Raw genomic sequence first — 56232 nt, 5'->3', positions numbered from 1 at the left:
CATTTATACGTCGATACCTGCTTTTCGCTAATCTGCGTCATATGCGCAACATGTTTTACCGATTGTCCGTTAACCAGCCTGTCGAGAACATTGAACTCCATGCCTGTCAGACAACAGTTCAGGCTGCGTACCCGACGGGGCTCTTTTGCGAACATATACGCCGCATCCACGACGGCAATTCGGTCATCAATGATATACAAGGTCAGCGTGGTAAAACGCTTTCGCAAATGCGTTGCCAGTGCCCAGCCTTTTTCATTGCACACCAGATAAACGGTTCCCTCCCAGCACCTGGCCTCCAGTTGCAGCAGAATGTCGACCAGCGCCAGATGCGTTCTCGTGACGGAAAAGCGGCAACGTACAACGAGGGTGTCGCAGGCCAGCAGCGAACGACGCCACTTTACCGTGCCGCACTTCACCTGAGTCGGCGCGTTACGACGCAGAAGGGCATAGCGCAACCCTTCGGCATAAAAACGATTATTATCAAGAATGACGTAATTCACGGCGGCCTCTTTATAACGTACTGGGCGTGTAAATAATGCGTAGCGTACCGGTGTAATCCCCGGCATTTTTGCTGCTGGCGGCAAAGGCAGGCGTTTTCAGGATAATAGGGGCGGGTACGCACAGTACGCCCTCGCGCCCGCCGGGCAGCACGACCTGACGCAGATACTGTGGATCGTTGGTGCCTTGCCAGACCACGGTTTTACCGTTAGCGACAGTTTCGGTTGCGCCAGTGATGGGATTGGTGACAAAGACCTGATAGTCGAGACGATCCCGTGCATCGGTCTGACTTCCGCCACGTCGCCGGATTGAAAACGCGCCTTCGGCACGGCCTGAAGCGTTGAGCTCGTTGTCCTCAAACCGCAGATAAGTGCGTGTGCTGGTACTGTTTTTGCCGTCGTACAAGCACATATCCAGCGTGTTTTCCCCCTGGATCTCGCTGCCGCCGGGCCGCCCCGGGAAGTTGGTCAGGTTGAGGTTAACGATAGGTGTTGAGTGTGGAAATGCGGGCAGATAAATCTGCTGATTACCCGGATCGACCACCTCAATGCGAATATTTGCCTGCCAGTTGGCGATGGTGAGATAGCCCGGACATCCGACATTTCCGTCATTGAAGTTCCCGCCACAGTCGGCGCTACCCCATTGACGCAGGTTCTGCTTCAGCGTTGCGGTCCAGATTCCTGGCTGGGTGAGCTTATCCAGTTCGCTTTTCACAATATAGAAATCGAAGTAGGGTTCTCGGTTCCAGGCTGCAATATCTTGTGTTCCTCCCGCGACAAAACTGGCAAAGGTAAAGACTTTGTTATTGATAAACAGGTAGTGATCGCCATACACCTTAATATCCACCGTTTTGTTGGTAAGGGTATGCGTAAAACGTAAATTGATGGCATAAGGCGCGGCCGGGTTCGCCGAGAACCACACCGGGGCGGTCATACAGGCGCCATAGGTGGTATCGGTACGGGATAAGCAGGTCAGGGTATTGCGTCCCCACTTTTGCGGATCGGCGGCATCATAGCCGCCTGATTCATGAAGCCAGATATCGAAACGCGCGGGCGGTGCCATGCGATCGTAGCTTATACCGACGCTGGAGTTTCTTCCGGCCGGGGCGCCGGCTAGCGTCTGGCCAGCCCACAGGAGCAGGAAAAGTAAAATAATAAGGCTTTTGTTCACATCATTTCCCTTTAGTGAGGTTGTCTGCGTTCATGGCAGTCGGGCCGGTCGGCACGCTACGTCCGGCGAGCATTAGCTGCGCCTGTTGCTGGACCGTATCCGGCAGGGCAGAGAAGGTTAATTCCCGGCAAGGGATCGACCCGACATAACGCACGACGTCGCGCATACTCTTCACGTTTAGCGCGCACTGATAAAACTGCTGCTGACGCACCAGGTAGAGGTTATGCAGCAGAGCGTTGCTTTGGGCGCTAAACCCGCCGTTGCCAAGGTCGCTCCAGCCGTTTACGTTCAGGGGCACGCCGCCAATAAACGGCGAATGTTGTTCGTCGGTTAACTGGCCGAGCCATGTGTAGCTTGCGGTGGTTTGCACGTGCCGACGGAGCAGTTTGCCTGGCACCATAAACAATGTTCTGCTGCCGGAACCTTGTGTGATTTCACTGCTGGCACCTCGGGAGACATCCAGCGATTCGTTAATCGTCAACGTCGTCTGCTGATAGCCAGGCACGGCGAAGAGGGCGCGGCTATTGCCTGGGATATCTGCGCTGCCGCCGTTATCCAGCGACACAGCGACGCGCGGATCCTGGGAATATTCCGGCGTGGCAACGTTAACCGCGATGGCTGAAGCAGGGCGTCCGTCGCTCCAACGGCCCAGCCACAGGCCAGAGCGAGATAGCGCGAGCGTTGAACTGTAATTGCCGCTGCTGCTCAACGTATGACGCCCATCCTGACGATCCCAGGCGTCGCTGACGGTCAGACTACCGTTGCCATAGCGTCCGCCCTGGCGCGTATAGGCAGAGGCATTGAGCGAATCGCTGTTAATGCCTGACGCGCTCAGTCCATACTCATTTTCACCACGTGCATCGGCATACCAGTTGTGCGCCACGTTGTAGCTCAGCTGGTTTTTTTCATGCTGCTGGTGCTGCCACGTCGCGCCCAGAGAGGTATAACTCGTCGCATCGCCCTGACGGTTATGCGCCATTGACAGGCTTACGCTCAGGTAGCCGCCTTTATCCCTACCTGCGCGGGAGTCATCGTTTCGCATGAAAAGGTTAATGCTGCTGTTGATGTTCAGGCCGCGAGCGTTGAAAGCTGTACTTAAGCCGCCCTGCCAGGCCCGCGTGCGCGAGCGGGTCATATAAACCGAGTCCCATGGCAAGCCTGCATCGTGGCGATCGTCACTGTCCGGGAGTTCCCGACGAGCAACGTAACGTCCTTCGTTGCGGTTATCTGAATACCCCAGACTCGCGTACCAGGTGCCGACAGGGACGGAGAACATGACCGACAGGCTTCGGTAACAGCCATTCACGGCGTCAAACCCTGCGCTTCGGGTATTGCAGTTTTCTGCTGATAACGCGTTGCGATAGAAGCTCAGTGAAAAACCGTCGTTATAGCTGATTTGCTGAATATTGCCGCGTTGACCTTCGCTGCCGTATAGGTAGCTAAAGCGGGTACTTAGCACGCCATCGATCGGGCCGGTGTTGAAACCGCGGCTCCAGTCGAGCGCATTTTCCAGAAAAAGCTGGTTTTTTTTTATTGTTGCGCCGCTGGTCAGCGCCAGCGTCGGAGTGACGGGCAGGCGGATGCCCGCTTGCGCGACCGCGCTGCGTTCGTCGTTTTGATCGTTATTGTCAGTTTCGCCTGCCTGCAGGAACCACTCGACGCGATCGAAAGGTGTAATGCCGGTTCGGGTAAACGGTACCTGCTCGGTGCGCGTCAGCCGGTTATTTTCATAGACGGACAACGTCACGGTATAGCTCCCGTCCGGGAACGAACGGGTGTCCAGGGTTTGCGCCCCGGCATTCAGATAAAAACTGGCCAGCAGTTGATTACCCCGGCGGGCGTCAATACGCGCATCATGAGAAAGCAATACGGTGATAGGCGTACCCTTTGACTGCTGAACCGGATTGATCCATGCCCTTGTTGAGCCTGTGCGCAAGCCGCGAATTTTACCCAGCGGCAACTGGCTGAGATTGATATTCCCGCCGGCATTGCTGAACAGATCGCGAGTGTCCATCTCGCCCAACTGAACATAGTATTGGCGCCAGATATCCTGACGAAACCAGGCATTGTTGACGGTTATCTCCTGTTGCTGCTGGTGCTTCGAACGTTGCCCCATCCAGGTCCAGTCGAGGTTAAAGTAGCCGTCCTGGGTGAGTGCCAGCGCGCCATTGCCCTGAACGGTGGCTGACTGGTAATCCCTGTCGGCAACAAAATTGATATTCTGCTGATGGATTAACGCATTCTCGGTGTCCTGCGTGGGCTGATACCACTGGCTTTCAGTGGTTTGTTTAGGCAGAAATTTCTTGTCGAAAAAAAGATTAATACGGGCGTTATTTTCATCATAGATAATGGCCGCGCGCTGGGTATCAAGGTAATCGCATCCCGTTGCGGAGCCATTGCTGCTGCATGCCAGATTGCCGTTACGGGCCAGTGGAACGGCCAGGGCTGCAGACACGGTGGCAATGAGGGCAGGATCGTCATTAAACTGCCGTTTGATGGCCGTGACCACGGTTTCAGGCGCGACAAAACTTACTGTTTCAAGTGTGATATCCGTTTCAAAAAGGCCAAGCGACTCGCCATAGAGATTGACTTCTGTCCACAGGCGCTGTGTTTTCGCCAGATCTTCAAAACCTGCAGGGACGGCCATCTCTGCGCAGGCGAGTTGGATGGATGCGGGTAACAAAGCAACTAAGAGGAGAGTATTTCTGTGAAACGCCATGACCGAGCCTCGACATCATCCTGACGTCAGAGGGTGGGCACCCTCTGACGTTATTCCTTAGGTACTGTGGTGTTACGCACCGCCTTCCGTGGTTGTCGCCTGCGTCAGCATCAGGCTGACAACGCCGCTGTACTGACCGGTTTTCAGAATGCCTTTGGTGGTTTGCGAAATGGTCAACGGCAGTACTGCGGAACCGTTTTCAATGCTGCCAGGGAACAGTTCAGTTCCGGTAAATTCAGCATCGGTGGTAGACAGTGTTTTATCACCCAGAATGACCGTCATCGGTACAATCTGGTCACCATCCGTGTTGGTGAGTTTTGCCGCACTAACGAGGCGCACTTTGACGTTGCTGGTGGCGGAGTTAGACCACACCTTGGTGTTAAGACGGTAGCTTTCCAGACCACGACCAGGCAGGTACTGCATGTCGATGCTGGCCGGCAGCGGCGTGTTATCGGCCTGGGTCATATCCAACTGTGAGTCAACGCTGGCGTTAACGGTAATATCTTTTTGAATTGCCAGCGCGCTAAAGGACGAGGTCATCGCGGCAACGATCATCAGAGGTTTAATATACTTACGCATTGATATCTCCATATTTACAAATGAGCACCTTGGCTCTTTCAACGAACTACGTGGGTTTTTACTGTGATGTCGTGTTATTGCACGACGGGTAAGTCAGCTTCTTCAGCGGTTTTATTCACCCAGTTGAAGTAGCGGAATTTATATTTCTGGCCATGGCTCATAGTGAGTGTTTTTAATTTCCGTTCAGTGTCCGGATAAATCGTCGCGTCTTCTTTTATCCATTTACACGATGAATTTGCATCACAAATACCAATCTCTCTGAGCGGTACACGCAGCGTGCCATTGTTTTTTAACGTCCCGCGGCGAGGGTCGAACGACAGTGAAAATACGTTTTTTTCTGGAGCAATATGGACCAGTGCGCCCCAAATCACGTTGACACCCAATGTCGCCATCGCGGCAGGGCTTTCTGCCTTGCCCGGAATAATGCTGTCAGGTTGTTTTACCCCTTCAAAATAGACGCGCCAGGTGGTCTCATTTTTCGGAGGCATAAGCGATACCAGACGAACTACGCGCATCGCGCCGGCCGCGAGGGCAAATTTTTCGGGTGTAACCACCACGCCGTCTTCTTTCCATGACGCCACGTCAATTTCTTTTTCCTGAGCCGTGCCGGGATTAAGAATTTTCTTTTGCCTCACCCGAATGAACTGAATATCATCCGTTTTTGAAGCCACCTTAATTTGCGCCGCACCGGAACTGTCTACATTCAGTTCCATGGGATACACGCTCATATTGGCCATTGTCATTTCTGAGAAAAATGGCAATGACAGCGCGGCGACATAAAAGGCGGTTGTCATGCTCACTCTTTTTTTCTGTTTCACAATCAGTCTGCCTGCTCTGAGTTTAAAGGCGGCGCGTTAACACCAGGACACCGTCTGCTTTCGTATCGCTTCAGGGCAGGGAAACTTTAACCAGAACAGCGGTTTGTGAAAATTTGTATTAGTTAACTCGTTATATACAGTTTTTTATCCTGCTTTTTTGGCTTTAAGGTTGTATAGTTAAGCGAAAATACCGCGGCCAAGGATGGGAAGAAAATTCCTTCTGATGAAAAAACAAGCAGATCAGGAGGTGGTTTTCATGTCGATGTACCAGGGAATAAAAAGCATGCGGTTACAGCCGAGAATAAAAGATGTTTTTTATATGCAATAATTCGTTGTTATTTGATCCTGAAGCACATGCAATAAGCCTTGTTGGACAACCTGAGACTGTATTAACACTTTCGGCGCCAGCCGTTCGTCTTTTACAGGAATTTATTAAACACCGAGGACGCGACCTGAGCCGGGAGGAATTGATCACTCGCGTATGGGAAGAGTTTGGCTTTACGCCATCCGGAAATAATCTTAATAAAGCGGTAAGCGAACTGCGTAAAAGCTTCCAGTCTCTGGGAGAGGGGCACGAATTTATCGTCACTGTCCCGCGCTATGGATTCCGTTTTGATGCCGATGTGATTTTTCAGCCTGGTGAGAACATTCAAGCCGCTGAGCCGCAATCCCCTTCCATGCAACCAGACATACAGCCCCGGCGCACTTACCTGAAAAGATGGTTGATTATAGCGACATTGATCGTCGCAGCGTTGGGGGCGGGCATTTACCTTAGCCGTCCGCAGGAGATAACCGTTCCGGCGAAATTAAAGCCGGTCGAGGAAAAAATCGCACGTTGTAGTGTCTGGATTATCAACGATCATGGACGACAGTTAGTGCTCTCGAAATTAGCCGAGCGACTGGAGGCCAATAACGTGGCTTGTGAGCGCGAGGAGTACGATATTTATTATTTCAGCGCTCGTTTTTCGCTCGCCACTGCCGATGAAATGTTCATCGGTGCCTGCCCGGTCAGTAAAACCAGCCTGTGCAAGACTATTCGCTATAAAAGTGGGGCCGAAAAATGAAAATAAGGCTTCTTTTTGGATTGGGCGGTGCTGTGGTTGGCGGCGCGCTGGCGCTGTTTTACTATTGCGGCGCGGTCGGCAAAAGCGATGTGCTGGCCTGCAGCACTGAATTTAACTTTACGCGCAATGAGGGAAAAACAAGTGAAGTGAAGGTCAATACCATAGCCCAGTTCTATTTTCATCGGGACGGTACAGGCTTGACCACCTACAAAGGTGCGGCAAGAGCTGGGGGGCAAAATTTGATTATTGACAGGGATGTAGACTTTACGTGGGAGCGGCGGGACGATGACAACGTCATTGTATTGAGTTACACCAAAACCTGGCGTCGACACAATGACAACACCCCCGATGCCCAGTGGGGAAGCTTTGCCTGGCCGACCGCTCGCTACTACCTGACGATTTCTGAACTTTCACCCGCCGTGTGGCTGATTCAGGACCGGCGTTATCCTACCTATATCTGTCGGAGTGAATAAGGTATAAAAAAAGAGAATGCCATTGGCATTCTCTTTTTTCGTATCAGTGATGCTGCTTAATCGCGGCTGGCGAAGCCCAGAATGCTCAGCAGGCTGACGAAGATATTGTACAGCGAAACGTACAGGCTAACAGTGGCGCGGATGTAGTTGGTTTCACCGCCACGGATGATATTGCTGGTTTCAAACAGGATTGCGCCTGAAGAAATCAGAATAAACACCGCGCTGATCGCCAGATGCAGTGCCGGCAGTTGCAGGAAGATATTCGCAACCATACCGATCAGCACAACCACGATACCTGCCATCAGCATCCCGCCGAGGAAGGACATATCTTTCCGTGTGGTCAGCACATACGCAGAGCAACTGAAGAAGACCAGCGCCGTACCACCCAGCGCCATGCCGATAACGTCACCCATACCTGCAGACAGGTAGGTATTCAGAATTGGCCCCAGAATGTAGCCCAGGAAGCCGGTAAAAGCGAAAGCTGACAGAATACCAACGGGTTTATCCGCCGTTTTATAGGTCAGGAACATCAGACCATACATACCCACCAGCGTTAGGATCAGTCCCGGAGAAGGCAGCATCAGCACCGTACTGGCGGTCGCGGTGATCGCTGAAAACGCCAGCGTCAGGCTGAGCAGGAAATAGGTGTTGCGCAGCACCTTATGTGTGCTGAGTAGCGATGTACGATCGCGCGAAGAACTAATAATACGATCCATGAGTCACTCTCTTATGACAGATGTAATTAATGATGAAGGATAATGAAATCAAGGGGAATGACACAGCGGTTTTACCCATCTTTACGCAGTTTAACCCGCCAGGCTTAAGCATATTATTTCAGCAAAAGCTCCCGAATCAGATGTTAGCACTGTATGTGTAAAAATGCCTGTTAGATATCGGCCAGGTTACTGAAAAATATTGCGTTATTCCCGTTTCTCTCTGACAGTGACAGCGGTGTCATCATAAACAGAGCAATAAGGTAAAGGGAATGGCTCAAGATAAAACGAAGAGATTTACATTTACGCTGTTGGCTGTCTGTTTGATGTCGGTAAACGGCGCGGCGAGGGCGGCAAATGTTCCGGCAGGAGCAGTACTTGCAGAAAAACAGGAGCTGGTCAGAAACAACGGCAGCGAACCGGCGTCGTTGGATCCGCATAAAGTCGAAAGCAACGTGGAGTTTAATTTAATCAGCGATATGTTCGACGGTCTGGTGGCAGTTAAGCCGGATGGGTCTATTGAACCCCGTCTTGCCGCCTCCTGGGAGAATAAAGGTAACACCGTCTGGACCTTTCATTTACGTCCGGGCATAACCTGGTCGGATGGATCGGCTATCACCGCACAGGATGTCGTCTGGAGCTGGCAGCGCCTGGTCTCGCCGCAAACGGCTTCACCATATGCCTCGTATCTGGGCAATATGCACGTGGCGAACGCGGTCGATATTGCTCAGGGTAACAAAGATCCCGCTACGCTAGGGGTCAAGGCCCTGGATGATACCACGCTGGAAATTACCCTAACGCAACCGACGGCGGCATTTCTGGCGATGCTGGCGCACCCGTCGTTGGTCCCGCTCGATAAAGTGCTGATTGGCCGTTTTGGCGATAAGTGGACCCGCCCAGAGCATATTGTCAGCAGCGGAGCGTACAAATTATCGCAGTGGGTGGTCAATGAGCGCATTGTTGCCGAGCGTAACCCGCATTACTGGGACGATCGGCACACGGTCATTAATAAAGTCACTTACCTGCCCATTAGTTCAGAGTCTGCTGACGTGAACCGCTATAAGGCGGGTGAGATTGACATTGTGTATAGCGTACCGGTCAATCAGTTTGCACAGTTGAAAAAGACCATGGGCGATGAACTCCATGTCTCGCCTCAGCTTTCAACCTATTACTATCAGTTCAATACGACCAGAGCGCCCTTTAATGACCCGCGCGTGCGTCGGGCGCTGAATATGGCGTTGGATAAAGACATCATTGCGCAAAAGGTAATGGGCCAGGGGCAACGTGCGGCGTGGGTTATCAGCCAGCCTGAAATAGGTGGGGTACAACTGCATGCGCCAGAGTATGCGTCGTGGCCACTCGACAAACGCATTGCTGAAGCTAAAAAACTGCTCACGGAGGCCGGGTATGGTCCTGACCATCCGCTGAGCTTAAACCTGCTCTACAACACCTTCGAAACGCACCAGCGTATTGCGATTGCCGCATCGTCAATGTGGAAGAAAAATCTTGGCGTTGAGGTGAAGCTGCAAAATCAGGAATGGAAAACCATGCTGGATACTATGCACACCGGTAATTTTGACATTGTGCGCTATGCGTGGATAGCCGACTATGACGATGCCTCTAGTTTCCTCAATATTTTCCGCACCGGGGACAGTGAGAATACCACCGGGTACAGTAGCCCCGCCTTTGATGAAGCGATGCATAATGCAGCGAAAGCAAGTTCACTGGAAGAGCGAGGTAAAGACTACCAGCAGGCTGAAGATCTGTTAGGTGAGGATGTACCTGCTATTCCGATTTATCACTATGTTCGCACACATCTGGTGAAGCCGTGGGTAGGAGGATTTGCGCCGGATAACCGCGGAAATTACTACACCAAAGATATGTACATCAAAAAACATTAAGCGTGGCAGCCGCTATTTGTGCTGAATAAATGGCCAATTTGTTTTTATTTCAGTCGATTAACACTATTTTGGCTGTTTTTCAGGCAAACGAACACATTGGTACTTTACAGGTCCGTTCGGGATGTTTATAGTGCGCCTCATTGGAAGCGTGGCCGAGCGGTTGAAGGCACCGGTCTTGAAAACCGGCGACCCGAAAGGGTTCTAGAGTTCGAATCTCTACGCTTCCGCCAAACATGAAAAGGGGTTGCCGAAAGGCAACCCCTTTTGCTTATAAGGAAAATTTGAACCTGTTGTTGTGAGAGTACGTGCTGTTACGTTCCCTGAAATTGGCAAGGGAATGGAATAACCGAGTAACCACCATACTTACCACTTCAGCCCAGGCGAGCCCAGGGTAACTTCTTTTTCGCTGGATATGATTGCTGCTGACTCTTCGAAAATAAAGCCCTCAACATTAAGTGTGAGGGCTGGTAATAATTAATTGTTATATTTTCCTAAAAACACGATGGCGTTGTTGTCCGAAATGAATAATGTATAATATTCATTTGATGATACCGGTTTAATACCTTTTTTTATCATATCAGATAGTCTGTTTTTATTTTCTTGCTCATCCCCATAACCATGAAGGGTTTGCGTGAACCCTTTGTTGACCAATTGATATGACGCTAAAAACTCAGTGGCGGGAAAAACGAAATAGCCTATAAGTGGTTTATTATCTATTAATAACTTTGCTCTTTCATTTTTATTCAATTGGCCTACAGTACCAATGGAGGCGATGTCTTTATGAGAGGCAATGTCTTGCGCAATCATGTTAAAAACAAAATCTTCATATTCTTGTTGTGACTTCATAGCGTTGCTTAATTGAGCGCTAAAAGCAAGCGAAGCAATGACTGGGATCAGTGCAGCGTATTTAAAACGAGGAGCGAAACGCATAATCGGTATAGCAATTATAACCAGTATAACTGAAAACGAGACTAAAGTACGGGGAAGTACTGGTGCGTCCTGAAGCAATAATGTTGGTCCCATAAGTGAAATAATGAATATTAAAAAGGAGATAGCTCCATACAAAATAAATGTTGCTATTTGCTTAATATTAGTACGGTAAGCAATGAGCATAAACACGCAACTGATAAGTATTGGGATTGCGAAGTAAATGTAAACCGGGTGATAGAGATAAGAAAGAACCATTTCTTTTAAAGCAATTAATGTTTTGGCCAGATGCTCCAATCCACTCTGGTCTGGATGTATTAATTCTGCTCGAGAGTTATTTTTGGGCGAGAAGAAAAGCATATAGATAAGAAAAAATGATGCGAATAAAATTGTTTTCTTGCATAAGAAAAATATCGATCCCTTGATCTTTATATCTTTTTTTGTTGCGATGATGATTACATCAATTGCAAGCAAGCCAATAAAAATATTGGCACATGGTTGATATAAGGTTAAAGATAATACGCCAGTTACTAATTTTGTTGCAATCTCTATCCTCTGGTTTTTATTTTTATAGGTATATGCAATCACCGCAAGGAAAAAGGCAATCGACATTCCGAGACTATCATATCTGTACGCAATATTCTGCAAAATGAATGGATTGAATATTAAAAGTGCTGCCACCATATTTGCGTTCGAAATGTCTGATTTAAACAGATGCTTACTGAGCGCAAGCGAAGATGCACCTAAGAAAATACATGATGCGAGCATTGTATAAGGAAACAGGTCAAGGTTATAGTGCCCACTGGCAGAAAAAAACCTTGTTAAAATATCTGCAAAAGGTCGACCTAAACCACGCCAGCCGTAATATCCAGTTATAGATCTATCTAAGTCATCTCTATAATATATGCCTGCCTGGATTAAGGGATAGATAAACAACAGGGCTAATCCTGAGTAAATAAACAATGCTTTTTTATCGTATCTGGAGAACATTTTAAATCCTGTCTTGTTTTTTAACTATATAGCGTGGCCGTTGTTTGGTTTCGATGTAGATTCTACCTATGTACTCACCGAGCACACCGATACCAATTAACTGAATACCACCCAGGAAAAGGATTGAAACAATAATAGATGGATATCCCGCAACCGGATTTCCCCAAAAAATCTTGTCTATAATCATCCATGCACCGAACAAGAAGGATACGGCGGCTACAAAAAAACCAATGTAGGTCCATATCCGCAATGGGAACGTTGAGAAACTGGTAATACCCTCCAGGGCAAGATTCCACAATTTCCAGCCATTAAATTTTGATTTACCAGCAATGCGTCCTGCTCGTGTGTACTCAACAACATCAGTACTGCCACCGACCCAGCTAAGCACACCTTTCATAAAGAGATTACGTTCCGGCATGAGTTTGATGTTATCAATTACATCGCGGGACATAAGTCTAAAGTCACCAACGTTTTCTTCGATCTTCGGATCGCTTATTTTATTATGTAATTTATAGAACCACTCAGCGGTTTTACGCTTCAGTTTTCCATCCGTGGAGCGGTCTGCACGCTTTGCCAGCACAATATCTGCACCCGCAAGCCACTTATCGACCATCAATGGAATTATTTCGATTGGATCCTGTAGGTCAACATCGATCGGAATAACTGCTTCACCAGAGGAACGCTCAAGGCCTGCAAAAATTGCTGGTTCTTTTCCAAAGTTGCGCGTAAATGAAATGGGGACGACGAGCTTATCAGATACGGCGAGAGCATTAATGATTGATTCTGTAGCGTCTTTGCTACCGTCGTTGATAAACACAATTTCGACATCATATTTTTTTAGTTCTTCATGCCCACGCACCGTGTTGTAGAAAATAGGTATTGTATCTTCTTCATTGAACACCGGCACAATCAGAGAGATTTTCATTTCGGATCCCTAAAAACAATGAACCTTGAGTATAAGAAGCCACATACCAGGCTGATACAGGAGAACTCTATCAACGTTATGAGAGGGGAAATGTTGTAGTGATCGGAGACCTGACCAGAGATAAAGCTCAGTAGCCCCATAAATCCAACAAATAGCACATACCCCCGGCTGGTGGCTTTTGCACTAAATGTAAATTTTGCGTTGGCAAAAAATGAAAATGTCACAGCTATCAAAAACGCCACCACGTTGCTCACAGCCTGGTCATTTTTCATGATGTATACCATGATGCCGAACACCGCCCAATGTAATGCCGTGTTTACAATCCCTACGGAAATGTAGCGTGAAAGTAGCTTTATCATAATTAAGAAAGGTCTAATAGAAAGTGTGCGAGTTTAACATTGATGCAAAACGAGATCGACACCTCGACTCTGACCTTTCGCAGAGGCTTGTTTTGCGATACCTCCGAGCGACTGTGCCGGGGGCGCGGTTTTCCGCTGAGCCACAAGACTGCAACACTAACTCTCAGAAATGAGAGGCCGATCCTCTGAGCAGGACTTTTGTCCTCAATCCCCTGCAAACGTCTGGTTACAATCCCTGCATATTTTCAATACCCATAATTCAGGAATTGTTATGACTGCACATATTAATGCTAAACCGGGTGATTTTGCGCCAACTGTGATTATGCCGGGCGATCCGCTACGCGCGAAATTTATTGCCGAAAACTATTTAATAGATTACCGCGAAGTTACCAATGTGCGCAATATGTTGGGCTATACCGGTCTTTATTTTGGACAACCCGTTTCGGTAATGGGGCACGGAATGGGCATTCCTTCAATGACGCTTTATGCCCATGAACTGATACATGACTTTGGCGTGCAGAGAATTATTCGCGTCGGTAGCCTGGGGGCAACTCAACATCATGTCAAAATGCGCGATATTATCCTTGCCGTCGCTGCCGGAACGGATTCCGTTACAAATTTAAAACGTAGCGCGGGCTACGCAATGGCGACGTCTGCACATTTTCCACTATTACAGCAGGCGTGGATGTTGGCACAAAAGGCCGGAATCGATATTAAGGTCGGTAACGTCTTCAGTGGCGATCTTTATTATGATCCTGACGAAAATTTAATTCCGGCACTGGAAAACTTCGGTGTGCTGGGGGTGGATATGGAAGTGGCAGGACTCTATGCCCTGGCGCATCAGTTTAGTATTGAAGCACTGGCTATTTTAACCGTATCCGATCATTGTCTGACAGGAGAAGAAACAACGGCTGAAGAACGACAGTTAACCTTTAAAAATATGATTGAGCTGGCGCTAAATACTGCCGTTACGGCTTAGCCCTGACTTCTAATTGAACCAATCAGAGATGGCATTATATGAAGAATAAAATAGCACTTACGCTGATTAGTTTTCTGGCAAATTTTATAATGGCAGGGTTTGCCAGTCAGTTCGGCATGCTGATTGAACCGATTGCAGTACGCTACAGTGCCGATGTAAATACTGTCGCCTCGATATTTTCGTTACTCAATGGCGGAGCATTAGCCGGGACTATCGCCGCCTTTTTCCTGATAGAAAAAATTGGTGTGAAGCGTATGACGCTCATTATCTACTCGATAGTGTTCCTCTGCGCGCTGGCGATGCACGTAAGCCCCGGCTTATGGCCGGTGATGGTCGCCATGGCCTTAGTGGGATTCTGTGGGGGGATTGGCCTGTGCGTGGCGGGAACGATCGTGGTTTCGGTTTGGCAGGATCGCATTCAGAGCACAATGCTGGTGGTACAGGATGCTACCTTTAACGTGGCGGGCGTGGTTTTTCCGCTGATCACTACCTTTGCCCTGACGCATAATATGTCGTGGAGTTATAGCTACCTTAGCGTTGGCATAGTGGCCTTACTCACGCTGGGAGTTGTGATGCTAACCCGCTTCAATGCCTGTGAAACGGCTCCTGAGGCGGATCGCACAGACGCAGTGAAATCAGAGTGGAATCCTGGGATTATTAGCGGCGGTATAGGTCTGTTTTTAGGCATGCTGGCGCTGTACACCTTCCTCACCTGGGCACCGTTATTTGTGAAGAACAAGTTTGGTATTCCGTTTGAAGAGGCCGGGAATATTATTACCCAATACTGGGGGGCTGCGCTGGTGGGGGCGTTAGTCTCTACCGTGATTGTTGCCCGGGTGAAGATCCATTATTTCCTGCTCAGTATTATTCTGCTGGCGTGTGTGATTACCACCATTATCGTTACCAAAGAACAGATCTCTGGGCTTGATTATCTTGCCTACAGTTATGGGTTTGTCTGTGCGGCATTGTATAACTCCTTTATTGCTTATGGTGTTTCTTTTGTGAAGCGCGCGAGTAGTCAGAACGTTTCATATATTTTAATTAGTGGTAGTGCCGGGGCCATGTTTAGTCCGGCGATCAGCGCCCTGATGGAAAAAACGATGGGACTGCAGAAAATTATGTATGCAATACCGGTGTTGTATTTAATTATCTTCGTCATGCTGATGGGGACACTCAAACTCAAACGTAAATAAATACAGTAATAACGCTTACCTCCTTAATTAGATAGCCAGCCGCCACACCCTTTATCGGGTGGGGCGACTCACAACCTTACTCAAAGGAATTGAAAATGCTGAAGAAAAATATATCAATGCTTAAAAAAACAGTTCTGGGTACTGTATTTGCTATCAACTGCACGCAAGCCCTTGCGGCTGATTATACTGATGGCAATATTCGCAAAAATGATTTTAACTGGATGCAATTGAATTTAATGCAAAGTGTGGATGCGAAAGTACCGTATGGTATTCGTAATGACACCTATCTGGAACTGGAGTTCGGTGCACGTTCCGGAATTATCGATCTGTATGGTTATGTCGATTTTTTTGATATTTTAGACAGCAAGCAGGACGACCGTCACGGTGGCGATAACTTCTTCGCCAAGATTTCCCCACGGTTTTCCCTGGATGCTATTTTTAATAAAGATTTATCCGTGGGGCCGTTTAACGAATTCTATATCGCGACGGTGAATAACATTGGCGATCGGGAATTGTTTGAACATTACGTTGGTTTAGGTACGGATGTTAAGGTTCCATGGTTTGGTATGATGGGAATGAACATCTATGCACACTACGTTCGTGAAAACTACGGCGCGGATAACGAAGGTAAGTGGGATGGTTACATGTTCTCGACCAACTGGTCGACGCCGTTCTATACCTTCGCCAACGGCAGTTATCTCAATTATCAGGGATACTTTGACTATCAGTTTGCCGCTAACAAGATAGCTAACCAGCCGCTATACAGTAATAACGCGATTGAATGGTATAACGGCATTTACTGGCATTCAGAGCACTACGCGGTAGGTTATGGATTGAAGTATTTCCGCAATATGGCATTGATGGAAAACCATGGTGGAGCAGGGCGCACCACCGGTCTTGGTCACTATTTCAATCTCACCTATAAGTTCTGATAGCGACCCGACGGCACACCAACACTCAGAATGGTTGGTGTGTCAGTCAATGATGTCGTTGCCGAGAAATTGGCGTAAACCTTCCAGATCCTTAATTTCCAGACCTTGTTTCGTGCGCGTTACCAGCCCGGCATCCGTCAACGCTTTTACCGCCCGTCGATATACCCTGTCGGTGGTGCCGAATCGCTCCGCTTCCTGATATTTTTTATGAAAACCATCCATCGGTTGCTTGTTCTGATGCTGGCGATACAGGTCGTACGCGACGTTGTGTACGATCGGGTAGAGCATCCGGTGCAGGAAAATTTCTAACATATCCTGATAGTCAACGGCCATCGCGCTGGCGAAAAATATCGCCAGTCTGGGGTGTTGGTTCAGCGCCTCTTCCAGGCGTTCACAGCTACACACCGCAACGGTCAGCGGCTCTTCGGCTACGATATCCAGTTGGCAGCGGTAACCGGTAAAAAACTCCATTTCTCCAAACAGTTGCTCATCACATTCCATTGCGCCCAGTTGAAAACGACGCCCATTCTCAGCGCTGTAGCGCAAAGAAATTCTGCCCGACTGCACCATAATCAGGCGATCAACAATTTGTCCCTGGCGATAGAGATATTCATCTTCCTGGATAATCTGGGTTTCAGAGAGCAACTCCAGGAATATTTTCTCGATTAAGGCATCATCCTGCTGCCAGATATTGTGAAAACGACCTTTGGTAAGGGGTTTTAGCTGCATGGCCTAACGTCTTATGGTTTGAGATATTTCTTGTTCTGACTGTATGCCATCTGTTGAGTAATGTCATTAAACGTGAGCAGGGCCAGCGCGATGCTGACCCCGACGTATTAAGGATGGCTGATAAAGCGAGACAGCCGTTGGCGCAACACGCGGTTTTCCTGACGCAACTGCGCGTTCTCTTCTAACAATGTCAGCGCAACGGCGATTCCCGGCCAGTCAAGCTCCAGCTCCTGGCGCAGGCGCATTGCGCGTCGCATTACGGTCAGGGCATGATCGTCAAAGGTCTCGTCTTCATGGGGTTCAATCACCCCTAAGCCGACAATCTCATGCAGTTCCTCTTCTGATACACCGGTGTACAGACAAAATTCGGTAATGCTAAAGGTGACGGTGACGTTAGCCATTATGCTTTCCCCACTCTTTGCGCGGATCAAAGGTCTTTTGTGCATCTGCCAGCTGTTGCCACAGGGTGGCTGTGTTGTCGTCAGGTTTCGGCGGCATCACGATTTTGATCACCGCGTACAAATCGCCGGTATGTTTTTTACTCACCAGACCTTTGCCTTTAATGCGTAACCGCTGCCCGGCCTGACTGCCCGCAGGGATGGTTAACAGGATGCTTTCTTTCAGCGTAGGTACGGTCACTTTCGCGCCCAAAGCGGCTTCCCACGGTGCTACGGGAACGACAACTTCCAGATCCTGATTGACGATATCAAACAGTGGGTGCGGTGCGATATGAATCACCAACCACAAATCACCATTCGGCCCTCCGTTTTCACCAGGGGTACCCTGGCCTTTCAAACGGATACGCTGACCGTTGCCCACGCCTGCCGGGATTTTCACGTTGAGCGTTTTGGGAATTTCCCGTTCAACCATGCCGAAGGCATTGTAAACCGGCAGGTTGTAACTGATAGTGCGGCTGTGCTCAGTGAGCGTTTCTTCAAGGAATACGGCAACTTCAATTTCAATATCGTGTCCGCGGCTGGCATGGCGCTGTCGCGTGTGGTGTGCATGCTGACCAAAAATGGAGGAGAAAATATCGTCGAAATCTTCGGCGCTGTAGTTTTGATTCTCTCCTTGCTGGAATTGACGGTTGAACTGAGGGTCGTTGCGGTGCTGCCACAACTGGTCGTACTCGGCGCGTCGCTGTTCATCACTCAGTACTTCCCAGGCTTCAGCGACCTCTTTGAACCGGGCCTCTGCGTCAGGCTCTTTGCTGACATCAGGATGGTATTTACGGGCGAGTCGACGATAGGCGGTCTTGATTGTCTTGAGATCGTCTGTCGGTTTCACGCCCATAATGGCGTAATAATCCTTTAATTCCATAGCGTTCTCTCGTGTAAATCAACACTTGCAGAAGGTGAACCCTGACAAAAGGTGTCACCGCTAAGTTTAGGGTAATCCTGATAACGGCGAATGCCAACCGGGAAGAAAGGGTATCGGTATAAACGATGCTGGCGTCGCACCACCAACAGCGCGTTGCAAGGTGGTGGCGTCTGTTGTGTGGTGCGAATAGTCGGATTAGCGAAATATCAGGATTTGGTCATCAGGAAGCGGACCGTGTCTGCATAGTTCTGTACGAAAGAATTAAGGTCATCTGATTTCAGTCCCTTCGGATTGATCATATATTTACCGTTAATAAAAATGGCAGGCACACCTTTTAAATCCACCGCTTTAGCCATTTCCTGTTGTTTGGCGGTGAGTGATTTCACGGCAAAGCTATTCCACGCGGCATCATAATCGCTGGCGCTAACGCCGGCGTTGATAAATACGTTACGAATATCGTCTGCTGTCTTAATCGTTTGTTTTTTCTGCACGGCATCAAAAAGCAATGGTTTCACTTTGTCCTGCACGTTCAGGAGAATGGCGACGGACCAGGCATGCGTCATGTCTTGCCCCAAAGGGCCTAAAAAATCGACGTGATACTCGGTGAGTTTGACATCAGCAGGCAGAACTTTTTTGACGTTATCAGTCACTTTAAACACTTCATCATATTGATAGCATGAAGGGCAGTAAAACGAGAAAAACTTCAGCGCCGCCGGTGCTGTAGCGACGGGTTTTTCCAGTGAGATAAATTCTTTGCCGTCGGTAAATGTTGCGGCCTGAGCGCTGACTGTGAAAAGTAATCCAATCAGGGGTAATAAATATTTTTTCATTTCCATATACTCTAAATAACATTTATTAAACATGTTGTTCTTGAAATGAACGGGTGTCCATTACGTTACGCTATAATACGATACTCACATTGAAAATGTGCTGAACCTTACTTTCATTTACGCATCAATACATGGCAGTACATTCGAAGTGTCTTTTTTGTACTGGTGTTAAATATTATCGGGCACCCTTTATAAATAATGAATAATAACTGGCGTAACATTTTAAGGTGTTATTTAATCCGCAATGTTATATTGTAATAAGTAATGCTGAAAATATGATGAATAATCATTTCACATATAGCGTTTTTATTGCGCGAAGGCGTGTATAACCTTCAAATAACAGGACATAACTTTACAGCGCAAAGGTTGCTAAAACCTGGCGAGTGGTTAAGATAACCCGCATCAATCTGTGAGGGTAGAATGGCGAAACGTCAACGGCTGGGATGGTGGTTCCTCTGTCTGGCATGTGTTGTGGTGATGGTTTGCACCGCGCAACGCATGGCGGGCCTGCATGCGTTGCAGATGAACACCGTTGCCACCAGCGTTGTCACAAGCGAACAAGCGCAACCTGATGAGGCTGCCCCGGTTACCCCTTGTGAACTGAGCGCGAAGTCGTTACTGGCTGCGCCGCCGGTACTGTTTGAGGGCATTATTCTGGCGCTGTGTCTGCTGCTGTCGCTACTGGCGCCAGTGCGGGCGTTTCGTTTACCTTTTTTCCCACCGCGAGCCATCTCGCCGCCCACTCTCAGGGTACATCTCCGATTTTGCGTCTTCCGTGAATGACAGAACAGCCGTTGCTGACTGTTAGATAATTATTCACGGAGAAAAACTATGATGACTGTTTTCAGGCAGGCGCTGCTCTGTCTGTTATTACTCTGGCTGCCCGTATCCTGGGCGGCTGACCCCGGCTGGCTACGTTCACCCGATAACGATCACGCCAGCGTGCGATTACGCGCTGATACCTCAGCCGCCGGTGAAACCCGTCTGCTGCTGGATGTTAAACTGGAAGATGGCTGGAAAACCTACTGGCGTTCGCCAGGGGAGGGGGGCATCGCGCCGTCTATCGCCTGGAAGGGCGAAATGCCGACGGTCGACTGGTTCTGGCCAACCCCTGCGCGTTTTGAGGTCGCCAATATTACCACCCAGGGGTATCACGATCGGGTGACGTTCCCGATGATGGTGCGCGGCAGATCGCCCGCCACGCTTAGCGGCGTGTTGACACTATCCACCTGTAGCAACGTTTGCCTGTTGACGGATTTTCCTTTTTCCGTGACGCCCACCGCCGAGGATCCGACTTTTGCGCATGACTACGCTCAGGCGATGGGGCAGATCCCGCTCGCCAGTGGCCTGACTGATTCTCTTCATGCCGGGGCGCGTGCTGGAGAACTGGTCGTTGAGGCGCAGCGCGCCGGAGGCTGGACTGCGCCAGGGCTGTATCTGGATGCCGTAGATGATGCGGATTTTGGTATGCCGCAAATCCAGGTTGACGGGGAAACGCTACGCGCCACGGTACCTGTCCATGATGGTTGGGGGGAAGGCGTGCCGGATCTGCGCGGTAAGTCGGTCACGCTGGTTTTGGCTGATAATGGCGTGGCGCAGGAAAGCCGTCTTGCGATTGGCGAAGCGCCAGCCATCGATAACGCTTCGCTTCCGCTGTGGCAGGTGGCGCTAATGGCGTTACTGGGCGGGTTGATTCTCAACCTGATGCCCTGCGTGTTACCGGTGCTGGGTATGAAGCTGGGTTCGATTTTACTGGTTGAGGAAAAAAGCCGCCGCCAGATTCGCCGTCAATTCCTCGCATCGGTAGCCGGAATACTGGTCTCCTTTATGGCGCTGGCGCTATTGATGACGGTACTGCGGTTAACCAATCAGGCGCTTGGCTGGGGGATCCAGTTCCAGAATCCGTGGTTCATCGGTGTCATGGTACTGGTGATGCTGACGTTCAGCGCCAGCCTGTTCGGGTGGTTTGAATTCCGTCTGCCTTCGGCGATGACCACCACGCTGGCGACTCATGGCGGCAACGGCCTGGCGGGACATTTCTGGCAAGGCGCATTTGCGACCCTGCTCGCCACGCCATGCAGCGCCCCGTTTCTGGGCACGGCGGTGGCGGTGGCGCTGACGGCCTCATTGCCGACGCTGTGGGGACTGTTTATCGCGCTAGGTCTGGGGATGAGTCTGCCGTGGCTGCTGGTGGCCCTGCGTCCCGGTCTGGCGCTGCGCCTGCCGCGGCCGGGGCGCTGGATGAATATCCTGCGGCGTTTGCTCGGCGTGATGATGCTGGGTTCGGCTATCTGGCTTGCGACATTGCTGCTCCCGCATTTAGGGCTGGCGGGGCAAAGTAGCGCTAAAGAGAGCGTGAACTGGCAACCGCTTAGCGAGCAGGCGATTGAAGAGGCGCTGGCGCAACACAAGCGTGTGTTTATTGACGTCACGGCGGACTGGTGTATTACCTGTAAGGTAAATAAATACAACGTCTTGCATAAAGATGACGTCCAGGCCGCGCTGCAGCAGCCGGATGTTGTGGCGCTGCGCGGTGACTGGACCCTCCCTTCTGAAGCCATCACCGAATTTTTGAAAAAACGCGGCCAGGTTGCTGTGCCGTATAACCAAATTTATGGCCCCGGTCTGCCGGAAGGTCAGGCGTTGCCAACGTTGTTAACCCGCGATGCGGTACTGCAAATGTTGAATGATGCTAAAGGAGTCACCCCATGAAGATGATGATTGTTCTGTTGTTAAGCCTGTTTTCCGCCGTCAGCGTGGCGAAAGAGTCTGCGCCATTTACCCTGGAGCAGGAAAAACAAATCGAAGCGCTTATTCAGGAAGCCCTGTTTAACGATCCCAACAGCCCACGAATTGGTGCAAAGCAGGCGAAACTGACGCTGATAAACTTTACCGATTACAACTGTCCATACTGCAAACAGCTCGATCCGATGCTGGAGAAAATTGTGCAGAAATACCCTGACGTGGCGGTGGTCATTAAACCGCTGCCATTTAAAGGGAAAAGTTCGGAACTGGCGGCGCGGACCGTGCTGACCACCTGGCATCAGCATCCACAGCAGTTTCTGGCGCTGCATGAAAAGCTGATGCAGAAGAAGGGCTATCATACTGACGTGAGTATCAAGCAGGCCCAGGAAAAAGCGGGTGCCACTCCGGTGACGCTGGACGCGCAAAGTGCTGAAACGCTGAGTACGAATCTGCAACTGGCGCGACTGGTCGGGGTGCAAGGTACCCCTGCAACGATTATTGGCGATGAACTCATTCCGGGCGCAGTACCATGGGAAACGCTTGAGGACGTCGTAAAAGAAAAACTGGCGGCAGCCAATGATCAGTAAGCTGCGCCGCTGGCTACGCGAAGGGCTGATCTTACTGGCGTTGTTGGCCGGTGTGATGCTGCTGATGGATGCCTGGCGTGCCCCGCAGCTCCCTGCCTCTTTTGACAGCACACCTTTACAAACGCTGGATGGTGAAACCGTCACGCTGGCAGCGCTGAGTCAACACGAGCCAGTATTGCTCTATTTCTGGGCCAGCTGGTGCGGCGTGTGTCGCTTCACGACGCCGGAAGTCGCCAGGCTACGTTCGCAAGGGGAAAACGTGATGACCATTGCGCTACGCTCCGGCAATGAAGCCGAGGTATCCCGCTGGCTGTCGCGAAAAGGCGTGGACTTTCCGGTCATCAATGATGCAAACGGGGCAATTTCCCGCAGTTGGGCAATCAGCGTCACGCCCACGCTGGTAGTAATGTCGCAAGGCCGGGTGGTGTCTACAACCAGCGGCTGGACCAGTTACTGGGGCATGAAGCTTCGGTTGTGGTGGGCGAAAACGTTCTGATAATCGTGCCGGGGAAACCCGGCATTTTTTATGCTGCCGCCGCTAAAACGGGAGGACATATTTCGTTGTCTGGCGAAGCAAGCAGGGTGATTGGTGTTCAGAATAGGTCACATTCTCTTTGCAGGAAAGTGCAATATGACGAGTTCTGTAGCGTCTGGACCTTCTCTGGTAATAATGATTGCCGCCACATTTGTCCTCGCCGGCATGGTGAAAGGGGTCACCGGTATGGGGTTACCCACCGTGGCGATGGGGATCCTCGGATCGCTTATTTCGCCGGTTGCCGCGGCGGCAATGCTGCTCTTACCCTCGCTTATAAGTAATTTGTTCCAGTTTGGCGGCGGCGGTAATACACGCAGATTGCTCAAACGGCTGTGGCCAATGCTGTTGATGGTAGTGGTAGCGACCCTGCTTGCCAGCGCCTGGATTACCGGCGGCGATACGGCCCGTACCCAGTTTGCGCTCGGCGTAGCGCTGGTGGCTTATGCCATCTGGACGTTGGCGGGTAAGACGATCGCGGTGGCCGCGCACCGTGAAAAGCCATACTCCCTTGTTGTTGGATTCGTTACCGGCTTGCTGACCGGCGGAACCGGCGTATTTGTGATGCCTGCGGTGCCCTGGATCCAATCCCTGGGTTTTGAGAAAGATGAACTGGTGCAGGCGCTGGGGATCTCTTTCACATTTTCAACGCTGGCGCTGGCGCTCGGACTGTGGTGGCACAATGCGCTGCCCGCACAGTCGCTGAGCTTATCGGCGTTGGCCATTGTGCCTGCGCTGATTGGTCAGTGGATGGGGACTCGTGTGCGACGGGTTATATCTCCGCTGGTTTTTAAACGCTGTTTTCTGTTGTGTTTGCTTGGACTGGGTGTGGAGATGATGGTGCGTGCGGCGTGACCCTTCGGTGACTTTAGCGCGTTTTCATGGCATCGTTAATTCAGATATTTAGCGCCAACGAGGTCACTATGGTATCCGTGATGTTAAAGGAAGAAGAGGGCGAGCTGGAGTCGCGCATGGCGCTCACTGCGGCAGTCATGGCCGATAAATCGCGCTCGCGTATGCTGTGTGCGCTGATGGATGGCCGCGCCTGGACCGCGACCGAACTTAGCGCCGTAGCGGATGTATCCGCTTCGACCGCCAGCGCGCATCTGGCGCGTTTGTGCGAACAACATTTTGTGGTGGCGCTCGCTCAGGGAAGGCATCGTTATTTTCGCCTCGCAAGCGCGGAGATTGCTGAACTGCTGGAACGACTGATGGGGGTGGCGTGGGCGACATCTACCCCTCGAAAAATCACCACGCCCCTAAGTTTGCGGCATGCCCGCACCTGCTACGACCATCTCGCCGGAGAAGTGGCGGTGAGACTGTTTGATACGTTCGTTTCCCGTCAGTGGTTAACGCCGGATGGTGAAACGCTAACTGAACTCGGGCAGGAAAAGCTGACGGAAATGGGGATCGTCCTCTTTACCGGCTCGTCACGGCGGAAATTAGCCTGCGGTTGTCTGGACTGGAGTGAGCGACGTTACCATCCTGGCGGCGTGCTTGGCGCAACGCTGCTACGTTGGTTTACTGAACAAAAGTGGATTAAAACGCAGACCGGTAGTCGCCATGTCACCTTTACCCCACCAGGGATCCGTAAACTCAATAGCGAGTTCGGTATTAAAACAACACGGTAGATGCCCTGTTTTGCGAAAGCGTTCCCGGAAAAATGTCCTGTTTCTGTCACACTCTGTTGTGATTGATAACAACAAGAGGTCGTAGGGATGAATAAATCGTTAATCGCCGCAGCCGTGGCAGGGGCTGTATTAGTGTCAGGCGCCGCGTACGCGCAGACCGCGCCGGAAGGCTACCAGCTTCAGCAAGTATTGATGATGAGTCGGCATAACTTACGTGCACCTTTAGCCAATAACGGCAGCGTTCTTGAGCAGTCCACGCCTAAACAATGGCCGGAATGGGATGTTCCTGGCGGGCAACTCACCACCAAAGGCGGCGTGCTGGAAGTCTATATGGGTCACTACATGCGTGAGTGGCTGGCAGAGCAAGGGATGGTAAAAACGGGCGAATGTCCGGCTCCGGACACGGTCTATACCTATGCGAATAGCCTACAGCGTACGGTTGCTACGGCGCAGTTCTTTGTTACCGGCGCATTCCCGGGGTGCGACGTTCCAGTTCATCATCAGGAAAAAATGGGCACTATGGATCCCACCTTTAACCCGGTGATCACCGATGATTCTGCCGCCTTCAGCCAGCAGGCTGTCCAGGCGATGGAAAAAGAGCGCAGCAAAATGCAGCTCAGCGACAGCTATCAATTGCTTGAGCAAATGACAGACTACAAAGACTCGCCATCCTGCAAAGAAAAACAGCAGTGTTCCCTGACCGACGCCAAAGATACGTTCAGCGCCAAATACCAGCAGGAGCCGGGGGTGTCAGGACCATTAAAGGTGGGGAACTCGCTGGTCGATGCTTTCACGCTGCAATATTACGAAGGATTCCCGATGGACCAGGTCGCCTGGGGGGAAATTAAGTCCGATCAACAGTGGAAGGTGCTGTCGAAGCTGAAAAATGGCTATCAGGACAGCCTGTTCACCTCGCCGGAAGTGGCGCAGAACGTCGCCAAACCGCTGGTGAAATATATTGATAATGCGCTGGTCACCGAACGCATGAAAGCACCGAAAATAACCGTGCTGGTGGGGCATGACTCAAACATTGCTTCGCTGCTCACCGCGCTGGATTTCAAACCGTACCAGCTTCACGATCAGAACGAGCGTACGCCGATCGGCGGTAAGATTGTCTTCCAGCGCTGGCATGACAGCAAGGCGAATCGTGATCTGATGAAAATCGAATATGTCTATCAAAGCTCGCAGCAGTTGCGTAATGCGGATGTCCTGACGCTGAAATCCCCGGCGCAGCGTGTGACGCTGGAGCTGAAAGGGTGTCCGGTAGATGCGAACGGCTTCTGCCCAATCGATAAGTTCGATAGTGTGTTGAATGAGGCGGCGAAGTAAAAGAAAAACTCCCCCGTGCGAGCGGGGGAGTCAGAGCGCTAGACGTTTTTGCGTTCGATAGTCTGTTCACCCCAAAAGAGCGAATCTTTGTCTGTTTTCTCAAAGGCTTTGATGAGCACCTCATCGCTACCTTCTTCCCAAATTTTTTCCGCCAGTTTCTCGTCATAATGCGCGACTTCAAAAATGGCTTCGGCTATTTCCGGCGATGTATTGCGCAGACTTGCCCATTCACCGACGTGATGGGCTTTCGCTTCTTGAGTTGGCATTCGAATCCTCCTGTTGAAGATTAGCCGTTGAGTTTTACTGCCAGACCTGCGACATATTCACCCTGATAGCGGGCGATAGACAACTCTTCGTGACTTGGCTGACGGGAGCCGTCGCCTCCGGCGATGGTGGTTGCGCCGTAAGGCGTACCGCCGCGAACCTGTGAGACATCAAACAGCTCTTGCGCTGCGTAGCCGATCGGCACAATCACCATCCCATGATGGGCAAGCGTCGTCCAGGTTGAGGTAATGGTTTGTTCCTGACCGCCGCCGGTCCCCGTTGAGCTGAATACGCTGGCGAGTTTGCCGTACAGCGCGCCGGAAGCCCACAGCCCGCCAGTCTGGTCAAGGAAAGTACGCATCTGGCCGGACATATTGCCAAAGCGTGTGGGGGTACCAAAAATGATGGCGTCGTAATCAGCCAGTTCTTGCGGGGTGGCGACTGGTGCATTTTGTGTTTTACCGCCCGCCTTGAGGAAAATCTCAGGCTGCATGGTTTCCGGTACACGCTTAATGATGACTTCCGCGCCGTCTACCTTATTTGCGCCTTCTGCAACTGCATGGGCCATAGTTTCAATGTGTCCGTACATGGAATAATAAAGCACCAGAACTTTTGCCATTTTACACTACTCCTCGAGTTAACCGTGTCCGTAGCGATTCGCTACCTACCTATAAAGATATGACGTACTGTCAGGAGTGCAAATTTCACAAACACTTCTTTGATTTATAACAATTTTTATAACATCCTCTTTTGTTGCAAAATGATACATATTTAACCGTGCGAAATTTGGTAGTCATAAGAAAGGCTTATTGATTTCTTCTTGTTATTATTTTGATCATGCAGCGGATCCTGTTGCAGGATATTACAGTTTGCTGGTCAACAGGCCGGTCTTCGCTAAGCTTAATTCCACGCAGTGAAAACAAGGGCCTCGCCCAGACGCTGCGTTGAGGTATCACTCCTCAGTACCTATGCAATATGATGTCTAATCAATGACGGAGGTCAGTAATGGCAAACCATCGAGGCGGTTCCGGTAACTTTGCGGAAGACCGCGAAAGAGCATCAGAAGCAGGTCGAAAAGGTGGCCAGCATAGCGGGGGCAACTTCAAGAATGACCCGCAACGCGCTTCAGAAGCAGGCAAGAAAGGGGGCAAAAATAGCCACGGCAGCAATAAATCGTAATTATTGCATTGCCTGTTAGTTATGTCGTGACGGTCTCGTGTTTCATCTTAGCCGTCACGAAGCCACCGCCGCCGGGATCATCCGGCGGTTTTTTTGTCAGCAAGGTTGAACTGTAACAAAACGCAACGCAGACTAATGACATTCTGTTAATCGGGTGTCTCATGTCTTTACTTTCTCGTTATTCCTTTTCTGTTAAACCTCAGGAGGCGATCCTCATTGTGATCACCATGTTCTGGGGTGGAACGTTTTTGGCGGTGCAATATGCCGTTACTCTGAGCGGGCCCTTTTTCTTTGTCGGTGTGCGTTTTGCTACTGCCGCGCTGGCCGTTGCGCTTCTGTCGTGGCGAACGCTGCATAAGCTGACCTGGCTGGAGTTTAAAGCTGGCGTGGCGATCGGCATTGCGATAGCGCTGGGCTATAGCCTGCAAACCTGGGGCTTGCAGTTTATTCCCAGCAGTAAATCGGCGTTTATTACCGCGATGTACGTACCGCTGGTGCCGCTGTTGCAATGGCTATGTCTGGGGCGTATGCCCGGCCTGATGCCGTGTGTCGGGATTGTACAGGCCTTTATCGGGTTGATCTTTCTTGCCGGACCGGGGGGAAATTTACTGGCGCTGGGTGAAGGTGAGTGGATCACGCTCGCGGGCGCGGTGGCAATTGCGGCAGAAATTATTCTGATTAGCGCGTGGGCGGGAAAAGTAGATGTGCGTCGGGTAACGGTGGTGCAACTGGCAACCGCTTCTGTGGCGGCGTTTATTGCCATGGCCCCGGCAGGAGAGTCTGTACCGCCGATGTCGACAGGATTGCTGGTGGTCGCGCTGGGGTTAGGAATTTTTAGCGCGATTATTCAGGTCACCATGAACTGGGCGCAGCGCAGCGTTTCGCCGACGCGGGCGACGGTCATCTACACCGGAGAGCCGGTGTGGGCGGGGATCTTTGGTCGTCTGGCGGGTGAACGTCTACCGCTACTGGCTTTGTTAGGCGCGGCATTCATTATTGTTGGCGTGCTGGTCAGCGAACTGAAGTTCAAGAAGAAAAAAGCGCAGCCGCAGGCGGCGCCTCCTGAATCGCTTTAATTTAACCATTCACCGTGTGATTTGGTATGCTGACGCCCTCAAAAGAAGGAGAGGGCGCATGGTCCAACGCGCAGAGAAAAAAAACGGTAAACGATCGCAGGCCGTCAGTGCAAAACGTCAGGCTATTTTAACCGCGGCATTAAATATCTTCTCCCAATATGGGATCCATGGTACGCGTCTGGAACAGGTGGCAGAGCAGGCGGGGGTGTCAAAAACGAATCTGCTCTATTACTACCCGTCAAAAGAGGTGCTCTATATTGCCGTTTTACGGCAAATCCTCGACATCTGGCTGGCACCGCTAAAGGCGTTTCGCGAAGACTTTGCGCCGCTGGTGGCCATTAAGGAATATATTCGCCTGAAGCTGGAAGTGTCGCGCGATTACCCGCAGGCTTCCCGGTTATTCTGCATGGAGATGCTGGCGGGCGCGCCATTGTTGATGGCTGAATTAACGGGCGATCTTAAAACGCTGATTGATGAGAAATCGGCGTTGATTGCCGGATGGGTCAGCAGTGGGAAACTGGCTCCTGTCGATCCGCACCATCTGATTTTCATGATTTGGGCTTCAACACAGCATTATGCAGACTTTGCCCCACAGGTAGAGGCGGTAACGGGCGCAACGCTGCGTGATGAAGCCTTTTTTAACCAGACCGTTGAGAGCGTACAGCGGATGATTATCGAAGGGATCCGCGTGCGTTAGCTGGCAGGCGGTAGCGGACAGCTTAAATCGCCTTCTTCACACTGTAAAAGCGAGGCGAGAAACGCTTCGCGCTCGTTGGTCTTATCCGTTAAACACTGGCTGGAAATCATCGCCTGGGCGCTTCCGCCTTCGGTACCGGAACTGATTAACGCACAGTCTGCATCGCGCAGGGTTATCCACGAAGTTTGCGCTTTTTTCAGTAAATCGCGCTGGGGCGGGGCGGCGCGCTTGAGCGCATTCTGATACGTTTCATTAAGTTTGGCGTCGGCCGCTTTAAACTGCTCTGCCGCACAGGTGTTCATTTCAGCTTGATTATTCGCGTTGGCGCAGTCATCTGCCAGCGCCTGGCCGCTCAGCAGCAGCGCTGCACATGTCAGTAAAATTCGTTTCATGTTTCCCTCTGGCTTTATAAAAAAGGCCCCGTTACCGGAGCCTTAATTAACCACAACCTTAGCCGATTGTCATCAGGCTGGCGTTGCCTCCGGCGGCGGCAGTATTGACGCTCAGGGAGCGTTCAATATACAGCCTCTCAAGCAGGATATTGCTTTCGCCGCGGGCAAAGCCCTGAACCGACACAATCGCTCCTTCACGAGCCGCCACCGCTTCACACAGCGCGCGAAGCTGATCGGAATCGCCATGGAAAATTACGGCATCAAACGGCTGCGTGGCGATGTTGTCCGCTTTGGCAAACTGAATCCGCCCGGAGACTGCAACTGGCAGACGTTTTGCCAGTTCGCGATGGAACGCATCATCCGGCCACAGGATCAAGCTTCCCACCGAAGTCACAGCGGCAACCTGCACCAGCGCATCCTGCTCGTCATCAGCGATACACAGTACGCGCTCGCGCGGTAACAGCGTCCAGGTATTGCGCTCGCCGGTTGGTCCTGGCAGCAGACGTTGCGTTCCGGCCTGCGCCAGTTCACCAAACTGCTGGCAAAGCGCACGCAGCGACGGACGATCGGCGGCCCATTCGGTGAGGGCTTCCAGCGGTTGCACGAGAGCCGCTTTGAGCTGCGCATCGACAGGATAGTCTGCATCCTGACGGGCAAGCGTAATGCCCAGCGCATTCTCCGGGCGGTTAGCCAGCAGGCGGTACAGGTACAGCGGTCCACCTGCTTTTGGTCCGGTTCCTGACAAGCCTTCGCCACCGAATGGCTGCACCCCGACGACGGCGCCAACCATATTACGGTTAACGTACAGGTTCCCCACATGTGCAGATCCCGTGACCTGAGCGATGGTTTCATCGATACGGGTGTGGACGCCCAGCGTCAGGCCGTAGCCGGAGGCATTAATTTGTTCAATCAGGCTGCCCAGATTGTTACGGGTGTAACGCACGACATGCAGTACCGGACCGAACACCTCTTTTTGTAATTCATCGAAGCTTTCCAGCTCAATAAGCGTCGGAGCGATAAAGGTACCGGTTTGCCATTCCCGCGCATCGTCACTGTTCTCACGCACGGCCTGGAATACCGGACGTCCTTTGGCGCGCATGGCCTGAATATGGCGCTCAATATTGGCTTTGGCTTCTTCATCGATAACCGGCCCAATATCGGTAGTCAGGCGACCCGGATTACCCATGCGGCATTCCGCCATCGCCCCGCGCAACATTTTCAGCGTGTGGTCGGCAATATCATCCTGCAGACACAGCACGCGCAGCGCTGAGCAGCGCTGTCCGGCACTGTCAAAAGCAGAAGCCAACACGTCGACCACCACCTGTTCCGTCAGCGCTGAGGAGTCGACGATCATCGCATTCATGCCACCGGTTTCGGCGATAAGTGGGATTGGACGGCCCTGAGCATCAAGGCGGGTCGCAATATTGCGTTGCAACAGCGTGGCGACTTCCGTCGAGCCGGTAAACATCACGCCGCGTACGCGCTCATCGGAAGTGAGCTGCGCCCCGACGGTTTCGCCCTTGCCTGGCAACAGTTGTACCACGCCCGGCGGTACGCCCGCTTCGAGTAAAATAGCGATACCCTGGGCGGCAATCAGCGGGGTTTGTTCCGCTGGTTTTGCCAGTACGCTGTTGCCTGCGGCCAGCGCGGCGGCAATCTGTCCGCTGAAAATGGCCAGCGGGAAGTTCCACGGGCTGATACAAACTACCGGGCCTAACGGACGATGGGTTTCATTATCGAAGTCATCGCGCACCTGGCCTGCATAATAGTGCAAGAAGTCTACCGCTTCGCGCACTTCTGCAATGGCGTTGCTGAAGGTTTTACCCGCTTCGCGTACCAGAATGCCAATTAATTGCTGCATCTGGCCTTCCATCAGAACGGCAGCGCGATGCAAAATAGCGGCGCGCTCTTGTGGCGGCGTCGCAAACCAGATTGGCGCATTATTAACGGCGTTTTGTAATGCCTGTTCCACTTCGCTGTGAGTCGCTTCACGCACGTAGCCGACAATGTCTTTTGGCTCGGCCGGGTTAACGACCGGCGTCATTTCACCGTCAGCAACCGGCTGCTCGAGAATCGGTTTGGCATGCCATTTTTGCAGCGCGCTATTGAGCAGGGCAGAGGACAGCGAGGCCAGACGATGTTCGTTAGCCAAATCCAGTCCGCCTGAGTTTTCCCGGCCTTTACCGTACAGGTCGCGCGGCAGGGGAATCTTCGGATGCGGTAAACCTGTCTGGCCTTCCTGTTGCGCCAGTTTTTCCACGGCTTCGACCGGATCAGCAACCAGTTCGTCCAGCGGCAAGGTGGTGTCAGCAATGCGGTTGACGAACGAGGTGTTGGCGCCGTTTTCCAGCAGACGACGCACCAGGTACGCCAGCAGGGTTTCGTGTGTACCTACCGGCGCATAAATACGGCATGGACGGTTCAGTTTGCCATCCGCGACTTTGCCCGTGACCTGCTCGTACAGGGGTTCGCCCATACCGTGCAGGCACTGGAACTCATACTGACCAGGATAATAGTTTTGCCCCGCTAACTGATAAATCGCCGCCAGCGTGTGGGCGTTATGGGTGGCGAACTGCGGGTAGATCAGATTCGGTACGGCCAGCAGTTTTTTCGCACAGGCCAGATAGGAAACGTCGGTATACACCTTACGGGTATAAACCGGATAGCCTTCCAGACCGTCCATTTGCGCACGTTTGATTTCGCTATCCCAGTATGCGCCTTTAACCAGACGGATCATCAGACGGCGGCGACTGCGGGTGGCGAGATCGATCAGATAGTCGATAACAAATGGGCAGCGCTTCTGGTAGGCCTGGATAACAAAGCCGATACCGTTCCAGCCCGCCAGTTCGGGTTCGAAGCACAGTTTTTCCAACAGATCGAGGGAGATCTCCAGTCGATCAGCCTCTTCGGCGTCGATATTAATACCGATGTCGTACTGACGGGCCAGCAGTGTCAACGATTTCAGGCGCGGATAGAGTTCATCCATCACACGGTCATATTGCGCGCGGCTATAGCGCGGGTGCAGCGCCGACAGCTTAATAGAGATACCGGGCCCTTCATAAATGCCGCGTCCATTAGACGCTTTACCAATGGCGTGGATCGCCTGCTGGTAAGAAACCAGATAAGCCTGAGCATCAGCGGCGGTTAGCGCCGCTTCGCCCAGCATGTCGTAGGAGTAGCGGAAACCTTTTTCTTCCAGTTTACGTGCGTTAGCCAGCGCTTCGGCGATGGTTTCTCCGGTGACGAACTGTTCGCCCATCAGGCGCATCGCCATGTCGACGCCTTTACGCACTAAAGGTTCGCCGCTCTTGCCGATAATACGGTTGAGCGAGCGGGAGAGGCTGGCTTCGTTATGCGTAGAAACCAGACGACCGGTAAACAACAGTCCCCAGGTCGCCGCGTTAACGAACAGGGATGGGCTACGCCCAATGTGCGACTGCCAGTTACCGTTGCTGATTTTGTCGCGGATCAACGCATCGCGGGTTGCCTTATCGGGAATACGCAGCAGGGCTTCGGCCAGACACATCAGCGCCACGCCTTCCTGCGAAGAAAGGGAGAACTCCTGCAATAAACCTTGTACCATTCCGGCGCGACCGCTGGCGGTCTTCTGGTTACGCAGTTTGTCGGCCAGATCGTACGCCAGCTTATGCGCCTGCTCGGCGATGGGTTGCGGCAGACGTGCCTGCTCCATCAGCATTGGCACGGCGTCGGTTTCAGCGCGGCGGTACGCGGCGGTGATTGCCGCACGGGAAACGGACTGCGGCAGAATTTGTTCGGCAAATTCCAGGAAAGGCTGATGCGTTTCATTCTGCGGCGTGGTTGACTCCTCGCCCTCATTCGCCGCGCCTGCCAGCAGTGCCGGCAGTTCAGGAAGCGCATCGTCATTTTCCAGTCTTTCAAGATAATTAAAGATGGCTTGTTTAATCAGCCAATGCGGTGTGCGATCGATTCGTGATGCGGCTGTTTTAATACGCTCGCGAGTGGCGTCATCCAGCTTAACCCCCATCGTGGTGGTTCCCATGCCGTTTACTCCTGTTGTACTGAAATACGGGTCTGATAGTTACCGAGAAATATCCACTATGTTGCAACTTTGTGCAACCGTGTTAAATGTGACGTGGTTTGCAAGCTTGAAAATGAATGAAATGTTAATAAATTTGATGTTCGTGACAGGGCGAATAAAAATTACGGAATCTTTTTCTCTGCGGTAGTTAACACTTTTCAAAGGTGCAACCAAGAAAAGTGTGAGAGAGTGCAACCTACAGAAAAATGCTATCTACTCTGGATCAATTTTGATGTAAATGGTGTGTTAAATCGATTGTGAATGACCATCGCTTCCGGCAGGATACGGTCGCCTGGTAAACATAGATATCTTTGCCACGTTCCGGCAGGGTAATAAAACGGCAAGCCACGGCATTGCTGATACATAATTTTGGAGAGTTTTGATGGCTATTAGCACACCGATGTTAGTGACATTCTGTGTCTATATTTTCGGCATGATATTGATAGGGTTTATTGCATGGCGTTCAACCAAAAACTTTGACGATTACATTCTGGGTGGACGTAGTCTGGGTCCATTCGTGACCGCGTTATCCGCTGGCGCATCCGATATGAGTGGCTGGTTGCTGATGGGGCTGCCAGGCGCGATTTTCCTGTCGGGGATTTCAGAAAGCTGGATCGCCATTGGCCTTATTTTGGGCGCATGGATCAACTGGAAGCTGGTGGCCGGACGTTTGCGCGTACACACCGAATACAATAACAATGCGCTGACGTTACCGGATTACTTTACCGGTCGCTTTGAAGATAAAAGCCGCATTCTGCGGATTATCTCCGCGCTGGTTATTCTGCTGTTTTTCACCATCTATTGTGCTTCAGGGATTGTGGCAGGGGCGCGTCTGTTTGAAAGCACCTTTGGCATGAGCTACGAAACAGCACTGTGGGCGGGGGCGGCTGCGACGATCATTTATACCTTTATCGGTGGTTTTCTGGCGGTAAGCTGGACTGATACCGTTCAGGCCAGCCTGATGATCTTTGCTCTGATCCTGACGCCGGTCATGGTCATTATCGGCGTGGGTGGATTCGATGATTCGCTGGAAGTGATTAAACAAAAGAGCATTGAGAACGTAGACATGTTCAAAGGGCTGAATTTTGTTGCCATCATTTCTCTGATGGGTTGGGGCCTGGGCTACTTTGGCCAGCCGCATATTCTGGCGCGCTTTATGGCGGCAGATTCTCACCATAGTATTGTGCATGCACGTCGTATTAGCATGACCTGGATGATCCTGTGTTTGGGCGGCGCAGTTGCCGTTGGTTTCTTCGGTATCGCTTACTTTAATAACAACCCATCGCTGGCAGGTGCCGTTAACCAGAACGCTGAGCGTGTGTTTATTGAACTGGCGCAAATCCTGTTCAACCCGTGGATTGCCGGTATTCTGCTGTCTGCGATCCTCGCGGCGGTGATGTCGACCTTAAGTTGCCAACTGCTGGTGTGTTCCAGCGCAATCACCGAAGATTTGTACAAAGCGTTCCTGCGTAAAAATGCCAGCCAGAAAGAGCTGGTGTGGATTGGTCGTATCATGGTGCTGGTTGTGGCCCTGGTGTCCATCGCGCTGGCGGCCAACCCGGAGAACCGTGTACTGGGTCTGGTAAGCTACGCCTGGGCAGGCTTTGGCGCGGCGTTTGGTCCGGTGGTTCTGTTCTCGGTAATGTGGTCGCGCATGACCCGCAACGGCGCGCTGGCAGGGATGATCATCGGCGCGGTGACGGTAATCGTCTGGAAGCAGTTTGCCTGGCTGGGTCTGTATGAAATCATCCCTGGCTTTATTTTCGGCAGCATCGGTATTGTCGTCTTTAGTCTGTTGGGTAAAGCGCCATCAACCGCAATGCAGCAACGTTTTGCCGAGGCTGACGCGCATTATCACTCCGCGCCGCCGTCTCGTTTACAGGCAGAATAATCTACCTTTGTCCTCAGGCCCGCCGCGTGCGCAATACCGTTCGGTTAAGCATGTATGGAGAACGTTTTACCCTGAATTAGTTTCCGTTCACCTTATGTGCATTGCTTCTCTGATATCGCTATACCTGTGAACGTGCAAGGGAGGCTCACCGCCGCCTCCCTTGCATCCCAGGCTCCCGGCGGGAAAATCGTCGCTGCGCGAGCTATTCGTCTTATGCCGTCTGCCTGTCGGGTCGGGGCCGAGCCTGCGTCCCTGCAGGCCGTCCCCTCTGTCCGCATCCCTGCGGACAGACCCGGTCAGCCGTCAACGCCTCATCGATTTTCAGCCGGACCGGGGTCATCGCTTCAACGCTCTGACTTTCAGTAAAATCTTTTTTGCTGTTCAACATATTTAAATAAAAACACAGGAGGTCAGGTGTGGCTGGTCCGGCTGAAAATTGCCGACGTGTTTCCGTAAGGCCGGGAGAGCCAGCATGGATGCTGGCTCAGGGCGCGCTTTGCAGGGACGCTACCTCGCGCCCGGCCCGGTCGCCTGGAGGAATAAACGGAGGGGACCGCGGAGCGGCAATTTTCCCGCCGGGAGCCGGGATTGTAAAGGGCGTGGCGGAGAACGCCCTTTACACGTTCACAGGAATCGGTGTTTCAGAGAAACGATGTACATGAGGTGAACGGAATTCTTCCTCTGAAATAGCATGTTCATTACCTTCGCGAATACAGGTTGATGCTTTCTGATATAGAGGCGTTAACTTAATGACATTGACGCATGTGGGGGGCTTTTATTACCTACGCTGCAAGCTCGCTATAACCATTACCTGCCTAACCTTTTACATTCAGTCATCATTCTCAAAACATTCTGCTTGAGTTTTTCTTTCCTGTAATGATAATCACTATCACTGTAATTTACTTTTCTTTGCATCAATTGACTGAGAATAACGTTTAAGGGTTCTTCGCATGTTTGTTCCATTTCTAATTATGTTGCGCGAAGGGTTAGAGGCCGCGCTGATTGTCAGCCTGATTGCCAGCTACCTGAAACGGACTCAGCGTGGTCGTTGGATTGGTGTGATGTGGATTGGTGTTTTGCTGGCGGCGGCGTTATGCCTGGCGTTAGGGATTTTCATCAACGAAACCACCGGGGAATTTCCGCAAAAAGAGCAGGAGCTGTTCGAAGGCATCGTGGCGGTCATTGCCGTGGTGATCCTCACCTGGATGGTGTTCTGGATGCGTAAAGTTTCACGTAACGTCAAAGTCCAGCTTGAACAGGCTGTCGATAACGCGTTGCAGCGCGGCAACCATCACGGCTGGGCGCTGGTGATGATGGTCTTTTTTGCCGTCGCCCGCGAGGGGCTGGAGTCGGTGTTCTTTCTGCTGGCGGCGTTTCAGCAGGATGTCGGCATCTGGCCGCCGCTGGGCGCGATGCTGGGGCTGGCCACCGCGGTGGTACTGGGTTACCTGATTTACCTCGGCGGTATTCGTCTCAATCTCGGGGCATTCTTCAAGTGGACCAGTCTGTTCATTTTGCTGGTGGCCGCCGGACTTGCCGCTGGAGCCATCCGCGCCTTCCACGAAGCCGGGTTATGGAATCATTTTCAGGATGTGGCGTTTGACATAAGCAGCATACTTTCGACGCACTCGCTGTTTGGCACGTTGATGGAAGGAATCTTCGGCTATCAGGAGGCGCCAAGCGTGAGTGAAGTGGCTGTCTGGTTTATCTACCTGATTCCGGCATTCATTATTTTTGCGCTACCGCCGCGTTCAGGCACTACGGCATCGCGTACCGCACCTTAAAAACAACGCGATGCGGAATACTTTTTAGTTACAACATACTTATTCAAAGGACCAAGTTATGACGTTTCATTTTCGCCGTAGTGCGCTGCAGTTGGGTATTGCCACGCTGTTTGCATCCGTTTTTTCTGCACAAGCCGCCGATATTCCGCAGGTGAAAGTCACGGTTAACGATAAACAGTGTGAGCCGATGACGATCACGGTTAACGCCGGGAAAACGCAGTTCATCATCCAGAACCACAGCCAGAAAGCGCTGGAGTGGGAGATCCTCAAAGGCGTTATGGTGGTTGAAGAGCGCGAAAACATTGCGCCGGGCTTTAGCCAGAAAATGACGGCCAACCTGCAGCCTGGCGAATATGATATGACCTGTGGCTTGTTGACCAACCCGAAAGGCAAATTGATCGTAAAAGGAAGCGCTACAGCGGATGCCGCGCACAGTGATGCTCTGTTGAGTCTGGGCGGCGCGATTACCGAGTACAAAGCCTACGTGACGGCAGAAACCGCGCAACTGGTAGCGGGTACCAAAGCCTTCACCGATGCGATTAAAGCCGGCGATGTGGAAAAAGCAAAATCCTTGTATGCGCCAACGCGTCAGCACTACGAGCGTATTGAACCGATTGCCGAACTGTTCTCCGATCTCGATGGCAGCATTGATGCGCGGGAAGATGATTACGAACAAAAAGCTGCCGATCCGAAATTTACCGGCTTCCACCGTCTGGAAAAAGCGCTGTTCGGTGACAATACCACCAAAGGGATGGACAAGTATGCCGACCAGTTAAACCACGATGTCCTTGACCTGCAAACGCGTATTAGCGAGCTGGCCTTCCCACCGTCTAAAGTGGTAGGTGGCGCGGCAGGGCTGATCGAAGAAGTCGCAGCCAGCAAAATCAGTGGGGAAGAAGATCGCTACAGCCATACCGATCTGTGGGATTTCCAGGCTAACGTCGATGGCGCGCAGAAAATTGTCGATCTCCTGCGTCCGCAGTTACAAAAATCCAATGCTGAACTGCTGGCGAAGGTGGATGCGAACTTCAAAAAAGTCGATACCATTCTGAGCAAGTACCGTACCAAAGACGGTTTTGAAACCTATGACAAACTGACCGATGCCGATCGCAATGCGCTGAAAGGGCCAATCACGACGCTGGCGGAAGACTTGTCACAATTACGCGGTGTTCTGGGTCTGGATTAAGCACTATGCAGCATGATAATGAAAACGGCGTGAGCGAACCTTCACGCCGACGTTTGTTGAAAGGGATGGGCGCTTTGGGCGGCGCGCTGGCGTTGGCTGGCGGATGCCCGGTTGCCCATGCGCAAAAACAGCAAAGCGCGCCGGGAACATTGTCTCCTGATGCGCGCAGTGAAGTGCAGCCGTTTTATGGCCAACATCAGGCGGGGATCCTGACGCCGCAGCAGGCATCCATGATGCTGGTGGCGTTCGATGTTCTCGCCAGCGATAAGGCCGATCTTGAACGTCTGTTCCGGTTGCTAACCCGTCGATTTGCATTTCTGACTACCGGTGGGCCTGCGCCGGATACGCCGAATCCGCGGTTACCGCCGATGGATTCCGGTATCCTTGGCGCATACATCGCACCAGACAATTTGACGATCACGTTGTCGGTCGGATCCTCGCTGTTTGACGAGCGCTATAGTCTGACACCGCAGATGCCGAAAAAGCTGCAAAAAATGACGCGTTTCCCGAATGATTCTCTGGATGCAGCGCTGTGCCATGGCGATCTGCTGTTGCAGATTTGCGCCAACACACAGGACACCGTCATCCACGCGCTGCGCGATATCATCAAACATACGCCCGATCTGCTCAGCGTTCGCTGGAAACGTGAAGGATTTATTTCCGATCACGCCGCGCGCAGTAAAGGGAAAGAGACCCCGGTCAACTTGCTTGGCTTTAAGGACGGTACCGCGAACCCGGACGCTACAGATGCGAAGTTGATGCAAAACGTGGTGTGGGTTACGGACGGGCAGGGCGAACCTGCGTGGGCGCAAGGCGGCAGCTATCAGGCCGTGCGGCTCATTCAGTTCCGCGTGGAGTTTTGGGATCGCACGCCGCTGAAAGAACAGCAAACGATTTTTGGTCGCGATAAACACACCGGTGCGCCGCTGGGTATGCAGCATGAGCACGATGTGCCTGACTATGCCAGCGATCCAGAAGGTGAGGTGATTGCGCTCGACAGCCATATCCGTCTGGCAAACCCGCGTACGAAGGAGACCGAGTCTAGCCTGATGATGCGTCGCGGTTATAGTTATTCGCTCGGCGTGACCAATTCCGGTCAACTTGATATGGGACTGTTGTTCGTCTGCTATCAGCACGATCTGGAAAAAGGTTTTCTGACGGTGCAGAAACGCCTGAACGGTGAAGCGCTTGAGGAGTATGTCAAACCAATTGGTGGCGGTTACTTCTTTGCGTTGCCGGGTGTCAAAACCGCAGATCATTATCTCGGACAGAGTCTGCTCGAAGCTTGATATCTATGCCCCGCAGCGCGGCGGGGCTTTTACTGACATCTTCATGAATGAACGAATTATTTTTTATGATCGGTCTGTGAATGAAATAATTTTGTCATCTTTCTGCAAGAGACTGTCTGTAGCGACAAGTCAAAATCAAGTTAATGTCAAGTAAAAATATTGTTGCATTAGCGAAAGATTATGATGTACTTATAAGTAACAGCGGTAGTTCCCGGCGGTGATAGTTGTTCACTATGGAGATCGCGAATGGAAAAGTCCTGTACTGGACACGTTTTTCACAGTAACAGCAGTACCTTACGCGGACGTTTCTCTTCCGGTAGCCACTTCGTCACCGCTAAATCTCTCCCCCTTTCACTTTTTATCCTTGTAACTGACGCCCTGTACGGTGCGCGTAGCCGTGGGTGGCGTCTTATCCAAAAGCAAGCAATGGCTTACAAGGAAGCCAACCCTCAGATGTTCGTGCGCATAATCGTGCCGCCAACGGCGCGTGTGATGTATACCTACAACTCAAGGTGCTATCCATGGGAAGACAAAAAGCAGTGATCAAAGCTCGTCGCGAAGCAAAACGGGTGCTGAGGCGGGACTCGCGTAGCCATAAGCAACGTGAAGATGAATCGGTCACCTCGCTTGTGCAGATGGGCGGCGTAGAAGCGATCGGAATGGCGCGTGATAGTCGCGATGCCACGCCAATCACGGCGCGAAATGAGGCTCAGGCGCACTACCTGAATGCTATCGAGAGTAAACAGCTGATCTTCGCCACCGGTGAAGCCGGGTGTGGTAAAACCTGGATCAGCGCGGCAAAAGCAGCAGAGGCGCTGATCCACAAAGATGTGGACAGGATTATTGTAACCCGTCCGGTTCTGCAAGCTGATGAAGATCTCGGCTTCTTACCTGGAGATGTTTCCGAGAAGTTCGCTCCCTATTTCCGCCCGGTGTATGACGTGCTGGTGAAACGTCTGGGAGCCTCCTTTATGCAATATTGCCTGCGACCTGAGATTGGTAAGGTGGAAATCGCGCCGTTCGCCTATATGCGTGGACGAACATTTGAAAATGCCGTGGTCATTCTTGACGAGGCTCAGAATGTTACTGCTGCGCAAATGAAGATGTTTTTGACTCGCCTCGGGGAAAATGTGACGGTGATTGTGAATGGGGATGTAACCCAGTGCGATCTACCCGCCCACGTTCGCTCAGGGCTAAGCGATGCGCTGGCCCGTTTCGAAGAAGATGAAATGGTTGGGATCGTTCGTTTCAATAAAGATGATTGCGTTCGCTCGGCGCTCTGTCAGCGAACGCTCAACGCTTACAACTGATGAGTACGCCGTCTTCAAGGCCCGGGAAACCGGGCTTTGTTTTGCGGTATTACAGAATATCTTTTAAGGCGGCAGCCGTCATGGTTGCTTCAAATGGGATCAACTCAACTTTCGCGACGCCAGCCTGCTGGAAGGGATCCTGACTCAGATAGTGTTCTAATTTCTCAGCGTTATCACATTTTGCCAATATCACACCACCGGAACGTGGAGTTTTGCGGCCTGATGCCAGGAATAAACCTTCCGCATAGCCTTTTTGCAGCCAATCCACGTGGGCAGGAAGTAGGCTATCGACGTCTTTCAACGGTTTTATATAGGTTAATACAACAACATAAATAACACTCATTTTATTGTCCCTGCTTTTTGAAAGTGTATTAACGTAGCATATAACCAGGGAGAGAAAAGATTAATATCAACACTGTCCTTCCTAAATTTTAATATTAAAAATGCATATGCAGCATTTATGTCTGTTAATTGTACACTTGTAGGGGGCGGATGGGTTGGCATGGTTGATGGCTGGCGAAAAAATGGCGGCTATCGCTTAATCGGCGAGTTATTATTAATAATCATGAAACATTCGTGATGAGATAAATATTACGATAATGTTCCAGATCATGAGCGTTTTATATTTTTTAACATATTTGGCAAACTGAAACGCATACTTTCGCTATACTATAGATCCTTGAATACGCTGCGCTCCCGAACTGGATCCGCCTTCTAATGCTTGAATTAAAAAATATTGCGTGCCTGCGGGATGAACGTCTACTCTTTTGCCGCCTATCATGTTCTATTCAGCCCGGCGAAGTTGTCCAAATATCGGGTCCTAATGGGGCAGGAAAAACCTCTTTATTACAGCTACTAACCGGATTATCAACGCCGAGCGAAGGGCAGATTTTGTGGCAGGGAAAACCGCTGCATCGGATGCGTGACGACTGGCATCGTCAACTGTTGTGGCTTGGCCATCAGGTTGGCGTAAAAGGGGGGCTGACGGCGGAGGAAAATTTGCGTTTTTATCACCCGCAGGCGTCGCTTGAGACGCGCTGGCAAGCGCTGGAGCAGGTCGGACTGGTCGGTTTTGAAGATGTGGCTGTGGCTCAGCTTTCTGCCGGGCAGCAGCGGCGCGTAGCGCTGGCCAGGCTGTGGCTCAGCCGCGCAATGTTCTGGATTTTAGATGAACCTTTTACTGCGCTGGACGTGGCTGGCGTGCAAAAACTGACCACACGACTGGAGCAGCATGTCGTCCATGGCGGCGCAGTTATTCTGACAACCCATCAACCTTTACGGCCTCTCTGCGTCCCGTTGCGCACGATTACGCTCAATGAGTATGAGGCGGCTGTGGCATGATCACGCAGATTTTCTGGCGCGACCTGCGTCTTGCCTTTCGTAACTGTGCCGAAATTATCAACCCGCTGTGGTTTTTCCTGATTATCGTCACGCTGTTTCCACTCAGTATTGGCCCGGAGCCGCAGTTGCTGCGGCAAATTGCCCCCGGCATCGTCTGGGTAGCAGCGTTACTCTCCTCGCTGCTGGCAATGGATCGACTGTTTCGTGATGACTGGCTGGACGGTTCGTTGCAGCAGATGATACTAATGCCAGTCCCGCTTTCGCTGGTGGTGCTGGCGAAAGTCGCCGCGCACTGGGTGGTTTCCGGGCTACCGCTGTTAATCATTTCGCCGCTTATCGCCACGCTGTTCGGCCTCTCCGTTGCGGAGTGGCAAGTGCTGGCGCTTACGCTATTGTTGGGTACGCCCACGCTCAGTTTTATTGGCGCGATTGGCGTCGGGCTGACCGTCGGATTGCGGCGCGGCGGCGTATTGCTCAGCCTGCTGGTGCTGCCGCTGATGATCCCTTTATTAATTTTTGCGACCGCCGCCGTGGGCGCGGCGCAGATGCTGCTGCCGGTTGACGGCTATCTGGCGATCCTCGGGGCCTTCCTGGCAGGAAGCGCCACCTTAAGTCCGTTCGCCACTGCAGCAGCGTTACGAATCAGCGTGCAATAACTCCCGTCATCTCCCGGAATATGAGGCAAAGAAAAAATGTGGAAAGCGTTACACCAACTCGCCATTCCAGAGCGGTTGTATAAGGTCTGCGGGCGATTTATTCCGGCAATGGCTATCCTGAGCGCGCTGTTTCTGGTGGTGGGCTGTATCTGGGGCTTTGTCTACGCCCCAGCGGATTATCAGCAGGGCGAAAGCTATCGCATCATGTATCTGCATGTGCCCGCGGCTATCTGGTCGATGGGGATTTATGGCTCGATGGCGGTGACCGCCTTTGTGGGCCTGATTTGGCAAATGAAAATGGCGGACAATGCGGTGATTGCGATGGCGCTTCCCGGCGCTGTCTATACCTTCATCGCGCTGGTCACCGGTTCGGCCTGGGGCAAACCAATGTGGGGAACCTGGTGGGTGTGGGATGCGCGTCTGACCTCCGAGCTGGTGCTGCTGTTCTTATATGTCGGCGTGATTGGCTTGTATCACGCCTTTGACGACCGCCGCCTGGCCGGGCGCGCCGCCGGGATCCTCGTTCTGGTCGGGGTGGTCAATTTGCCGATTATTCATTTTTCCGTTGAATGGTGGAACACCCTGCATCAGGGGTCGACCAATATGCAGAAAACCATCGATCCATCTATGCGTATGCCGTTGCGTTTAACGATTTTCGGCTTCTTATTCCTTTTTATTACTCTGACATTAATGCGTATGCGTAATTTGATTCTGCTGCAGGAACGTCGTCGCCCATGGGTGGCGCAGCTGGTTTCCGGGCGCAAGAGCGAGGTTAATTCATGACCAGCGCTTTCCACTCCTGGAGTGATTTCTGGCAGATGGGCGGCTACGCCTTTTATGTCTGGCTGGCGGTTGCCGTGACGGCGCTCTCGCTGCTGGTTGTGGTCTGGCATGCCTGCTGGCAGCGCAGGGCGCTGCTGACTGACGTACAGCGTCAAATGGCGCGCGAGCGCCGGATGCTGGCGGCGCGTAAAAAAGGAGAGGCGTTGTGAATCCGCGGCGTAAGGTACGACTCTGGCTTGCCTGTAGCGTGTTGGGAGGACTGGCGCTGACGGTCGGACTGGTGATGTATGCGCTCAGCGCCAATATCGATCTCTTCTATACGCCGGGGGAAATCATTTACGGCAAGCGGGAAAATGGCCAGAAGCCGGAACCGGGACAGCGCCTGCGCATTGGCGGCATGGTGATGCCCGGCAGCGTGAAGCGTGACGATAAAACGCTGGACGTGACCTTTAAGCTCTACGATGCGCGCGGCGTGGTAGAGGTGAGCTATACGGGGATCCTGCCAGCGCTGTTCAGAGAAGGGCAGGGAGTGGTGGCACAAGGAACACTGCAAGACGGTACCCATATTCGCGCCAAAGAGGTGCTGGCGAAACATGATGAAAACTATACCCCTCCGGAGATTAAAGAGGCGATGGATGAAAATCATCACTCTGCCGGGAATCAACAAGGAGCCGCGCAATGATCCCTGAAATTGGGCATTTTCTGCTGTGCCTGGCGCTGGGTATTTCCTGCCTGCTCGGGCTGTATCCGACCTGGGGCGCGATGCGCCAGGATACGCGGATGATGGCGCTGGCGAAACCGCTGTCGTTCGCCATGTTTGCGGCGATCCTCGGGTCATTTCTGATACTGGTTTATGCTTTTGTGGTGAATGATTTCACCGTTCAGTATGTCGCCAGCAACTCGAATACGCTGCTGCCGGTATGGTATCGCGTGGCGGCTACCTGGGGGGCGCACGAAGGGTCGCTGCTGCTGTGGGTGCTACTGATGAGCGGCTGGACCTTTGCTGTGGCGGCGCTGAGCCGCAACATTCCCCTGGAAGCATCATCCCGCGTGCTGGCGGTGATGGGGATGATCTCCTTCTGCTTCCTGGTGTTCATCCTGCTGACCTCGAATCCGTTTGTACGCACGCTGCCGGACTTTCCGATTGAGGGCCGCGATCTGAATCCGATGCTGCAGGATATTGGACTGATTTTTCATCCACCGATGCTGTACATGGGGTACGTGGGTTTTTCCGTCGCCTTTGCTTTTGCCATCGCCTCGTTAATGACCGGACGTCTGGACAGCGCCTGGGCGCGCTGGTCGCGTCCGTGGACGCTGGCGGCGTGGAGCTTCCTGACGGTGGGCATCGTGTTGGGTTCTGCCTGGGCATACTACGAGCTGGGCTGGGGCGGTTGGTGGTTCTGGGATCCGGTCGAAAACGCCTCGCTGATGCCGTGGCTGGCCGGCACGGCGCTGATTCACTCACTGTCAGTAACGGAGAAGCGGGGTAGCTTCAAATCCTGGACCGTGCTGCTGGCAATCCTCGCCTTCTCGCTCTGCCTGCTCGGCACCTTCCTGGTGCGTTCCGGGGTGCTCATCTCTGTACACTCATTCGCCTCTGATCCGACGCGCGGCCTGTTTATTTTGGCGCTGCTGGTGATCACCATCGGCGGCTCGCTGCTGCTATTTGCCATTAAAGGCGGGAAGGTGCGCTCTCGGGTACACCATGAGCTGTGGTCGCGCGAGTCGCTGCTGTTGGGGAATAACGTCCTGCTGATCGCCGCGATGTTGGTGGTGCTGTTGGGCACACTACTGCCGCTGATTCATAAATTATTGGGGCTGGGTAGTATCTCAATTGGTGAACCATTCTTTAATTCGCTGTTTATCGTGCTGATGATTCCCTTCTCGCTACTGTTGGGGATTGGGCCACTGGTGCGCTGGCGGCGCGATGAATTGCATAAGCTGCGTAAGCGGCTGCTGGTTGCGGCGCTGGTGTCGATTGTGCTGGCCGTGGTGCTGCCGTGGCTGATACAGGACCATATTAAGGCGATGACCGTGCTTGGTCTGCTGATGTCGCTGTGGGCGTTGGTTCTGACAGTGATGGAGGTAGTGGAACGCGCTACCGATCGCCATACCTTCTGGCGCGGGCTAACTCGCCTGGGGCGCAGCCACTGGGGGATGGTGGCTGGGCATGTCGGGCTGGTGGTGACGGTGATTGGCATCGCCTTTAGCCAGAACTATAGCATTGAGCGCGATGTGCGTATGAAGCCGGGCGATAGCGTCGATATTCATCAATATCACTTTGTCTTCCGCGACGTTCAGGACATTACAGGTCCGAACTATTTTGGCGGTGAAGCGGTGATTGACGTCTCGCAGGACGGGCGGCATATCAGCACGCTGCGGGCAGAAAAACGCGTCTACAGCAGCAGCCGGATGGAGATGACCGAGGCCGCCATCGACGGCGGGTTGGTGCGCGATCTGTATGCCGCGCTGGGTGAAGAACTGGATGACGGCAGTTGGGCGGTGCGCCTGTACTACAAACCGTTTGTTCGCTGGATCTGGTTTGGCGGAATGTTAATGGCGCTTGGTGGCGTATTGTGCATTCTGGACCCGCGCTACCGCTTACGTAAATCGCTGCCGGAGAACGCACAATGAACCGCAAAGTCCTTTATCTGCCGCTGGTTATCTTTCTGGTTCTGGTGGCGGCGCTGATGTGGCAACTGCTGCGCAATAGCGACGGCGATGACCCGACGGCGCTGGAGTCGGCGCTGGTTGGCAAACCGCTCCCCGCGTTTCATCTGGCGTCGCTGGAGAAGCCTGACATGATGCTGGACGCGTCCAGTATTATCAACGGTAAGCCGGTGCTGCTTAACGTCTGGGCGACCTGGTGTCCAACCTGCCGCGCGGAGCACCAATACCTGCGTTCCCTCGCGGCGCAGGGTATTCGCATCGTGGGCATTAACTATAAAGACGATCGCCAGAAGGCGCTGGACTGGCTGCAGGAGCTGGGTAATCCGTACGCGCAGGGGGTGTTTGATGGTGACGGTATGCTGGGATTGGATCTCGGTGTCTACGGTGCGCCGGAAACCTTTCTTATCGACGGCAAAGGCATTATTCGCTACCGCCATGCAGGCGATCTGAACGAACAGGTATGGCAGCAGGAAATCCTGCCGTTGTGGAATAAATACAGTCGGGAGGGCAGCGCGTGAGATTTTTGCTAATGACGTTGCTGACGGCGTTGCTATCGTTTCAGGCGCTGGCGGCGATTGACACTTATCCGTTTAAAAATGAGGCTCAGGAGCAACAGTTCCGCCAACTGACCGCGCAACTGCGCTGCCCGAAATGCCAAAACAACAGTATTGCCGACTCCAATTCGATGATTGCCGCCGATATGCGTAAAAAAGTCTGGCAACTGATGGAGGAGGGACAAAGCAATCAGCAAATTACCGATTATATGGTGGCGCGCTACGGTAACTTCGTCACCTATGAGCCGCCGGTAACGTTGGCGACGCTGATCCTCTGGCTGTTGCCCGCCTGTTTTGTACTGGGCGGCGCGCTGGTCATTTTCCGTTTAAGCCGTCGCCCGCGGGCAGCGCGGGAAACGGAACTCAGTCCGCATGAGCAGGCGCGTTTGCAAGCGCTTCTCGATGAAAATAAAAGGACCCTGAAATGATCGTCGCTTTTCTTATCATGATGATTTTACTGCTGGGGACGGCGGCACTGCTGTTTATTCCCTGGTCAGGCAGACAGCGCGTTGATCGTAATACGATGAATCATATGATTTTTCGTGCGCGTCTTCAGGAGCTTGATGAAGACATTTCTCCGGTAAATGCGGCTCAGCAACAGCAGTTGGTTGACGATTTACGCTTGAATTTATTGGAAGATTTGCCTGAGTCGCCAAAAACGGATAACAAAAATAGTAGCTATTGGGTGTATATTCTCGGGGTTATTATACTAACCTCTTTATGCGTAGGGGTATTCGTCCGAACGAGTTACGTCCCCCGTGTAATTGAGTGGCAGCAGGTCGTGCAGCAAACGCCGCAACTGATGCAGCGCGTGATGGATCCCCAGGGGAAACCGCTGTCGGAAGAAGAGCTGTTTCGCCTGGCGCTGGGGCTACGTACTCGTCTGCAGCAATATCCGGCAGACCAGCTAAGCTGGACGATGCTCGGTAGGCTACAACTGGTGCTGAATAACCCCGGGGCTGCGTTACAGGCGTTTGATAAAGCGCGACAGTTGGCGCCGGGAAATGCGGATGCGCAACTGGGCTATACCGAAGCATTGCTGCACTCTACGGATCCGAATGATAGCCGTGAAGCCCAGCAGTTGCTTGATACGTTGCTTAAAAATAACCATAACGATGTACGGGTACTCAGTCTTGTGGCGTTTAACGCCTTTGAGCATCAACAATATGATAAAGCGATAGCAGCATGGCAACTGATGCTGAAACTGTTACCGCCGGACGATAGCCAACGAGGGATCATTATTCGTAGTATCGACCGCGCGAAAAAAGAACAAATCGCTACACTGAAATAATCAAAATATATCAACATTTGCGCGAAGGTTTGTTCGATTTGCAATGTGATACCACGCTGAAATTATCGGCTAATCAACCTCTGATGATTAGCCCGCAGAATCAAACTTCCATAAGCATTGTTGGAGTAGAAGATGACGGTAATCGCTATAAATATTTTTATATAGCGATTGTCATGTGGCAAGGACTATTGCGTCTTTATTTTAGGAAAAGGGTTAAATAATAAGATGAGAAAACTTTCACTGGAACGTTCAGGTAGGCGAAAAATTATATTTATCGCCCTGCTGGTTGGGATCATTATTGGTGTCGTGCTGCTGGCGGGTACGGCAACTATCATGCATAAAACCAGCGACACTGAATTCTGCGTGTCGTGTCATACCATGCAACAACCTCTGGCGGAATATCAGGGCAGTGTGCATTTCCAGAACAATAAAGGTATTCGCGCCGAGTGTGCCGATTGCCACGTTCCCCACCAACCGATCGATTATATGCTGACCAAAATTGGCGCCCTGAAAGATGTCTGGGGTGAAATGACCGGCAAAATCGATACCCCAGAAAAATACGAGGCGCATAAGCTCGCGATGGCCCAGAGCGTCTGGGATGGGTTGAAGAAGAACGACTCGGCAACCTGTCGTTCCTGCCACGACTACAAAGCGATGGATATACTGGTGCAAACGCCTGAAGCCCGTAAGCAGCACCCGGTAGCGATCAAAGAGGGCCAAACCTGTATCGATTGTCATAAAGGGGTCGCGCACATTCTGCCGAACATGAGTGGCCTGGCGGCAGCAGGGGCGAGCGAACTGGCGAATGCGGCAGCGAAAACGCCGGCAACGGCGACCACGTTGTACACCATTCAAACCCAACCGTTCTGGCTTAGTGAGAAAACAACCGATCATAACGACGGTAACCTGATGGCTTCCACCGAAGTGCAGGTAGTGAAACGTGACGGTGATATGGTACTGGCTGACGTCAAAGGCTGGCAGCAGGATGGCGTCACCGAGGCGTTCTACGCCGCGCGTGGTAAACGCATCATGAGCGCCCTGCTGGGTGAGGAAGCGCGTAAAGCGTTGAAAGTGAACAGCACGGTAACCGATGAAGAGACGAAACAGGTCTGGCATGAAGTCGATCTGCAGGTCTGGCTGCCGGCGAAAAGTCTGATTGGCGATCAACAAAAAATCTGGAGCTACGCTTCCGAACTCATGGCTAACAACTGTACCGGTTGCCACGGTCTTACCGAGTTGAATCGCTTTAACGCCAACCAGTGGATTGGGGTGGTTAAAGGCATGTCCGGTCGTACGTCGCTGACGCAGGAACAGGTTCGTCTTCTGACCCAGTACGTACAAAAACACGCGAGCGACATGCCCGCAGCAGCCGATCAGGACAAAAAATAAGGAGCCATGATGAAAAAGAATAATGACCATGACATGGCGGAGCAGAGCCAGGAAGCAGGTATGAATCTGACTCGTCGCCGTTTTCTGGCTGGTGCCGGAGCTTTAATGGCGGCACCGCTGCTGGCGGGAATGTGGCCACGCTCGGCGCTGGCCGAAGCGATAAGCCAGGCGCTGCCGCAGTTTGTAGCGTTACGCCAGGCGGAAAGCGGCATTCTGACCGGCGCCCACTGGGGCGCGTTTGAAGCGATTGTCCGCGATGGAAAAATGGTTGACGTTCGTCCGGTGAAAGACGATCCGTATCCGAACGAACTGATTACCATGGCACCTTATCAGGTGTATGCCGAAAACCGCATCAAGTACCCGATGGTGCGTAAAAGCTGGCTGGAAGGCGGCGCGAAAGACTGTAAACCAGAGCTGCGTGGCCGCGATGAGTGGGTGCGCGTGAGCTGGGATAAGGCGCTGCATCTGGTGGCCGGTGAAATCAGCCGTCTGCAGAAAGAGCACGGACCGTCCTCTATCTATGCGGGCTCTTATGGCTGGAAAAGCGTGGGGATGTTCCACAACCCAAGAACGCTACTGCAGCGCATGATGAACCTGGCAGGCGGTTTTGTCGGCTACTCCGGCGACTACTCGACCGGTGCCGCACAGGTAATTATGCCGCATGTAGTGGGCTCTGTTGAGGTTTACGAGCAGCAGACCGCATGGCCGAACGTCATTGAAAACACCGAGCTGGTGGTGATGATTGGCTGTAACCCTATGATCACGCTTAAAAACAGCTGGAACCTGCCGGATCACGTCAGCCAGACTGGTTTTGAAGCGCTGAAGAAAAAAGGCACCCGGATGATCTGTATCGATCCGGTGCACAGCGACAGCGCCCGCATGCTGGGTGCCGAGTGGATTGGCCCGCACAGCTATACCGACTGTGCGCTGATGGCGGGGATTGCCCATACGCTGTTGGTGGAAAAACTGCATAACGCTGACTTCCTGAAAACCTATACCGTCGGCTTCGATAAGTTTGAAGCGTATCTGACCGGTCAGGACGACGGTATTGTGAAAGACGCCAATTGGGCGGCGGACATCAGCGGTGTTGACGCCGAGGTGATCAAACAGCTGGCGCGCGATATGGCAAAACACCGCACCATGATCATGGGCGGCTGGGGCATTCAGCGCCAACATCACGGCGAGCAGGCGCACTGGATGATGGTGACCCTGGCGTCGATGCTGGGGCAGATTGGTCTGCCTGGCGGCGGCTTCGGCTTTAGCTATCACTACTCTTCCGGCGGTAGTCCGACCGCGCGCGGCGGCATTCTTGCCGGGATTTCGGCGGGTAGCCCAACCTCTCCGGCGGCAAAAGACATTACACCGTTCCCGGTAGCGCGTATTGCCGATGCGCTGGCGAACCCTGGCAAGACCATTGATTATAACGGCACGAAAGTGACCTACCCGGATATTAAAATGGTCTACGTGGCGGGGGGGAATACCTTCCACCAGCATCAGGATACCAATAACCTGGTCAAAGCCTGGCAGAACCCGGAGACCGTGGTCGTCAACGAACCTTACTGGACGGCAACAGCGAAACATGCTGATATCGTGCTGCCGGTTACCACGACCTATGAACGTAACGATTTGGACATGGGCGGCGACTACTCGCAGCTCTACGTCTTCCCGCTACGCCAGTGTGTGCCGCCGCAGCATGAAGCGAAAAATGACTTTGACGTCTTTGCCGGTATTGCCGAGATCCTCGGCGTACACGACGCCTTTACCGAAGGTAAAGATGAGATGTTATGGTTAAAAGGCATGTATGACGACATGAAAGCTCAGGCGCGTAACGCACGCGTGGCGCTGCCGCCGTTTGATATGTTCTGGGCGTCCAACAACTATATCCGCTTCCCGATTCCGGAAGAGAATAAACAGTGGGTACGCTTTGCTGATTTCCGCGAGAACCCGCTGCTTAATCCACTGGGTACCCCGTCCGGCAAAATCGAAATCTATTCTGATGCCATTGCCAAAATGGGCTACGAGGACTGTAAAGCGATCCCGACCTGGATGCCGCCTCACGAGTGGTATCGCGGGCCGGAAGCAGCGAAATACCCGCTGTCGCTGAATACCGGTCACCCGATTAACCGTCTACACTCTCAGCTCGACAACACGCCGCTACGTAAGAAGTATGCAGTAGCCGACCGTGAGGCTATCTGGATCCATCCGAAGGATGCCAGCGCACGTGGCATTAGTGCGGGCGATTTGGTTCGTGCCTTTAACGATCGCGGGCAGATCCTGGTTGGGGCAGTGATTACCGATAACGTCCGTGAAGGGGTGGTGCGGATCAGCGAAGGGGCGTGGTTTGACCCGGCCGATCCGTCACAGCCTGGTTCGCTGTGCAAGAACGGTAACGTCAACTGCCTGACCTTTGACGTCGGTTCCTCCAGCCTGGCGCAGGGGAACTGCGGGCAGATGTCACAGTTGCAGATCGAGAAATATACCGGACCGGTGCTGCAAAACACCGCGCATAATGTGCCAGTAGGCGCATAATCGACAGCCGGTCATAACGAACGGCCCCTCTTGCCAGTGGTGAGAGGGGCCGTTTCTTTTAATTCTCACTACGCCAGCAGTCGAACCCCACGGGCGTGCAATATGCGAAAAAAAGCCCGTACTTGCGTACGAGCTCTTCTTAAAATATGGCGGTGAGGGGGGGATTGACTCGCTTTGCTCGCCCCTTCGGGGCAGCCCGTTCGCGATGCTCCCGGTCTGTCCAGCTGGCTGCGCCAGCAGTCGAACCCCGGTCGGGGCTTCTCATCCCCCGCAGGCGTGCAATATACGAAAAAAAAGCCCGTACTTGCGTACGAGCTCTTCTTAAAATATGGCGGTGAGGGGGGGATTCGAACCCCCGATACGTTGCCGTATACACACTTTCCAGGCGTGCTCCTTCAGCCACTCGGACACCTCACCATATTGTTGTTCCTGCGCTACCGGAACGGGCGCTAATTTAGGGAAATACCGTCCCGGCGTCAATCAACTTTTTGAAAAAAACGTGCATTTACACAAACTTCAAACAATCTGGAGCTTAAATAAGCGGGAATTGTTTTTTTTGCCAGCATCCTAAAATTTGCTACTCTGAGGATCCCTCGAAAAATGATGATAATAAGTGCGAGAAAGTTCCGCATAGCAATGCTCAGGAGACAAAATGGATATAATTTTTTATCACCCAACATTCGAAACATCCTGGTGGATTAATGCGCTGGCAAAAGCAATACCAGGCGCGAACGTCCGTGAGTGGAAAGCGGGTGATAATGCGCATGCTGACTATGCGCTGGTTTGGCATCCGCCGGTTGAAATGCTCGCGGGACGAAAATTAAAAGCCGTATTTGCGCTGGGTGCTGGCGTCGATTCCATTCTCAGTAAGCTAAACGCTCACCCGGAAATGTTGGATACCTCGATCCCGCTTTTCCGTCTGGAAGATACGGGTATGGGCCTGCAAATGCAGGAATATGCGGTAAGTCAGGTGTTGCACTGGTTTCGTCGCTTTGATGATTACCAGGCGTTAAAAAATCAGGCGAAATGGCAACCATTGCCAGAGTATACCCGCGATGAGTTCACCATCGGGATCATGGGGGCCGGGGTCCTGGGTGCGAAAGTTGCCGAGAGTTTGCAGTCATGGGGGTTCCCGCTGCGCTGCTGGAGTCGTACGCGTAAATCCTGGCCTGGCGTGGAAAGCTTTGCCGGTACCGAAGAGCTGGGTGCGTTTTTGAGTCAAACTCGCGTGCTTATCAATCTTCTACCCAATACGGCAGAAACTGTGGGCATCATTAACGCTGGTTTACTTAGCCAGTTACAGGATGGCGCTTATGTGCTGAACCTGGCGCGTGGCGTTCATCTCAATGAAGACGATCTTCTGGCATCGCTGGAAAGCGGCAAGGTGAAAGGCGCCATGCTGGATGTCTATAGCCGTGAACCGCTGCCGGAAACCAGCCCGCTTTGGAAACATCCACGGGTGGCCATGACGCCGCATATCGCCGCCGTTACCCGTCCGGCGGAAGCGGTGGATTATATCTCCCGTACAATTTTCAATCTGGAAAGTGGCAAAGCCGTTACGGGTCAGGTCGATCGCGTACGGGGATACTAATGCCAACCCGGCATCTGCCGGGTTTCAGCTAATAAATGGCGGCGATACCTGCTATCCTTGACGGAAAATGACTACAGGAGAGAGTTATGTATCCCGTTGACCTGCATATGCATACCGTCGCCAGCACCCACGCCTACAGCACCTTAAGTGATTACATCGCTGAAGCTCGTCGCAAAGGCATCAAGTTGTTTGCCATTACCGATCATGGACCGGACATGGCGGATGCGCCTCACCACTGGCACTTTATTAATATGCGCATTTGGCCTCGTGTCGTGGACGGCATAGGGATCCTGCGCGGAATTGAAGCGAATATTAAAAATATTGAAGGCGAAATTGACTGTTCAGGTCCGATGTTCACTTCCCTGGATCTGATTATCGCAGGCTTTCATGAGCCGGTTTTTGCGCCACACGATAAAGAGACGAATACGCAGGCGATGATAGCCACTATGGCCAGTGGCAACGTCCATATCATCAGCCACCCGGGTAACCCCAAATATCCCGTCGATATTACTGCGATTGCTCAGGCAGCGGCAAAATACCAGGTTGCGTTGGAAATCAACAACTCTTCGTTTTTGCATTCGCGTAAGGGCAGTGAGGACAATTGCCGCGCTGTTGCTGCGGCTGTGCGTGATGCCGGCGGCTGGGTCGCGTTAGGGTCAGATTCACATACCGCTTTCACCTTAGGAGATTTCGGTGAATGTCGTAAAATACTCGATGATGTGAATTTCCCGGAAGACCGAATTTTAAACGTTACGCCAAAGCGCTTGCTGACGTTTCTGGAATCGCGAGGCATGGAGCCGATCGCGGAATTTGCTGAACTGTAATTGTTACTAACTGGAATATATTAATGAACGAGTTTTCTATCCTGTGTCGTGTACTGGGCTCGCTGTTTTACCGCCAACCGCAGGACCCTTTACTGGTTCCTCTGTTTACCCTGATTAGCGAAGGTAAACTCTCCGCCAACTGGCCGCTGGAACAGGACGAACTGCTGGCTCGTCTGCAGAAGAGCTGCGATATGCCTCAGTTGGCTGCGGATTACAACGCGTTATTTGTGGGAGACGATTGCGCGGTGCCGCCTTATCGCAGCGCCTGGGTAGAAGGGGCTAAAGAATCGGATGTGCGTGCATTCCTGTCTGCCCGGGGAATGCCGCTGGCAGATACGCCGGCAGATCATATTGGCACGCTGTTGCTGGCGGCTTCATGGCTTGAAGACCAGTCTGCGGAAGATGAAAGCGAAGCGCTTGAAACCTTGTTTGTGGACTACCTGTTACCCTGGTGCGGCACGTTTCTGGGCAAAGTTGAAGCGCATGCGAATACGCCATTCTGGCGTACTATTGCGCCCCTGACACGTGATGCGATTGGTGCGATGTGGGACGAATTACAGGAAGAGACAGACGAATAAATGTGATTTAAATCACGCTAAACTGCAACGCAATTTATCAACTTGCATAATTTGTGTGCGCGATCTCATTCCAATGCCGTTTTTCTGCTAAGATGCGCGGCATGAACATACTTCTCTCAATTGCAATCACAACGGGCATTCTCTCCGGGATCTGGGGATGGGTGGCCGTTTCTCTCGGTTTACTCAGCTGGGCTGGGTTTCTGGGCTGCACTGCCTACTTTGCCTGTCCGCAAGGTGGGCTGAAAGGGCTGTGGATCTCGGCGTGTACGCTGCTAAGCGGTGTGGTGTGGGCGTTGGTGATTATTAACGGCAGTGCGCTTGCCCCGCATATGGATATTGTCGGCTATGTCATGACGGGAATTGTCGCGTTTTTGATGTGTATTCAGGCAAAGCAATGGTTGCTTTCATTCGTGCCGGGCACGTTTATTGGGGCTTGTGCAACGTTTGCAGGGCAGGGGGACTGGCGACTGGTCGTGCCATCTTTGGCGCTGGGTCTGGTATTTGGCTATGCGATGAAAAATAGCGGCTTGTGGCTGGCGTCACGCCGTGAAAACAGGATATCGCCAACCCCGACCAGTAAATAAAACAAGCGTGAGGCTTCCCTCACGCTTTTTATGCTGTAACGACCCATCAGGATTCTGGCGGTACCGACATATGGCGGTATTTAACCAAGATGTCATTATCAACTTGTTTCTTATCCTGCAAATCCCACAACCCGCGATCTATTCCGTCATTAATCAGGAAGATAACGCCGGTTTCAATTGCTGACATCAGACAAAGCATAACCGGTTCGTTAGAGGTATAACCAATTTCACCCTCCAACAGACGCTGGTAGTCAATGAAGCGGAACACCCCTGCCTGCACTTCATAAGACAGAATGGTTTTGCTGGTATTCACCGATGAGAGGATCTCACCGGTACTGACGTTAACCACACGCAGGTTTACCGCTATCTGG

At 52.2% G+C, this 56232-nt stretch carries 56 protein-coding genes, 2 tRNA genes and 1 other RNA gene (2 of these 59 running past the window's edge); 38 read left to right on the top strand and 21 right to left on the bottom strand.

What is annotated here, in order from left to right:
* The 5 genes from ICA20_RS15600 to ICA20_RS15580 form a co-directional block, all read right to left on the bottom strand.
* Window positions 1-500, bottom strand: the 5' portion of a protein-coding gene (locus ICA20_RS15600; RefSeq protein ID WP_038639461.1) for a LuxR C-terminal-related transcriptional regulator. The gene continues 52 nt to the left of window position 1, outside the view; 500 of the gene's 552 nt are visible here — the first part of the coding sequence; its start codon is at window positions 498-500; its stop codon lies beyond the left edge, outside the window.
* 10 nt (window positions 501-510) lie between these two features.
* Window positions 511-1668 carry a CfaE/CblD family pilus tip adhesin gene (locus tag ICA20_RS15595; RefSeq protein WP_038639466.1) on the bottom strand — a complete coding sequence of 386 codons (1158 nt, stop codon included), beginning with the start codon at window positions 1666-1668 and terminating at the stop codon, window positions 511-513.
* Between the two features lies 1 nt (window position 1669).
* Window positions 1670-4387 carry a TcfC E-set like domain-containing protein gene (locus ICA20_RS15590; RefSeq protein ID WP_038639470.1) on the bottom strand — a complete coding sequence of 906 codons (2718 nt, stop codon included), beginning with the start codon at window positions 4385-4387 and terminating at the stop codon, window positions 1670-1672.
* A 72-nt stretch (window positions 4388-4459) separates the two neighbouring features.
* Window positions 4460-4966, bottom strand: a complete 507-nt coding sequence (locus ICA20_RS15585; RefSeq protein WP_069323274.1) for a CS1 type fimbrial major subunit — start codon at window positions 4964-4966, stop codon at window positions 4460-4462.
* 74 nt (window positions 4967-5040) lie between these two features.
* Window positions 5041-5784, bottom strand: a complete 744-nt coding sequence (locus ICA20_RS15580; protein ID WP_038639475.1) for a fimbrial protein — start codon at window positions 5782-5784, stop codon at window positions 5041-5043.
* A gap of 308 nt (window positions 5785-6092) precedes the next feature.
* Between ICA20_RS15580 and ICA20_RS15575 the strand changes: the two genes are divergently transcribed.
* Window positions 6093-6848, top strand: coding sequence for a winged helix-turn-helix domain-containing protein (locus ICA20_RS15575; RefSeq protein ID WP_038639478.1), 756 nt, complete (start codon window positions 6093-6095; stop codon window positions 6846-6848).
* Complete coding sequence (locus ICA20_RS15570; RefSeq protein WP_038639481.1) at window positions 6845-7321, top strand: hypothetical protein; 477 nt, start codon at window positions 6845-6847, stop codon at window positions 7319-7321. The genes ICA20_RS15575 and ICA20_RS15570 overlap by 4 nt, the downstream gene beginning before the upstream one ends.
* 56 nt (window positions 7322-7377) lie before the next feature.
* Here the strand turns inward: ICA20_RS15570 and yccA are convergent, their stop codons facing one another.
* A complete protein-coding gene (gene yccA / locus ICA20_RS15565; RefSeq protein ID WP_003035917.1) occupies window positions 7378-8037 on the bottom strand; it encodes an FtsH protease modulator YccA in 660 nt (219 codons plus the stop codon).
* 269 nt (window positions 8038-8306) lie between these two features.
* Between yccA and ICA20_RS15560 the strand changes: the two genes are divergently transcribed.
* Together ICA20_RS15560 and ICA20_RS15555 are read left to right on the top strand one after the other, a co-directional pair.
* Window positions 8307-9935: an ABC transporter substrate-binding protein gene (locus tag ICA20_RS15560; RefSeq protein WP_038639484.1), complete on the top strand. Its 1629-nt coding sequence runs from the start codon at window positions 8307-8309 to the stop codon at window positions 9933-9935.
* A gap of 142 nt (window positions 9936-10077) precedes the next feature.
* Window positions 10078-10165: transfer RNA gene (locus tag ICA20_RS15555), tRNA-Ser, on the top strand.
* A 244-nt stretch (window positions 10166-10409) separates the two neighbouring features.
* Here ICA20_RS15555 and ICA20_RS15550 read toward each other — a convergent pair.
* From ICA20_RS15550 to ICA20_RS15540, 3 genes are read right to left on the bottom strand one after another with little or no spacing between them, the layout of a single operon-like run.
* The gene (locus ICA20_RS15550) at window positions 10410-11852 is read right to left on the bottom strand and encodes a glucosyltransferase domain-containing protein (RefSeq protein ID WP_038639487.1); all 1443 of its coding nucleotides are present in this window, start codon (window positions 11850-11852) and stop codon (window positions 10410-10412) included.
* 1 nt (window position 11853) lies between these two features.
* Entirely contained in the window at window positions 11854-12777 is a 924-nt protein-coding gene (locus tag ICA20_RS15545; RefSeq protein WP_038639491.1) for a glycosyltransferase family 2 protein, read from the bottom strand.
* A complete protein-coding gene (locus tag ICA20_RS15540) occupies window positions 12774-13136 on the bottom strand; it encodes a GtrA family protein (protein ID WP_038639494.1) in 363 nt (120 codons plus the stop codon). The genes ICA20_RS15545 and ICA20_RS15540 overlap by 4 nt, the downstream gene beginning before the upstream one ends.
* Before the next feature lie 271 nt (window positions 13137-13407).
* On the opposite strand from ICA20_RS15540, the gene deoD reads away from it, so the two are divergent.
* The 3 genes from deoD (at window position 13408) to ICA20_RS15525 (ending at window position 16240) form a co-directional block, all read left to right on the top strand.
* Window positions 13408-14115 (top strand): purine-nucleoside phosphorylase, encoded by a 708-nt coding sequence (gene deoD / locus ICA20_RS15535; protein WP_038639497.1) that lies wholly within the window; start codon window positions 13408-13410, stop codon window positions 14113-14115.
* A gap of 38 nt (window positions 14116-14153) precedes the next feature.
* Complete coding sequence (gene tsgA / locus ICA20_RS15530) at window positions 14154-15308, top strand: MFS transporter TsgA (protein WP_038639500.1); 1155 nt, start codon at window positions 14154-14156, stop codon at window positions 15306-15308.
* A gap of 95 nt (window positions 15309-15403) precedes the next feature.
* On the top strand, window positions 15404-16240 hold the full coding sequence (locus tag ICA20_RS15525) for an outer membrane protein OmpK (RefSeq protein WP_038639503.1): 837 nt from the start codon (window positions 15404-15406) through the stop codon (window positions 16238-16240).
* A gap of 42 nt (window positions 16241-16282) precedes the next feature.
* Here the strand turns inward: ICA20_RS15525 and ICA20_RS15520 are convergent, their stop codons facing one another.
* From ICA20_RS15520 to dsbA, 4 genes are all read right to left on the bottom strand, one after another.
* Complete coding sequence (locus tag ICA20_RS15520) at window positions 16283-16969, bottom strand: Crp/Fnr family transcriptional regulator (protein ID WP_038639506.1); 687 nt, start codon at window positions 16967-16969, stop codon at window positions 16283-16285.
* A gap of 107 nt (window positions 16970-17076) precedes the next feature.
* Entirely contained in the window at window positions 17077-17370 is a 294-nt protein-coding gene (gene cbpM / locus ICA20_RS15515; protein ID WP_038639509.1) for a chaperone modulator CbpM, read from the bottom strand.
* A complete protein-coding gene (gene cbpA / locus ICA20_RS15510; protein ID WP_038639512.1) occupies window positions 17363-18289 on the bottom strand; it encodes a curved DNA-binding protein in 927 nt (308 codons plus the stop codon). Before cbpA ends, cbpM begins: the two co-directional genes overlap by 8 nt.
* Before the next feature lie 206 nt (window positions 18290-18495).
* A complete protein-coding gene (dsbA, locus tag ICA20_RS15505) occupies window positions 18496-19119 on the bottom strand; it encodes a thiol:disulfide interchange protein DsbA (protein ID WP_038643102.1) in 624 nt (207 codons plus the stop codon).
* Between the two features lie 420 nt (window positions 19120-19539).
* Here dsbA and ICA20_RS15500 point away from each other — a divergent pair, with 420 nt between their 5' ends.
* From ICA20_RS15500 to agp, 7 genes are all read left to right on the top strand, one after another.
* On the top strand, window positions 19540-19902 hold the full coding sequence (locus tag ICA20_RS15500) for a hypothetical protein (protein ID WP_038639515.1): 363 nt from the start codon (window positions 19540-19542) through the stop codon (window positions 19900-19902).
* 48 nt (window positions 19903-19950) lie between these two features.
* Window positions 19951-21831 carry a protein-disulfide reductase DsbD domain-containing protein gene (locus ICA20_RS15495; RefSeq protein ID WP_038639518.1) on the top strand — a complete coding sequence of 627 codons (1881 nt, stop codon included), beginning with the start codon at window positions 19951-19953 and terminating at the stop codon, window positions 21829-21831.
* Window positions 21828-22451, top strand: coding sequence for a DsbA family protein (locus tag ICA20_RS15490; RefSeq protein WP_038639521.1), 624 nt, complete (start codon window positions 21828-21830; stop codon window positions 22449-22451). Before ICA20_RS15495 ends, ICA20_RS15490 begins: the two co-directional genes overlap by 4 nt.
* Window positions 22441-22947, top strand: a complete 507-nt coding sequence (locus tag ICA20_RS15485; protein WP_038639523.1) for a protein disulfide oxidoreductase — start codon at window positions 22441-22443, stop codon at window positions 22945-22947. The genes ICA20_RS15490 and ICA20_RS15485 overlap by 11 nt, the downstream gene beginning before the upstream one ends.
* A gap of 135 nt (window positions 22948-23082) precedes the next feature.
* Window positions 23083-23838, top strand: a complete 756-nt coding sequence (locus ICA20_RS15480; protein WP_038639526.1) for a sulfite exporter TauE/SafE family protein — start codon at window positions 23083-23085, stop codon at window positions 23836-23838.
* Window positions 23839-23906: 68 nt separating this feature from the next.
* Window positions 23907-24614 carry a winged helix-turn-helix domain-containing protein gene (locus ICA20_RS15475; RefSeq protein ID WP_038639530.1) on the top strand — a complete coding sequence of 236 codons (708 nt, stop codon included), beginning with the start codon at window positions 23907-23909 and terminating at the stop codon, window positions 24612-24614.
* Window positions 24615-24701: 87 nt separating this feature from the next.
* Complete coding sequence (gene agp, locus ICA20_RS15470; protein WP_038639533.1) at window positions 24702-25943, top strand: bifunctional glucose-1-phosphatase/inositol phosphatase; 1242 nt, start codon at window positions 24702-24704, stop codon at window positions 25941-25943.
* Window positions 25944-25981: 38 nt separating this feature from the next.
* Here agp and ICA20_RS15465 read toward each other — a convergent pair whose 3' ends face one another.
* Together ICA20_RS15465 and wrbA are read right to left on the bottom strand one after the other, a co-directional pair.
* Entirely contained in the window at window positions 25982-26209 is a 228-nt protein-coding gene (locus ICA20_RS15465) for a YccJ family protein (protein ID WP_038639537.1), read from the bottom strand.
* Window positions 26210-26229: 20 nt separating this feature from the next.
* A complete protein-coding gene (wrbA, locus tag ICA20_RS15460; RefSeq protein ID WP_038639541.1) occupies window positions 26230-26826 on the bottom strand; it encodes an NAD(P)H:quinone oxidoreductase in 597 nt (198 codons plus the stop codon).
* A gap of 386 nt (window positions 26827-27212) precedes the next feature.
* On the opposite strand from wrbA, the gene ICA20_RS15455 reads away from it, so the two are divergent.
* The 3 genes from ICA20_RS15455 (at window position 27213) to rutR (ending at window position 29159) form a co-directional block, all read left to right on the top strand.
* Window positions 27213-27386, top strand: a complete 174-nt coding sequence (locus tag ICA20_RS15455; protein WP_032939912.1) for a general stress protein — start codon at window positions 27213-27215, stop codon at window positions 27384-27386.
* Window positions 27387-27547: 161 nt separating this feature from the next.
* Entirely contained in the window at window positions 27548-28462 is a 915-nt protein-coding gene (locus ICA20_RS15450; protein WP_038639544.1) for a DMT family transporter, read from the top strand.
* 58 nt (window positions 28463-28520) lie between these two features.
* Window positions 28521-29159 (top strand): HTH-type transcriptional regulator RutR, encoded by a 639-nt coding sequence (gene rutR / locus ICA20_RS15445; protein ID WP_038639547.1) that lies wholly within the window; start codon window positions 28521-28523, stop codon window positions 29157-29159.
* On the opposite strand, the gene ICA20_RS15440 is transcribed toward rutR, so the two are convergent.
* The gene (locus tag ICA20_RS15440; RefSeq protein ID WP_038639550.1) at window positions 29156-29551 is read right to left on the bottom strand and encodes a lysozyme inhibitor LprI family protein; all 396 of its coding nucleotides are present in this window, start codon (window positions 29549-29551) and stop codon (window positions 29156-29158) included. The two genes, rutR and ICA20_RS15440, sit on opposite strands and share 4 nt — an antisense overlap.
* Before the next feature lie 58 nt (window positions 29552-29609).
* Window positions 29610-33572: a trifunctional transcriptional regulator/proline dehydrogenase/L-glutamate gamma-semialdehyde dehydrogenase gene (gene putA, locus ICA20_RS15435; protein ID WP_038639552.1), complete on the bottom strand. Its 3963-nt coding sequence runs from the start codon at window positions 33570-33572 to the stop codon at window positions 29610-29612.
* 421 nt (window positions 33573-33993) lie between these two features.
* On the opposite strand from putA, the gene putP reads away from it, so the two are divergent.
* The 6 genes from putP (at window position 33994) to phoH (ending at window position 41071) form a co-directional block, all read left to right on the top strand.
* Window positions 33994-35502, top strand: a complete 1509-nt coding sequence (putP, locus tag ICA20_RS15430; RefSeq protein WP_038639556.1) for a sodium/proline symporter PutP — start codon at window positions 33994-33996, stop codon at window positions 35500-35502.
* A gap of 950 nt (window positions 35503-36452) precedes the next feature.
* Window positions 36453-37286: an iron uptake transporter permease EfeU gene (gene efeU / locus ICA20_RS15425; RefSeq protein WP_038639559.1), complete on the top strand. Its 834-nt coding sequence runs from the start codon at window positions 36453-36455 to the stop codon at window positions 37284-37286.
* A 58-nt stretch (window positions 37287-37344) separates the two neighbouring features.
* A complete protein-coding gene (gene efeO, locus ICA20_RS15420) occupies window positions 37345-38472 on the top strand; it encodes an iron uptake system protein EfeO (protein ID WP_038639562.1) in 1128 nt (375 codons plus the stop codon).
* Between the two features lie 5 nt (window positions 38473-38477).
* Complete coding sequence (gene efeB, locus ICA20_RS15415) at window positions 38478-39761, top strand: iron uptake transporter deferrochelatase/peroxidase subunit (RefSeq protein ID WP_038639565.1); 1284 nt, start codon at window positions 38478-38480, stop codon at window positions 39759-39761.
* Window positions 39762-40007: 246 nt separating this feature from the next.
* Window positions 40008-40304, top strand: coding sequence for a hypothetical protein (locus ICA20_RS15410; protein ID WP_038639568.1), 297 nt, complete (start codon window positions 40008-40010; stop codon window positions 40302-40304).
* A complete protein-coding gene (gene phoH, locus ICA20_RS15405; protein WP_006685183.1) occupies window positions 40283-41071 on the top strand; it encodes a phosphate starvation-inducible protein PhoH in 789 nt (262 codons plus the stop codon). The genes ICA20_RS15410 and phoH overlap by 22 nt, the downstream gene beginning before the upstream one ends.
* A gap of 49 nt (window positions 41072-41120) precedes the next feature.
* Here phoH and ICA20_RS15400 read toward each other — a convergent pair whose 3' ends face one another.
* The gene (locus ICA20_RS15400; protein WP_038639571.1) at window positions 41121-41414 is read right to left on the bottom strand and encodes a YciI family protein; all 294 of its coding nucleotides are present in this window, start codon (window positions 41412-41414) and stop codon (window positions 41121-41123) included.
* Window positions 41415-41788: 374 nt separating this feature from the next.
* Between ICA20_RS15400 and ccmA the strand changes: the two genes are divergently transcribed.
* The 11 genes from ccmA (at window position 41789) to torA (ending at window position 52284) form a co-directional block, all read left to right on the top strand.
* Entirely contained in the window at window positions 41789-42412 is a 624-nt protein-coding gene (gene ccmA / locus ICA20_RS15395) for a cytochrome c biogenesis heme-transporting ATPase CcmA (protein ID WP_038639573.1), read from the top strand.
* Window positions 42409-43068, top strand: coding sequence for a heme exporter protein CcmB (ccmB, locus tag ICA20_RS15390; RefSeq protein WP_038639576.1), 660 nt, complete (start codon window positions 42409-42411; stop codon window positions 43066-43068). Before ccmA ends, ccmB begins: the two co-directional genes overlap by 4 nt.
* A gap of 36 nt (window positions 43069-43104) precedes the next feature.
* Window positions 43105-43851: a heme ABC transporter permease gene (locus ICA20_RS15385; RefSeq protein WP_038639579.1), complete on the top strand. Its 747-nt coding sequence runs from the start codon at window positions 43105-43107 to the stop codon at window positions 43849-43851.
* Complete coding sequence (gene ccmD / locus ICA20_RS15380) at window positions 43848-44060, top strand: heme exporter protein CcmD (RefSeq protein WP_038639581.1); 213 nt, start codon at window positions 43848-43850, stop codon at window positions 44058-44060. Before ICA20_RS15385 ends, ccmD begins: the two co-directional genes overlap by 4 nt.
* The gene (gene ccmE, locus ICA20_RS15375) at window positions 44057-44533 is read left to right on the top strand and encodes a cytochrome c maturation protein CcmE (RefSeq protein WP_038639584.1); all 477 of its coding nucleotides are present in this window, start codon (window positions 44057-44059) and stop codon (window positions 44531-44533) included. Before ccmD ends, ccmE begins: the two co-directional genes overlap by 4 nt.
* Window positions 44530-46485 carry a heme lyase CcmF/NrfE family subunit gene (locus tag ICA20_RS15370; protein ID WP_038639587.1) on the top strand — a complete coding sequence of 652 codons (1956 nt, stop codon included), beginning with the start codon at window positions 44530-44532 and terminating at the stop codon, window positions 46483-46485. Before ccmE ends, ICA20_RS15370 begins: the two co-directional genes overlap by 4 nt.
* On the top strand, window positions 46482-47039 hold the full coding sequence (locus ICA20_RS15365) for a DsbE family thiol:disulfide interchange protein (RefSeq protein WP_038639592.1): 558 nt from the start codon (window positions 46482-46484) through the stop codon (window positions 47037-47039). The genes ICA20_RS15370 and ICA20_RS15365 overlap by 4 nt, the downstream gene beginning before the upstream one ends.
* Before the next feature lie 11 nt (window positions 47040-47050).
* Window positions 47051-47503, top strand: coding sequence for a cytochrome c-type biogenesis protein (locus ICA20_RS15360; RefSeq protein WP_038639597.1), 453 nt, complete (start codon window positions 47051-47053; stop codon window positions 47501-47503).
* Complete coding sequence (gene ccmI, locus ICA20_RS15355; RefSeq protein WP_038639600.1) at window positions 47500-48366, top strand: c-type cytochrome biogenesis protein CcmI; 867 nt, start codon at window positions 47500-47502, stop codon at window positions 48364-48366. The genes ICA20_RS15360 and ccmI overlap by 4 nt, the downstream gene beginning before the upstream one ends.
* 225 nt (window positions 48367-48591) lie before the next feature.
* Window positions 48592-49755: a NapC/NirT family cytochrome c gene (locus ICA20_RS15350; RefSeq protein ID WP_038639603.1), complete on the top strand. Its 1164-nt coding sequence runs from the start codon at window positions 48592-48594 to the stop codon at window positions 49753-49755.
* A 33-nt stretch (window positions 49756-49788) separates the two neighbouring features.
* Complete coding sequence (gene torA / locus ICA20_RS15345) at window positions 49789-52284, top strand: trimethylamine-N-oxide reductase TorA (protein ID WP_038643104.1); 2496 nt, start codon at window positions 49789-49791, stop codon at window positions 52282-52284.
* Between the two features lie 147 nt (window positions 52285-52431).
* On the opposite strand, the gene ICA20_RS15340 is transcribed toward torA, so the two are convergent.
* Window positions 52432-52570, bottom strand: a non-coding RNA gene (locus ICA20_RS15340) — RtT sRNA.
* Between the two features lie 43 nt (window positions 52571-52613).
* A tRNA-Ser gene (locus ICA20_RS15335) sits at window positions 52614-52701 on the bottom strand.
* Window positions 52702-52936: 235 nt separating this feature from the next.
* Here ICA20_RS15335 and ghrA point away from each other — a divergent pair.
* From ghrA to ICA20_RS15315, 4 genes are all read left to right on the top strand, one after another.
* Entirely contained in the window at window positions 52937-53875 is a 939-nt protein-coding gene (gene ghrA / locus ICA20_RS15330; protein ID WP_038639605.1) for a glyoxylate/hydroxypyruvate reductase GhrA, read from the top strand.
* An 86-nt stretch (window positions 53876-53961) separates the two neighbouring features.
* Window positions 53962-54699 (top strand): phosphatase, encoded by a 738-nt coding sequence (locus ICA20_RS15325; protein ID WP_038639608.1) that lies wholly within the window; start codon window positions 53962-53964, stop codon window positions 54697-54699.
* Between the two features lie 23 nt (window positions 54700-54722).
* The gene (locus ICA20_RS15320) at window positions 54723-55277 is read left to right on the top strand and encodes a molecular chaperone (RefSeq protein WP_038639611.1); all 555 of its coding nucleotides are present in this window, start codon (window positions 54723-54725) and stop codon (window positions 55275-55277) included.
* Window positions 55278-55378: 101 nt separating this feature from the next.
* Window positions 55379-55861 carry a DUF1097 domain-containing protein gene (locus ICA20_RS15315; RefSeq protein WP_038639615.1) on the top strand — a complete coding sequence of 161 codons (483 nt, stop codon included), beginning with the start codon at window positions 55379-55381 and terminating at the stop codon, window positions 55859-55861.
* A gap of 46 nt (window positions 55862-55907) precedes the next feature.
* Here ICA20_RS15315 and csgG read toward each other — a convergent pair whose 3' ends face one another.
* On the bottom strand, window positions 55908-56232 hold the 3' end of the coding sequence (csgG, locus tag ICA20_RS15310; protein ID WP_003036082.1) for a curli production assembly/transport protein CsgG. The gene runs 509 nt beyond the window's last position; only the last 325 of its 834 coding nucleotides appear in the window; its start codon lies off the right edge, out of view; its stop codon occupies window positions 55908-55910.

Source organism: Citrobacter sp. C5_2, from assembly GCF_014596845.2.
GTDB classification, from domain to species: domain Bacteria; phylum Pseudomonadota; class Gammaproteobacteria; order Enterobacterales; family Enterobacteriaceae; genus Citrobacter; species Citrobacter werkmanii.
Note: the sequence above shows the minus strand (reverse complement) of the source record. Positions and strands in the feature narration are given on the sequence as shown.

What these genes read in the sequence shown, in the direction of transcription:
- ICA20_RS15590 (WP_038639470.1), bottom strand. Translation starts at nt 4,387, where the DNA reads ATGGCGTTTCACAGAAATACTCTCCTCTTAGTTGCTTTGTTACCCGCA.
- ICA20_RS15585 (WP_069323274.1), bottom strand. Translation starts at nt 4,966, where the DNA reads ATGCGTAAGTATATTAAACCTCTGATGATCGTTGCCGCGATGACCTCG.
- ICA20_RS15575 (WP_038639478.1), top strand. Translation starts at nt 6,093, where the DNA reads ATGTTTTTTATATGCAATAATTCGTTGTTATTTGATCCTGAAGCACAT.
- ICA20_RS15570 (WP_038639481.1), top strand. Translation starts at nt 6,845, where the DNA reads ATGAAAATAAGGCTTCTTTTTGGATTGGGCGGTGCTGTGGTTGGCGGC.
- yccA (WP_003035917.1), bottom strand. Translation starts at nt 8,037, where the DNA reads ATGGATCGTATTATTAGTTCTTCGCGCGATCGTACATCGCTACTCAGC.
- ICA20_RS15560 (WP_038639484.1), top strand. Translation starts at nt 8,307, where the DNA reads ATGGCTCAAGATAAAACGAAGAGATTTACATTTACGCTGTTGGCTGTC.
- ICA20_RS15550 (WP_038639487.1), bottom strand. Translation starts at nt 11,852, where the DNA reads ATGTTCTCCAGATACGATAAAAAAGCATTGTTTATTTACTCAGGATTA.
- ICA20_RS15545 (WP_038639491.1), bottom strand. Translation starts at nt 12,777, where the DNA reads ATGAAAATCTCTCTGATTGTGCCGGTGTTCAATGAAGAAGATACAATA.
- ICA20_RS15540 (WP_038639494.1), bottom strand. Translation starts at nt 13,136, where the DNA reads ATGATAAAGCTACTTTCACGCTACATTTCCGTAGGGATTGTAAACACG.
- deoD (WP_038639497.1), top strand. Translation starts at nt 13,408, where the DNA reads ATGACTGCACATATTAATGCTAAACCGGGTGATTTTGCGCCAACTGTG.
- tsgA (WP_038639500.1), top strand. Translation starts at nt 14,154, where the DNA reads ATGAAGAATAAAATAGCACTTACGCTGATTAGTTTTCTGGCAAATTTT.
- ICA20_RS15525 (WP_038639503.1), top strand. Translation starts at nt 15,404, where the DNA reads ATGCTGAAGAAAAATATATCAATGCTTAAAAAAACAGTTCTGGGTACT.
- ICA20_RS15520 (WP_038639506.1), bottom strand. Translation starts at nt 16,969, where the DNA reads ATGCAGCTAAAACCCCTTACCAAAGGTCGTTTTCACAATATCTGGCAG.
- cbpM (WP_038639509.1), bottom strand. Translation starts at nt 17,370, where the DNA reads ATGGCTAACGTCACCGTCACCTTTAGCATTACCGAATTTTGTCTGTAC.
- cbpA (WP_038639512.1), bottom strand. Translation starts at nt 18,289, where the DNA reads ATGGAATTAAAGGATTATTACGCCATTATGGGCGTGAAACCGACAGAC.
- dsbA (WP_038643102.1), bottom strand. Translation starts at nt 19,119, where the DNA reads ATGAAAAAATATTTATTACCCCTGATTGGATTACTTTTCACAGTCAGC.
- ICA20_RS15500 (WP_038639515.1), top strand. Translation starts at nt 19,540, where the DNA reads ATGGCGAAACGTCAACGGCTGGGATGGTGGTTCCTCTGTCTGGCATGT.
- ICA20_RS15495 (WP_038639518.1), top strand. Translation starts at nt 19,951, where the DNA reads ATGATGACTGTTTTCAGGCAGGCGCTGCTCTGTCTGTTATTACTCTGG.
- ICA20_RS15490 (WP_038639521.1), top strand. Translation starts at nt 21,828, where the DNA reads ATGAAGATGATGATTGTTCTGTTGTTAAGCCTGTTTTCCGCCGTCAGC.
- ICA20_RS15485 (WP_038639523.1), top strand. Translation starts at nt 22,441, where the DNA reads ATGATCAGTAAGCTGCGCCGCTGGCTACGCGAAGGGCTGATCTTACTG.
- ICA20_RS15480 (WP_038639526.1), top strand. Translation starts at nt 23,083, where the DNA reads ATGACGAGTTCTGTAGCGTCTGGACCTTCTCTGGTAATAATGATTGCC.
- ICA20_RS15475 (WP_038639530.1), top strand. Translation starts at nt 23,907, where the DNA reads ATGGTATCCGTGATGTTAAAGGAAGAAGAGGGCGAGCTGGAGTCGCGC.
- agp (WP_038639533.1), top strand. Translation starts at nt 24,702, where the DNA reads ATGAATAAATCGTTAATCGCCGCAGCCGTGGCAGGGGCTGTATTAGTG.
- ICA20_RS15465 (WP_038639537.1), bottom strand. Translation starts at nt 26,209, where the DNA reads ATGCCAACTCAAGAAGCGAAAGCCCATCACGTCGGTGAATGGGCAAGT.
- wrbA (WP_038639541.1), bottom strand. Translation starts at nt 26,826, where the DNA reads ATGGCAAAAGTTCTGGTGCTTTATTATTCCATGTACGGACACATTGAA.
- ICA20_RS15455 (WP_032939912.1), top strand. Translation starts at nt 27,213, where the DNA reads ATGGCAAACCATCGAGGCGGTTCCGGTAACTTTGCGGAAGACCGCGAA.
- ICA20_RS15450 (WP_038639544.1), top strand. Translation starts at nt 27,548, where the DNA reads ATGTCTTTACTTTCTCGTTATTCCTTTTCTGTTAAACCTCAGGAGGCG.
- rutR (WP_038639547.1), top strand. Translation starts at nt 28,521, where the DNA reads ATGGTCCAACGCGCAGAGAAAAAAAACGGTAAACGATCGCAGGCCGTC.
- ICA20_RS15440 (WP_038639550.1), bottom strand. Translation starts at nt 29,551, where the DNA reads ATGAAACGAATTTTACTGACATGTGCAGCGCTGCTGCTGAGCGGCCAG.
- putA (WP_038639552.1), bottom strand. Translation starts at nt 33,572, where the DNA reads ATGGGAACCACCACGATGGGGGTTAAGCTGGATGACGCCACTCGCGAG.
- putP (WP_038639556.1), top strand. Translation starts at nt 33,994, where the DNA reads ATGGCTATTAGCACACCGATGTTAGTGACATTCTGTGTCTATATTTTC.
- efeU (WP_038639559.1), top strand. Translation starts at nt 36,453, where the DNA reads ATGTTTGTTCCATTTCTAATTATGTTGCGCGAAGGGTTAGAGGCCGCG.
- efeO (WP_038639562.1), top strand. Translation starts at nt 37,345, where the DNA reads ATGACGTTTCATTTTCGCCGTAGTGCGCTGCAGTTGGGTATTGCCACG.
- efeB (WP_038639565.1), top strand. Translation starts at nt 38,478, where the DNA reads ATGCAGCATGATAATGAAAACGGCGTGAGCGAACCTTCACGCCGACGT.
- ICA20_RS15410 (WP_038639568.1), top strand. Translation starts at nt 40,008, where the DNA reads ATGGAAAAGTCCTGTACTGGACACGTTTTTCACAGTAACAGCAGTACC.
- phoH (WP_006685183.1), top strand. Translation starts at nt 40,283, where the DNA reads ATGGGAAGACAAAAAGCAGTGATCAAAGCTCGTCGCGAAGCAAAACGG.
- ICA20_RS15400 (WP_038639571.1), bottom strand. Translation starts at nt 41,414, where the DNA reads ATGAGTGTTATTTATGTTGTTGTATTAACCTATATAAAACCGTTGAAA.
- ccmA (WP_038639573.1), top strand. Translation starts at nt 41,789, where the DNA reads ATGCTTGAATTAAAAAATATTGCGTGCCTGCGGGATGAACGTCTACTC.
- ccmB (WP_038639576.1), top strand. Translation starts at nt 42,409, where the DNA reads ATGATCACGCAGATTTTCTGGCGCGACCTGCGTCTTGCCTTTCGTAAC.
- ICA20_RS15385 (WP_038639579.1), top strand. Translation starts at nt 43,105, where the DNA reads ATGTGGAAAGCGTTACACCAACTCGCCATTCCAGAGCGGTTGTATAAG.
- ccmD (WP_038639581.1), top strand. Translation starts at nt 43,848, where the DNA reads ATGACCAGCGCTTTCCACTCCTGGAGTGATTTCTGGCAGATGGGCGGC.
- ICA20_RS15370 (WP_038639587.1), top strand. Translation starts at nt 44,530, where the DNA reads ATGATCCCTGAAATTGGGCATTTTCTGCTGTGCCTGGCGCTGGGTATT.
- ICA20_RS15365 (WP_038639592.1), top strand. Translation starts at nt 46,482, where the DNA reads ATGAACCGCAAAGTCCTTTATCTGCCGCTGGTTATCTTTCTGGTTCTG.
- ICA20_RS15360 (WP_038639597.1), top strand. Translation starts at nt 47,051, where the DNA reads ATGACGTTGCTGACGGCGTTGCTATCGTTTCAGGCGCTGGCGGCGATT.
- ccmI (WP_038639600.1), top strand. Translation starts at nt 47,500, where the DNA reads ATGATCGTCGCTTTTCTTATCATGATGATTTTACTGCTGGGGACGGCG.
- ICA20_RS15350 (WP_038639603.1), top strand. Translation starts at nt 48,592, where the DNA reads ATGAGAAAACTTTCACTGGAACGTTCAGGTAGGCGAAAAATTATATTT.
- torA (WP_038643104.1), top strand. Translation starts at nt 49,789, where the DNA reads ATGGCGGAGCAGAGCCAGGAAGCAGGTATGAATCTGACTCGTCGCCGT.
- ghrA (WP_038639605.1), top strand. Translation starts at nt 52,937, where the DNA reads ATGGATATAATTTTTTATCACCCAACATTCGAAACATCCTGGTGGATT.
- ICA20_RS15325 (WP_038639608.1), top strand. Translation starts at nt 53,962, where the DNA reads ATGTATCCCGTTGACCTGCATATGCATACCGTCGCCAGCACCCACGCC.
- ICA20_RS15320 (WP_038639611.1), top strand. Translation starts at nt 54,723, where the DNA reads ATGAACGAGTTTTCTATCCTGTGTCGTGTACTGGGCTCGCTGTTTTAC.
- ICA20_RS15315 (WP_038639615.1), top strand. Translation starts at nt 55,379, where the DNA reads ATGAACATACTTCTCTCAATTGCAATCACAACGGGCATTCTCTCCGGG.